The following is a 55204-nucleotide window of genomic DNA, read 5'->3' on the forward strand; positions in this document are numbered from 1 at the left end:
CGCGGTCCACCGACTCGTAGGTCTGCCCCAGCGGGTTGTAGATCTTGGCCGAGGGGAAGAAGGAGTCCATTCCGAACGTGCGGTACTCGTCCGGGGCGATCAGCACGAAGCGTTTGCCGATCTCCTTGTCCCGCATCAGGTCCTTCAACAGCCGTACGAAGGCCATGGTGGTGGCGACCTGCTGCTGACCGGACCCCTTCCTGACCGTGGCGTAGGTCTTGTCGCCCGGCAGCTCCAGGGGCTTGGCGCGGACCACCCGCGTCGGCACGTAACCGCCCAGCTCACGGCGGCGGTCGTGCATGTACTGGATCTCCTCCGAGTCCCGACCCGGGTGGTAGTACGGCGGAAGCCCGGACTCCAACTCCTTGTCGGCGATCGGCAGGTGGAGACGGTCCCGGAAGCGCTTGAGGTCGTCGACCGTCAGCTTCTTCATCTGGTGGGTGGCGTTGCGGCCCTCGAAGTTGGGCCCCAGGGTCCAGCCCTTCACCGTCTGCGCGAGGATCACCGTCGGCTGGCCCTTGTGGGCCTTGGCGGCGGCGTAGGCCGCGTAGACCTTGCGGTGGTCGTGACCGCCGCGACCCAGGTGCAGGATCTGGTCGTCGGTCATGTTCTCGACCATGGCCCGCAGCCGGTGGTCCCCGCCGAAGAAGTGGTCACGGATGTAGGCGCCGGTCTCGGTGGCGTAGGTCTGGAACTGCCCGTCCGGGGTGGTGTTGAGCTTGTTCACCAGCACCCCGTCACGGTCCTGGGCCAGCAGCGGGTCCCAGGAGCGGTCCCAGACGAGCTTGATCACGTTCCAGCCGGCCCCACGGAAGTAGGACTCCAGCTCCTGCATGATCTTGCCGTTGCCACGCACCGGACCGTCGAGCCGCTGGAGGTTGCAGTTCACCACGAAGGTGAGGTTGTCCAGCCCCTCACGGGCGGGGAGGGACAGCTGCCCGAGCGACTCCGGCTCGTCCATCTCGCCGTCGCCGAGGAAGGCCCACACGTGGGAGCGCGAGGTGTCCGCGATGCCCCGTGCCTCCATGTAGCGGTTCATGCGCGCCTGGTAGATCGCCCCGATGGGGCCGAGCCCCATGGAGACGGTCGGGAACTCCCAGAAGTCCGGCATGGACCGGGGGTGCGGGTAGCTCGACAGGCCGTCCGGGTAGCGCGACTTCTCCTGGCGAAAGCCGTCGAGCTGGCTCTCGGACAGGCGGTCGAGCAGGAAGGCCCGGGCGTACACACCAGGGGAGGCGTGTCCCTGGAAGAAGATCTGGTCGCCGCCGTCGCCTTGGTCCTTGCCCCGGAAGAAGTGGTTGAAGCCCACGTCGTAGAGGGAGGCAGAGGAGGCGAAGGTGGCGATGTGTCCACCGACCCCGATGCCGGGGCGCTGAGCGCGCGAGACCATGACGGCCGCGTTCCAGCGTGTCGCGTTCAGGACCTTCCGTTCGACCTCTTCGTTACCGGGGAAGAACGGCTCGTCCTTGGTCGCGATGGTGTTGACGTAGTCCGTGCTACGCATCTCCGGGACGGCGACCCGCCTCTCGCGGGCGCGCTCGATCATTCGGAGCATGAGGTAGCGGGCACGTTCCCGGCCCCGCTCGTCGACAGCCGCGTCGAGCGAGTCGAGCCATTCCTGGGTCTCTTCGGGATCGAAGTCCGGGACCTGGCTGGGAAGGCCGCCAATGATGATCGGGTTGCGATCGGATCCGGAAGCCACGCTGTTCCTTCGCTGTTTGGTCTTGATCTTTATGGAGTCGCGCCGCCTCCATCGTGTACTGCTGCCGCGTTTACGTCACCTCTACTGAGAGGTAACCGCAGGCAGGCGCCCAGGAGATGGGCGAGACCCACCCTCTCGGCCTCGGCTCGACCGTCGAACGTTCTCCCACCCGCCGCCGCTGGGGCGCGCGGCGAGGTCGCGCGTACGGCGATCGGCCAACTGCCAAGGGTACGTTCCGTCGGGAGCGGACTCGCCGGGGGCGTCCGGTGGGCGACGTGGCGGACGTGTCGGGGCCAGTCGCGCAGAGGGGGCAAAGAAGGGAAATCCAGGAGTAACCGATCTGGTGCGAACCGCTGTCGATCATGCATTGTGGGAGGACACGTCAACGTTTGGGGGGGATGGAAGGCAAGGTACTTGCGCGATCCGCCCGGCCCGTGTGGACTACGGCTCATGCCTCGTGAGAACGGGGCGTCCAGAGGCACTCTGAAGAAAGATGACAGGAGGCAATCCGTGAGCGCGACCGCGGACCACGCGGAGGAGCGGACCAACCCCGCCGAAAGGCTGGGTTTCCAGCCCGAGCAGGTGGTCCAGGAGCTCGGCTACGACGACGACACCGAGCAGGCCCTCCGTGAGGGGATCGAGGCAATCACGGGCACCCAGCTCGTCGACGAGGACTACGACGACGTCGCCGACGCGGTGATGCTGTGGTTCCGCGAGGACGACGGCGACCTGACGGACGCGCTGGTGGACGCCATCATGATGATCGACGAGGGTGCCCCGGTCTGGTTGATGACCCCGAAGACCGGCCGCCCCGGCTACGTCGAGGCCAGTGACATCAACGAGGCCGCCCAGACCGCCGGCCTGGCCCAGACGAGCAGTGTGAACGCGGGCAAGGACTGGACCGGCAGCCGGCTGGTGACGCCCAAGGCCGCCCGCTCGGGCAAGCGGTGAGCCCCGGGAAGTAGCGAACCGACGAGGCCGTCGGGTGCCTGGGGCCACGGCACCGTTCCGGCCGCCTCCACCTCCCTGTCCACCCACTCCGAGTGGCGTTCCGTAACCCCCTGTGGCGCGTGGTGCCTCTCTCCGTACCACCGTCGGCGGCCCCCGAGGCTGCCGACGGTGTCGCGGCGCGCGGTGCGTAGGCTGATCCCCTCAGTTAGGTGTGAACCACACGAAGGGAAGCGCACCATGGCGATCGAGGTCGGCTCCCAGGCCCCGGACTTCGAGTTGAAGGACCAGCACGGACAGACCGTGCGACTCTCCGACTTCAAGGGCGAGAAGAACGTCGTCCTGATCTTCTACCCCTTCGCTTTCACGGGGGTGTGCACCGGCGAGCTCTGCGCGCTTCGTGACGAGCTGCCCCGGTTCGTGAACGACGACGTGCAGCTGCTGGCCGTGTCCAACGACTCCCCCTTCGCCCTGCGGGTGTTCGCCGAGCAGGAGGGGCTGGAGTACCCGCTCCTCTCCGACTTCTGGCCGCATGGCAACGCCTCCCGCGACTACGGCGTCTTCGACGAGGAGAAGGGCTGCGCGGTGCGTGGCACCTTCGTCATCGACCGGGACGGCGTCGTGCGGTGGAGCGTCGTCAACGGCCTCCCCGATGCCCGCGACCTCAACGACTACGTCAAGGCCCTGGAAACGCTCTGACACCTTCTGGTGGCCCGCTGTTCCCACGGCTTCACCGCGACCGTCCCGCGTTCCACACGGGGGCTGTGTGCCGGGGAACCGCTCACTAGGATCGAAGCGTTGATCTGACGGCATCGTGTAAATCGGGGGCACTGTGTGCTCCTTTACGAACAACGCACAGGAGGACTCGTGGGAGTCAGCCTCAGCAAGGGCGGCAACGTCTCGCTGACCAAGGAAGCGCCGAACCTCACCGCGGTGATCGTGGGTCTGGGTTGGGACGCTCGTACCACCACCGGCACCGATTTCGACCTCGATGCCAGTGCGCTGTTGACCAACGCGGAGGGGAAGGTCGCCAACGACCAGAACTTCGTGTTCTTCAACAACCTCAAGAGCCCCGACGGCTCCGTCGAGCACACCGGTGACAACCTCACCGGTGAGGGCGAGGGCGACGACGAGGTCATCAACGTCAACCTCGCCGGCGTGCCGGCCGACGTGGACAAGATCGTCTTCCCGGTTTCCATCTACGACGCGGAGACCCGGCAGCAGAGCTTCGGCCAGGTGCGCAACGCCTACATCCGCGTGGTGAACCAGGCGGACGGCAACGAGCTGGCGCGCTACGACCTGAGCGAGGACGCCTCCACCGAGACCGCGATGGTCTTCGGTGAGCTGTACCGCAACGGCGCCGAGTGGAAGTTCCGCGCCATCGGCCAGGGCTACGCCTCCGGCCTGCGTGGCATCGCCCAGGACTTCGGCGTCAACGTCTGAGGTCACGCCCCACTGCGAGACATGGGCCAGCCGTCCCAGGGTTGAGCGACATCACAAACAAGTGGCGATGATGTGCACATCGATCGGGCCGCTTTACGGCAGAGTTCCGGCGCCGCAGACTTCCGTCATCAGGGGGTGTGCGGCGCCGGGGCGCTTGACTACACAGCCATGTAGCAACGCACACATCGGGGAGAGGAAGCAGAACATGGGCGTCACGCTTGCCAAGGGGGGCAACGTATCCCTCTCGAAGGCCGCACCCAACCTGACGAAGGTCCAGGTCGGCCTGGGCTGGAAGGCCCGTTCCACCACCGGAGCCGACTTCGACCTGGACGCCAGCGCCCTGCTCTGCGCGAACGGCCGGGTGCTCGGTGACGAGTACTTCATCTTCTACAACAACCTCAAGAGCCCGGAGGGCTCCGTCGAGCACACCGGCGACGAACTGGTCGGTGGCACCGGCGGTGACGACGAGACCGTGCTGGTGGACCTGACCCTGGTCCCGCCGCAGGTGGACAAGGTCGTCTTCCCGGTCTCCATCTACGACGCCGAGTCCCGTCACCAGACTTTCGGCCAGGTCACCGACGCCTACATCCGTGTGCTCAACCAGGCGGACGGGACCGAGCTGGCGCGCTACGACCTGACCGAGGACGCCTCCTCGGAGACGGCGATGATCTTCGGTGAGCTGTACCGGTACGGGAACGAGTGGAAGTTCCGTGCGGTGGGACAGGGGTACGCGTCAGGTCTCCGAGGCATCGCCCTAGACTTCGGGGTCAACGTTTCGTAAAAAGAGGCCGCCGGGCGCGGCCGAGCCGCGTACGGCGCGGGGGAATCTCATCAGAGAGAGATTGGGTAACCAGTGCTTCTGAAAACCTTTGGCTGGTCCTTCGCGGTCACGGCCGCCGGACTGGCCTTCGCGGCGGGGGTCTGGGGGTGGGAGGCCTTCGCTCTGGTGGCGATCCTCTCGGTCCTCGAGATCTCGTTGTCCTTCGACAACGCGGTGGTCAACGCCAGTATCGTGAAAAAGCTCAACCCGTTCTGGCAGAGGATCTTCCTCACCATCGGCATCCTCATCGCGGTCTTCGGAATGCGGCTGGTCTTCCCCGTGGTGATCGTCGCCATCACCGCGAAGAAGGGCCCGATCGAAGCGGTCCAGATGGCGATGGAGGACCGGGAGAAGTACGAGGCGATGGTCACGGACGCGCATCCGGCCATCGCGGCGTTCGGCGGGATGTTCCTGCTGATGATCTTCCTGGACTTCATCTTCGAGGACCGCGAGGTCAAGTGGTTCGGCTGGCTGGAGTCCCGGCTCGCCAAGCTGGGCAGCGTCGACGGCCTGTCGGTCTGTGTCGCCCTCATCGCCCTCGCGGTGACCGCCACCACCGTGGCGACCAGCGCCCACGTCAGCAGCGGACACGCGGACAAGTCCGGCACCGTACTGCTCGCCGGGGTGGCGGGTCTGATCACCTATCTCATCGTCGGGGGCCTCTCCGGACACTTCGAGGACAAACTCGAAGAGGAGGAGGAACGCGAACACGAGGAGGAGGAAGCCGCCAAGCGGGCCGGCAAGGACCCGTCCATGGTCGGACTGGCCGGCAAGGCCGCCTTCTTCATGTTCCTCTACCTGGAGGTGCTGGACGCCTCCTTCTCCTTCGACGGCGTCATCGGCGCCTTCGCCATCACCAACCACATCTTCTGGATGGCGCTCGGCCTGGGCATCGGGGCGATGTACGTCCGTTCGCTCACGGTCTTCCTGGTCCGTCAGGGCACCCTGGACGACTACGAGTACCTGGAGCACGGCGCCCACTACGCCATCGGCGCCCTGGCCGCCATCCTGCTGATCACCGTCAAGTACGAGATCCACGAGGTGATCACCGGTCTGGTGGGCGTGGCCCTCATCGCCGGGTCGTTCTGGGGCTCGGTGCTCCGCAACCGCCGGCTGGCCGCCGAGGAGGGTTCCGAGGGCGGCGAGGACAAGTCGGAGAATCAGGTGGGTTCAGGAGTCTGATCAAGCCAGAGTGCGCCATGGGCCCGGAGGGCGTGTGAGCGTACCCTGATCGAGGGAAGTCTCCCCTCGGGGCGGCACGGTGCGACCGCGTGCCGCCCCGAGGCATGTACCGACCTACGGTGGGGAGTTGGGCCTTATGGTCTCCCTCTGGGAGAACTGGCGACGGAGCATGGGCAGGGGCGCCGGCCCCAGCTTCGACATGATGGGTGGGCCCTCCAGCTACGCACTGGAGATGACCAAGCGGCAGTCCACCGTGTCCCTGACACGTCAGGGTGCCGACACCGGAAACCTCCAGGTCAACCTGAACTGGCGGATGCGGACCTCCGACATGGACGCCCCCAAGCGCCGGCCGTCCCTGCGGCATCCCCTGCGCGCCCTCCGTCCGGAAGTGGTGGGTTCGCACACCCAGGGGGTGGTGAACGTCGATCTGGACCTGGCCTGCATGTACGAACTGGCCGACGGCAGCAAGGGCGTGGTGCAGCCGCTGGGCAACTACCTCGGTGACTTCAACGCGCCGCCGTTCATCAAGCTGACCGGTGACGACCGCTTCGGCGCACCGTCCGGGGAGACCCTCTACGTCAACCTCGACTACCGGGACCAGATCCGTCGACTGCTGTTCTTCGTCTACATCTACGACGGCACCCCCGCCTTCGACCGTACCCAGGCCATCGTCACCGTCATCCCCAGCAACGGACCCCGGTTGGAGATCGGCCTCCACGAGCGGGCGCCCCAGGCGCGCTCCTGCGCCGTCTTCCTGCTGGAGAAGGAGAAGGACGAACTGATGGTGCGCCGGGAGGTGCGCTACGTCTACGGCTTCCAGGCCGAGCTGGACCGGCTGTACGGCTGGGGCCTGCAGTGGGGGCGCGGCTACAAGACCAGTACGTAGCGCGCGACCGGGCGGAGGCCGCCAGCCCCACGGTCACCGCCCTCTCGGGCGGACAGGCGAGGCGCTCCCGCCCGCAGTACGTGAGCCGGGCCGGGACCCGTCTGGGCGCCGTCCCGGCGACGGCTCCCGCGACCTCTCAGCGACGCATGAACTGGGGCCCCTGCGGGGGCAGTTGGAACGAGGGGTCAGGGTGCTGCGGGTAGCCGTACGCGGGCTGCGGGTAGCCGTAGGCCGGCTGGGTCGCCGGGGGCTGCTGGGGTGGCGGCACGTACATCTGGGCCGGCTGGGTCGGTTGGTTGGCCGCCACGAAGGCGCCCGAGGGCAGGGGCTCGGACGGGGGAGTGGGCTCCGGCGAGGGCGGCCCCGGCTCGGGTGGCGGCGCGGGGATCGGCTCCGGCTCGGGTATCCGGGGCTCCCCGGGGGGTGGGGGCACCGAGGCGTCGGCGGCCGTCTGGGGCTGGGGCATCGGGGCGGGCAGGTGGTACTCCCCGGTCTCCGCGACGACCAGTCCCGGCCCGACGGTGGCTGGACCCACCGGCGTCGGCTCGGAGGGGCCGGGCCCACCGGCGCCGGCCGGAGCCGTCACGGTGTCCGAGGCGTCCGGCTCGGGGGCACCGTCGTCGGAGCCCTCTCCCTCGTCCACCGAGATGCCGAACTCGGTGGCGAGTCCGACCAGCCCCGAGTCGTAGCCCTGGCTCAGCGCACGGAACTTCCAGGTGTCGCCCCGGCGGTAGAACTCCCCGCACAGCATGGCGGTCTCCCCGCCGGTCTCGGGGGAGATGGGGAACTCCAGCAGTGGGGGCTCGTCCAGCCGTTCGCTGTCGTGCACCAGCAGCACCGCGTCCCTGACCTGGGCGAAGGTGCCGCCGTCGCAGGAGGCCACCAGCATCACCCGGGCGACGCTGGACTCCAGGGCGTGGAGGTCGGCCTCGACGCTGTCCCGGATGGTGCCGCCGTCGCTGGTCTTGGCGAGGTGGCGCACCAGGCCCGAGGGGTGGCGTGGCTGGTTGTAGAAGATGAAGTCGTCGTCCGAGCGCACCCGCTCGTCCGCGCCCAGCAGCAGGGCCGACGCGTCCACATCCGGGGCGTCCGCACCGCCTGACCAGCGCAGTACGGCACGAACCGCTGTCACCGGGAGAGCGGTGTTGGACCCCTTCGTCATGGCGCGCGTCATGGCATCCATCCTGCCCGTTCCCCACCGGTGAGGACAACGCGAGGGAATCGGGGCGTACGTGCGGGTAACGTGATATTCACCCGTCCCGTGGGCTGGTTTTCCCCGTCCGTACGTACGATGAACCGCTGGGCCGCCTCCACGAACCCAGGTGTGAGGAGGCGGCAACGGTCTCTTCGGGGGATTCGGGGGAACGGAATGCGCCACTTCCGACAACTGGCAAGTACCGAGCGACATCGGCTGTTCCACCGCGAGCCGGTGGAGTTCACCATCGACTCCCCGGCACGGCTGCTGGCCGTCGCCCTGGGCGCCACCCTCTACGCACCGGCCACCCGCGACACCCTGGCCTCCGACGTGCTGAAGCAGGCGGACCGGGGCGTGGTGTCCATGGTGCTGTGCCTGGAGGACTCCATCGACGACGCCGACGTACCGTCGGCCGAACGGAACCTGGTGCGGCAGCTGGGCGAGCTTCGACGGCTCAGCCCGGTCGAGGAACTGCCGATGCTGTTCGTGCGGGTGCGCCACCCCGAGCAGATCGAGGACCTGGCGTCCCGACTGGGGCCGCTGACCGAGCTGTTGGCCGGTTTCGTACTGCCGAAGTTCACCGAGGAACGCGGTCTGCCGTTCATGGAGGCGCTGGCCGCCGCGTCCAGCACGTCCGGGCACCGGCTGTTCGCCATGCCGGTGCTGGAGTCCCCGGAACTGCTGCACCTGGAGACCCGCTACGAGGCCCTGCGGGGGGTCGCGCGGGTGGCCGACAAGTACCGGGACCGGGTCCTGGCCATGCGGCTGGGCGTCACCGACCTGTGCGCCACCTACGGTCTGCGGCGCTCGCCGGACATGACCGTCTACGACATCCGCATGGTCGCCTCGGCCATAGCCGACGTGGTCAACGTTCTGGGCCGGCTGGACGGTACGGGCTTCACGGTCACCGGACCGGTGTGGGAGTACTTCCGGTCCCAGGAGCGGAAGTTCAAGCCCCTGCTGCGGCAGAGCCCCTTCCTCAGCGGCCACGCGGAGGACCTGCGGACCAACCTGATCGAGCGGGACCTGGACGGCCTGCTGCGCGAGGTCGAACTCGACCGCGCCAACGGGCTGTTGGGCAAGACCTGCATCCACCCCTCCCACGTACTGCCGGTGCACGCGCTGTCGGTGGTGAGCCACGAGGAGTACAGCGACGCCACGGACATCCTCAGCCCGGAACGCCACGGCGGCGGGGTGCTGCGCTCGGCGTACACCAACAAGATGAACGAGGTGAAACCCCACCGCGCCTGGGCCGAACGCACCCTGCTGCGCGGCGAGGTGTTCGGAGTGGCGCGGGAGGGCGTCGGCTTCGTGGAGCTGCTGGCCACCGGGGCCTGAAGCACAGGACAGCGGAACGACCGAGAAACGGTGGGTCAGTGAACGACAGCTACGACGAGCCCCGACAGCCCTGGTCGGGCGACTGGGTCAGCGAACGTCTCCGGGTACGGCTGAAGGGGGAGGGGCTCACCGAGCTGCTCGGCCTCGCCCTGCGCCGCAACCCCCGGCGGGCCCATCTGCTGGTCTCCCGGGTGCTGGGCAAGCACGTCCCCACCAGCCCGGCCGAGGTGTACGGGGCCGGGCTGGAGCTGGGCCGACGTGTCGGCGCCCTGCTGGGGGAGGAGCGGCGCCCCCACGCACTGGTGCTGGGGTACGCCGAGACCGCGACCGGGCTGGGGCACAGCGTGGCCGACGGGGTGGGCGCCGGGACGTGCCTGCACTCCACACGCCGCCGGGTGGAGGGCGTACCGTCGGCCGGCGGGTTCGAGGAGGAGCACAGCCACGCCACCTCCCACCTGCTGTTGCCCGGCGATCCCCGACTGCTGGCCGAGGACGGGCCGTTGGTGCTGGTGGACGACGAACTGTCCACCGGCCGCACCGTCCGCAACACCCTGGCCGCCCTGCACCGGGTCCACCGGCGGGACCACTACGTGGTGGCCGCCCTGGTCGACCTGCGGTCCCCCACGGACCGGGCCGAGCTGGACAAGTGCGCGGCCGAACTGGGCGCCCGGGTCGACGTGGTGGCCCTGGCCACCGGCACCGTGGACCTCCCGGACGACGCCCTGGAGCGTGGCCGGGCCCTGGTGGACGAGTGGGACACCTCCCAGGACCCCGCGCGCGCGCACCAGCCGCCGCCCGACGGGGCTGACAACGCGGTGACCGCCCGGGTGGAACTGGGCTGGCCACTGGGCGTACCGGACGGGGGACGCCACGGCTTCACCGCCGCCCACCGGCGCCGCCTGGAGTCCGCGCTGCCGGCCATGGCCGACCGGCTGGCCGACGCCCTGGAACCGGCCGCGCGCCGGGTGCTGGTGCTGGGCAACGAGGAGCTGATGTACGCCCCGCTGCGACTGGCCCACACCCTCCAGCGGCGTCACCCCGAACTGTCGGTGCGCTACTCCACCACCACCCGCTCCCCGGTGCTGGCCGTGGACGAGCCCGGGTACGCCATCCGCACCGCCCTGCGGTTCCCGGCCCACGACCAGCCGACCGACGGGGGAGAGGCCGCCCGGTACGCGTACAACGTGGCCGGCGCGGGCTTCGACGCCGTCGTGGCCGTGGTGGACTCCACCGGCGACACCCCCCAACTGCACGTCGCCGGGGGACTGCTGTCCCAACTCACCGAGCACACCGACCAGTTGCTGTACACGGTGCTGCCCTCACACGTCCCGCCGCCCGCCCCGCTGCGCGGGCCGGACTTCTCCTCCTACGCCCCCGAGGAGGTCGGCTGGCTGCTCCAGGACCTGTCCTCGGTCGCCCTGGAGGCGCCCACCGAGGAGCGGGAGGAGGCGGTGCAGAGCGGCAGGGCGCACTACGCCGAGTCGCTGCCCGTGGAGTACCAGCCCAGCCCCGAGTACCAGCGGCTGTTCCACCAGGCCCTGGAGGGCTCCGCCGCCCGGATGGCCCGGGCGGTGGGCACCGTCACCGACCTGGTCCTCGTCGAGCGGGGCGGGCCCGGCCGCACCCCGGTGCTGGCCTCACTGGCCCGGGCCGGCACCCCGGTGGGCGTACTGATGCGCCGCTGGGCGGAACGGGTACGCGGGGTCGAGCTTCCCCACTACACCCTGTCCATCGTGCGGGGCCGGGGCATCGACGGCACCGCCCTGCGCTACCTGGCCACCCACCACGACCCGGCCGACGTGGTGTTCGTCGACGGCTGGACCGGCAAGGGCGCCATCACCCGCGAACTGGCCGACGCCCTGCGCGCGTGGGGCGACTTCGACCCGGACATCGCGGTGCTGGCCGACCCCGGCGGCTGCGTGAGTACCTTCGGCACCCGGGAGGACTTCCTCATCCCCTCCGCCTGCCTCAACTCCACCGTCTCCGGCCTGGTCTCCCGCACCGTGCTGCGCGCCGACCTGGTGGGCCCGAACGACTACCACGGCGCCAAGTGCTACCGGGAACTGGCCGAGGACGACCTGTCCGGCCACTTCCTGGACACCGTCAGCGCCCACTTCCCCGAGGTCGTCGACCAGGTCGACCAACGGGTGCGGGAACTCGCCCACACCGACCGCGCCCCCCACTGGGCCGGCTGGCGCGCCGTGGAGCGGATCAGCGAGGAGTACGGCATCCACGACGTCAACCTGGTCAAGCCCGGAGTGGGGGAGACCACCCGGGTGCTGCTGCGCCGGGTGCCGTGGAAGGTGCTGGCCCGCCGGGACGCCGGCCCCGACCTGGAACACGTACGCCTGCTGGCCCAGCAGCGCGGGGTACCGGTGGAGGAGGTCGACGAACTCCCCTACAGCTGCGTGGGGTTGATCCACCCCCACTACACCCGGGGCGCCGTCGGCGCCGACGGAAGGGCCGCCCGATGACCGGATACCTGGTCGCCAGTGACCTGGACCGCACCCTGATCTACTCGGCCGCCGCACTCCACCTGGACTGCCCGGACGCCGAAGCGCCCCGGCTGCTGTGCGTCGAGGTCTATCAGGGCCGGCCGCTGTCCTACCTGACCGAGGAGGCCGCCCGGCTGCTGGAACCGCTCGCCCGGCAGGCCTGGTTCGTGCCCTGCACCACCCGTACCCGGGAGCAGTACGCCAGGGTCCGGCTGCCCGGACCCACACCCCGGTTCGCCATCTGCGCCAACGGCGGCCACCTGCTGGTGGACGGCGTCACCGACCCCGACTGGCACCGGAGGGTGCGCCGGACCCTGGACGGCGGCTGCGCCCCGCTGGCCGAGGTGCGGGAACGGCTACGGAGGACCGCCGACCCGGACTGGCTGCTGAAGGAACGGGTCGCCGAGGACCTGTTCGCCTACCTGGTGGTGGACCGCGAACGGCTCCCCGAGGGCTGGGTGAAGGAACTCGCCCTGTGGGCGGAGCCCCTGGGCTGGACGGTCTCCCTCCAGGGCCGCAAGGTCTACGCCGTACCCCGCCCCCTCACCAAGAGCGCCGCCCTGGCCGAGGTGGCCCGGCGCACCGGGGCCGACACCCTCCTGGCCGCCGGCGACTCCCTGCTGGACGCCGACCTGCTGCTGGCCGCCCACCACGGCTGGCGCCCCGGCCACGGCGAACTGGCCACCGTCGGATGGAGCGCCGACCACGTCACCGCCCTGGAGACGGTCGGGGTACGGGCCGGCGAGGAGATCCTGCGCCGGGCGGTGGACCTCAGCTCCCGGCCGACGGACCGGGGGGAGCCGGGGGCAGCCGGTCCAGGGTGAACCCGAAGTGCTCCGGGTACGCCGCGAGGGCCTCGGCCTCGGTCAACCGCTCCTCGCGCCGTTCCCCGCCCTCGGTGACGGTCAGCAGCCGGTCGCTGAGGGTGATCCGGCCGCTGTCGGTGAGCCGGGAGCACACCAGGGAACGGGCGAAGTGGGAGTCCGGTGAGGTGCCGTGCCACCAGCAGCCCATGGTGAAGTCCTGCCACTGCCGGGGGCGCGGTTCCAGGCGGTACTGCGGCTCCCCGTCCCGCGACAGGTCCAGGTCACCGTCCCCGACCTCCTCCAGCCGGAAGACCCCGCCGGGGTCCGGCTGCTCTCCCCGCTCCTCCAGCCGCAACGGGAACTCCGCGTGCCGGCCGAAGCCGACGTCCACCAACCAGGGTTCGGGGGTGTTGACCCGCAGTGCCAGGTGGTCGAAGGCCGGTCCCGGCTGGTCCCCGGCGAAGGGCCGGGCGTTCAGCAGGGCGACCTCGTATCCCAGGGCGGTGAGCAGGGCCGCGAACATGCCGTTCAGCTCGTAGCACAGTCCTCCTCGACGCCGGTCGATGACCTTGGCGGCCAGCGCCTCCGGGTCGAGGCTCAGCCCCTCGCCGAGGTGGATGCCGAGGTTCTCGAAGGGGACGGCCCGCAGATGGCCACGGTGCAGGGCGCGCAGGGCCGCCGCGTCGGCCTCGCGGGGCCGCTCCATCCCGATCCGCCGTAGATAGGCGTCGCGGCGTTCGGGGGCCAGGGCGAAGCTGGTCACCCGCCACCCCGTCCGCCGTCCGGGCTCACCGGCACGGGGCGTACGCCCGCGCCCTCAGCCACAGCAGCCGCCACCACAGCAGCCACCGCCCCCACCCGAGGGCGGTGCCGGGGCGGGGGCCGAGGCGGCACCGCCGCCCAGCGCCACGGTGGACAGCAGCTTCACCGTGTCCTGGTGGCCGGAGGGGCAGCTGGCCGGTGCGGAGGACTCGGCCATCGGACGGTTGCGTTCGAAGGTGGCGCCGCACTCACGGCACCGGTACTCGTAACGAGGCATGGCCGCAGCATAGGCCGCCGTCCTCCACTCCGGCCCGGCGATGCCCACCCCGACCCGTCGGACGGCAATAGGCGCCGCCACCACGGCCGTTGCGCCTCAGCCGCTGGCCCGCTCCTGGCGGATCTGCTCCACCACGCCGCCCACCGTCTCCTTGACGGCGTCCAGCTCCTGGAGGAAGTGCCAGTAGTCGGGGTGCCGTCCGGTCAGGCCCGCCACCGCGCGGTCCACCCGCTCCACCGAACTGTCCAGCGGGGCGGCGTGCCGGGGGTCGGGCGTGGACCGGCCGGCCATCGCGAGCCGCTGGGCGTCCCGGATGGCGAAGCGGACCCGCTCGACCTCCTTGGCGTGGTCGAAGGACACGGCGTTGAGCCGGTCCAGGCGTTCCCCCGCCGTCTTCACCGCCTCGTCCGTGGAGTTCAACAGCGCCCGCACCGTGGACAGCAGACTGGTCGCGTCCGCCCAACGCTGGTCCCGGCGGGCCTGGGTGGCCTCGCGCAGCTTCTCCTCGGCCTGGGTCGCCGAGCGCACCGCCTGCTCCGGCACCCGCTGGAGGTCCTGCCAGCAGGCGGCGCTGAACCGTCTTCGCAACTCGCTGAGCACCGGCTCCACCTGGCCGGCCCGGGTGTGCAGAGCCTGGGCCCGGGTGCGCAGCGAGGACAGCCGCTTGTCGATGTCCTCGGCCTTCTGGGGCAGCTGCGCGGCCTCGACCCGGATCGCCTCCGCCTCGCGTTGCACCCGGTCGGCCCGGCGCAGGGTGTCCGACACCCCGTGGGTGCCGGCGCCCTCGTTGAGCCGGGTCAGTTCCGGCGACAGCCCGGCGAGCCGGGAGGCCAGTTCGTCGGCCCGCAGGCCGGCGGCACGCACCTCCTCCAGGGCCTGGGTGGCGGCCAGCAGTCCCTGCCGGGCCCGCTCCACCGCCGGTGCCAGCTGGGCGAGTTGGGTCTCGGCCTTCTCCAGCAGCGGGCCCAGCCCCTGCTCGAAGCGGGTGAGTTCCTGGTTGACCCGTTGCAGGGCCTCCTTGGCCCGGGTCAGGTCCTGGAGCGCGGAGGAGGCGGTACCGCCGTCCAGGTCGTCGCGGTCCAGGTCGTAGGAGTCGACGGCGGTGATGTAGTCGTGGCTGACCTGGTCGATCCGGGTGCCGAGGGCCTCGAAGTCGGCGACGGCCTTGCGGCCGGCGGGTGAGTTGTCGACGGCGGTGATCGCCTCGATGGAGATCCGTAGTCCCCGTTGCGCGGTGTCGAGTTCGTAGAAGGCGTGCGCGGCGTCGTCCTTGGCGGTCTGTGCCTGGGCGCGCTGACTCTCCACGCGACCGCTCCCCCAGCCCCAGCGGCGGGAGCCGCCGTTCATCGCCGTCACGTGATCCTCTCCCGTACGTCGTCGCCCTGGCCTGGCCGGCTGCCATTCTCCCACCCGGTACGACGAACACGGAGGGCCGGGAGTTTCGGATCGGGAGTCGCCAGAAGTCGGGGAGGGCGGGTTTGCGCGGGCCTGGTCGAAGCAGGGTAGGCTTTGGCCTCGTTGTGGCCGGGGCGCATAGCTCAGCGGTAGAGCGCTTCCCTTACAAGGAAGATGTCACAGGTTCGATCCCTGTTGCGCCCACTCGAAGAAGTCGCCGTTCCCTCCGGGGAAGGTGTGTCCGAGGGGGCCTCTCCGCTCACGCAGCGCGGAGAGGCCCCCTCGGCGTGGGAGGGGTGGCACACCCTAGTCCCGCAGGTAGACCTTCCGGGGTTGGCCGGGGGTGGACCGCGTGAGCGACTTCCCGTCCCTCGCCAGGGTGAGGGTCACGTCCTTGGGCCGGCACTCCTCGGACGCCTTCCCCTCGACGACCCGTACCGGCTTGGAGGCGACCTTGTCCGTGGTCGCGCTGTTCCGGGCGTACAACGGAACCCGGGCCACGCAGCGTTGACCACCGGTCCTGGTGAGTACGGCGAAGGGGGAGTCGGGGGTGGACTCCTTGACGGTCAGCCGCTCGTCACCGTCCCGGAGCCGCCAGGTGCCGAGCCAGTCCCGGTCCAGGCTGAACACCGCCGGGGGAGGGGTGGGGAGCTTCCGCTCCTCCTCGTTGGGCTCGACCCTGGTGAAGGTGAGCGGCAGGGCGTCGAAGCTCAGCCGGGTGCCCGCCTTGTTGAGTTTCATCCGGTCCCAGAAGTCCTGGAAGGGGCAGGACCTGGAGCGCTCGCCCGCCTGACGGTAGACGCCCCGGAACTCGCCCTCCCGGCTGGCCTGGGTGAACAGTCCGACCCGGACGACACAGCGGGGTCCCTTCTGGCGGAAGAAGGTCGCCACCCCGTGGTGGCCCCGGCGTTGGACCGCCACCCGCTGTGAACCGTCCCGGGACTTCCAGCTGCCGAAGTACCGTTCGTCGAGCTGTTTCACCCGGCGGCTCTCGGTGGGGGTGCCGAAGCCCCCGCTGCGGGACCACTCCAGGGTCGTGACCTGCTGGTCGCCGTACTGACGGAAGCGTGCGCGGGCGCCCTCGCCGGTGATCTTCACCTTCGTCCAGCCGTCGAAGCGCTTCTTGAGGTGCTTCGTCCAGTGGGAGAGGTCCCCGGTACCGATCGCGGCGACGGACTCCTCCGGCGGCTCGCCGTCGTCGCAGAAGCGGCCGAAGTCCGCGATGGCGGCGACGGTGCCGTGGGAGGCCGTCAGGGTGATGTCCGGGCAGGCCTCGGTCCTGGTCCGGTACAGCAGGGTGGCCTGGGACCACTTGCCGGTGTCGGGGTCGTAGTGGCGCTCCTGGAGGCCCCGGCCGTTGACGTGGCGCATCTCCACCCGGCGGCCCCCGGGCAACCTGAGCGTCACCAGCTGCCGCCCCTCGGCCCGGAGTTGGGTGGTGGCGGAGTCCTTCGGGGTGGATGCCGAGGTCGACGGGGGCGCGGGCGACCCGTGGTCCGTGCCGTCACCGGAGAACGAGTACGCCCCCCACGCCACCGCCGGCACCAGCAGGGCGGCCCCCACCGCCGCCGTGACTCGTCTGTTTCGGCCCTGCATCCACGCTCCGGTTCGCTAGGAGGTTCTCGTACGCGCCCTGAGGTCTCCTCGGGGGCGCCCCACCGAATCGACGAGCGCCCGGTGGTGAAGGTTGCACGGAACGGAGTACGGGGTTCCCGAACGTTCGGGCGCGACGACCAGGGGTGACACGGCGGTGTCGGCGTGTACGGGGAGCGCCGGCACACCGGGGAGGGGGCTCCCGGAGCGTGGTCAGGGCAGGGGAGTGCCCCCGGTGGCGTTGACGATCTCGGCGGTGATGTAGCTGGCCTCGGGCGAGGCCAGGAAGACGTAGGCCGGCGCCATCTCGGCGGGCTGTGCCGCCCGGCCCAACGGGCTCTGCGCGCCGAAGCGTTCGGTGTCCGGGAGGGTGGCCGGGATCAGCGGGGTCCACACCGGTCCCGGAGCGACCGCGTTGACCCTGATCCCGCGTTCGGCCAGCATCGCGGCGAGCCCCTGGGTGAAGTTGACGAGGGCGCCCTTGGTGGTCGCGTAGTCCAGCAGGTGGGGGCTGGGCTTGTAGCCCTGTACGGAGGCGGAGTTGATGATGCATCCGCCCTTCGGCAGGTGGGCCACGGCCAGTTTCGACAGCCAGAAGGTGGCGTACAGGTTGGTCTTCACCACCCGGTCGAACTGCTCGGTGGTGATGTCCTCGATGCCGCCGGGCTGCGACATCTGGTACGCGGCGTTGTTGACCAGCACGTCCAGCCCCCCGAACGCGTCGACGGTGCGCTCCACCACCCGTCGGCACTGCTCCTCCTCGCGGACGTCGCAGGTCAGGACCAGGGCCCTGCGGCCGGCCTCCTCGACCAGGGCGGCGCTGGCCCGCCCCTCGTCCTCCTCCTCGGGCAGGCAGGTCAGCGCCACGTCGGCGCCCTCCCGGGCGAACGCCAGGCACACCGCCCGCCCGATGCCCGAGTCGCCACCGGTGACCAGGACCCGACGGCCGGTGAGGCGTCCCGAACCCCGGTAGCTGTCCTCCCCGTGGTCGGGGCGCGGTGACATGTGCTCGGTGTGCCCGGGGTGGGCGTCGGACTGCTGGGGGAACGGCGGGCGGGGGTGCCGGGTGGTCGGGTCCTGGGTCGGGCCGTCGGTGTTCGCCGGGTCGTCGGTCGTCATGCGCGCGGTACTCCTCCAGGGACGTGACCGGGGGCCGCCTCACGGTGGGCCCCTGCCGCCCGGGTTGCCGGGAGGGGGCCGGGCAAACCGGTCGCCCTGTCCGGCGAGCACCCGGGGGTGGGGCACCGAAGGGGCTCAGTCCCGCGAACCGTCCACCAACAGGTAGTCCTCGGGCAGGGGTTCGCCCTCCAGGTGGGCGGTGAGGATCTCCCGTACCCCGGCGGCGATGCGGTGCTGGGCCTCCCGGGTCATGCCGGAGTAGTGGATGGTCATCGCCTGCCGGGGCATCGTCCTCCAGGGGTGGTCCGGCGGTGCCGGCTGCGGGTACCAGGTGTCCCCGGCGTAACCGGCCAGATGCCCCTTCTCCAGGGACTCCACCAGGGCGTCACGGTCCACGATGGCGCCGCGAGCGGTGTTCACCAGCCAGCTGCCGGGCTTCATCGCCGCCAGCCGACGGGCGTCGAACAGAGCCCGGCTCTCCCCCTGGAGCGGCAACGCCAGGCAGACCACGTCCGACTCCGCGACGAGGTCGTCCAGCCGTGCGTAGCGCGCCCCCAGGGTGGCCTCCTCGGCGGGGTCGCGACGGTGCCGGGCGTAGTACAGCAGCGTCACGTCGAAGGGGCGCAGCCGTAGGGCCGTGCGGGCCCCGATGGCCCCCAGGCCCACCAGCCCCACGGTCTTTCCCTCCAGGTCGTGGGCGGCACAGGCGGCCTCGGCCACGTCCCAACGGCCCTCCGCGACCTGGGCGTGCGCCGGCAGGAAGCCCCGTACGAGGGCGAGGATCGCCATCACGTTGTGTTCGGCGACGCTCACCACGTTGCTGCCGGTGACCTCGGCCACGGAGATGCCGTGCCGGCGGGCGACGTCCTCGTCGATGTGGTCGGAGCCGATCCCGGCGGTGATCACCAGACGGAGGCGGCGGGCGTGCTTCACCCGCTGTTCGTCCAGGTACAGCGGCCAGAAGGGGGTGGTGATCAGTACGTCCGCGTCGGCCAGTTCGCGGTCCAGTTCCTCGCCGGTGTCCGAGGTGCTGACCAGGGTGTGGCCGGCGTTCTCCAGGAACGGACGCAGGCCCAGGGCGTTGCCGACGGCGGCCGGGACGTCGTCGCACTCCTCGTCCCGGCTGTCGGGGTAGAGGACGGCCACCACCTTGGTCGGACGGGTCTTCCGTACGCTCTCGCTCATGGGGTGAACACCACCTTCGCGGCGCCGGATCCCGATCCCGGCGCCCTCGTGACCGGGCCGCGCGGTCTCCACGACCCACCTGTCGGGTTCGGTCCCCGGAGTCCGTACGGGGACCGCCTCCGCCGGGTTACCAGGCTGGACCGCTCTCACACCCGCCTCCGCCCCTCGGAAGGTGGCGGGCGGATGTGCGGGGGTGGCTCGCCGGGTGTTTAACCAGGTGGTCAGCGGTCAGATGTCCACCATCCGCGCTTCTAGGGAACGGAGGCGTCCCGCGTCGAAGGAGGAGTTCGTGACCATTCTCGGTTGGATCGTTCTGGGTCTGCTGGCGGGAGCCATCGCCAAGGCGCTGATGCCGGGCAAGGACCCCGGTGGCTGTCTGATCACCATGCTCATCGGGGTGGCGGGCGCGCTGCTCGGTGGGTGGCTGGGGAAGGTCCTGTTCGGGGTGGACTCCGTGGACGGCTTCTTCAACCTCTCGACCTGGGTGGCCGCGATCATCGGGTCCCTGATCCTGCTGTTGGGGTACCGGATGCTCACCGGCCGGCGTTGAGCACACCGGCCGCGGTGTGAGGTCCGGTGCCAGGGCCCGGGTGTGACCTTCGGTCGCGCCCGGGCCCTGGCCGTTGAGGGGCCCCGGTTGGCCGGCCGGGGCGCGCTGGTGGCCGGTTCCGGGAACGCGCGGTGCGCCCCCGGGCCGCTCGCGTACGGTCCCGGACCGCCCGGCGCCTCGGTGGCCGAACTCGTGGGCGGAGCGCGGTGGTTGGGGTCCCTCCCGACGCCGCGTGGGGAGAGGTCCGGGGATTTTCTCCGTACCGCCGGGGTGCGAAGTGGGCGGGTACGGCTCACCCTGGCGGCATGGCTGCCATAGCGATCGTGGTGTACCCGCCCAGCGAGTCGGGCGGGCGTCGGGTGCGGGCCGGGGAGCAGATCCTGGGCACCGCCTACTCCCGGCGTGACCTGGTGGAGTTCCTGCGCCGGGCCGGGCTGGAGGACCCCGACCTGGAGGATCCCGGTCTGGTCGAGTGGCGTGGTGGGGGCGCGGAGGTGTGGGACTGAACCCTCCGCCGGGCCGGTCGGTTGGGGGTGTGTCGTTCGGATGACTACGAGACTCGCCCGCGGTGTCACCTCGCCGCGTTGTCGCCGTAGATCGCCGTAGATCGCGGGGAGACGACGCTTACCGATGCCCCGCATCGACCCCGCCTCAGCCTCCGCCGCCTCGCTGTGTCACCTGGCGCACGACACCAGAACGCGCTCCTGGTCTCCCGGATCCACGCGACACGTCTCGGCGAATCGGAGGGGGGCGAGGGGGCGTTGCCCCGGGGGCGACCGGCCGTGCATGGCCGGGGCGCCTCAGCCGCGTTCGGTGCCGGCGTGTGGGGCGCGGTGGCCGTTCTTCCCGCCGCGTTCCGGGGTGCCGGGTTCGCGGAGCCGTTCGCCGATCCGGCCCAGGGCCTCGGCGACGGTGGTGAGTTCCTCACGGGTGAGCGGGTCGATGAGGGCCACCCGTACCGCTTCCACATGGCCGGGCGCGGTGTCCTTCAGGACCTGGCGCCCCTCGTCGGTGAGCTGGGCCCGGACCCCGCGTACGTCCTCGGGGCAGGAGGACCTGCTGACCAGGCCACGCTTCTCCAACTGCCCTATCTGGTAGGTGAGTCCGCTCTTGGAGGTGATCAGCGCGCGGGCCAGTTCGGTCATCCGCATGGCACCCTCGGGTTCGCGGGCGAGGCGTACCAACACCTCGTACTGCGGATGGGAGAGGCCGGCGTCCTCGCGCAGCTGCCGCTCCAACCGGCGCTCCACCCGGTGGGTGGCCTCCAGGAAGCTCTGCCAGGCGGCCTGCTCCTGTTCGTCGAGCCAACGCGTCGCGGTCATGGGCCCAGTCTAGGTGGGCTTGTCGTACGGCGGCTCCCCGCTTACCGTCGATGTTGTTCGAATTTGAATAACTTTCCCCGACCCCTCGGGAGACACCGACATGAGCGCACCCTCCGCCGCCCTCCCCGACCGCGCCCGGACGACCACTCCCGAGGACGGTCCCCTCCAGGGGGTCGACCTCGGACTGCTGGTCCTGCGGATCGGTCTCGGACTGACCATGGCCGCGCACGGCTGCCAGAAGCTGTTCGGCTGGTTCGACGGCCCCGGCCTGGACGGCACGGCACAGGGCTTCTCGGCGATGGGCTACCCGGCCGGCAAGACGATGGCCACCATCGCCGGGCTGGCCGAGACCTTCGGCGGCCTGGCCCTGGTGCTCGGACTGTTGACCCCGCTGGCCGGCGCCGCGGTGCTGGGCACCATGCTCAACGCCCTCAACGTCAAGTGGGGCGGAGGCTTCTTCCAGCCCCGGGGGGTGGAGTACGAACTGTTCCTGGTCGCTGCCGCGGCGGCCGTCACCCTCACCGGGCCCGGCCGGATCGCCGTGGACCGGGCCCTGCCCGTACTGCGGCAACAGCGACCGCAACACGGCCTGGCCGCACTGGTGTTGGCGCTGGTCACGGCCGGACTGGTGCTGCTGCTCAAGGACTGAGCGGCGACCGCCCCCGACTCAGACGGTGCCCCCGAGTCCCTCTCCCCACTGGGCGGGGGGCTCGGGGCGGGAGGCCGGCTCGTCCTCGGGGGGAGGTGCCGGCCTCATCGCCAGCGGGGTGTCGGCGACCTCCCGGGGCGCCCGCCGTATCAGGAAGGCCGCGAACGACCCGGCGGCGAACAGGGCGAGCACCGACAGCACGGTCGAGAACGGGTTGTGGCCGAACCAGTGGCTTCCGAAGTACCCCACGCCCACGCCGTAGCAGGCCCAGATCATGCCGGCCAGCGCTGACCAGGGGAGGAAGTCGCGGGCCCGGCGGCGTGCGGCGCCGGACATCAGGCTCACCACCGAGCGGCCGGCCGGAGCGAAGCGGGCCACCACCACCAGTGCGCCGCCACCCCGCACCACCGCGTGCCCCAACTGCCGCTGGGCCTTGGCCAGTCGGGGCAGCCGGCCCAGCGCGCTGTCCACCCGGGGGCCGCCGTGCCAGGCCAACTGCCAGGCGATCAGGTCCCCTATCACCGAGGAGGTCGCCGCGCAGGCCAGCAGGGTGAACACCTCGGGCACCGGCCCGGGCAGGGCGTGGCTGAGTCCGGTCGCGGTACCGCTGGCCGCCGCCGTGGCGGCCGTGACCACCAGCACTCCACTGGGCAGCACCGGCAGGAAGACGTCCAGCAGCACCGAGCTGACGACCACCAGATAGATCCACGGGGCCGCAGACCACGATCCCAGCGTTTCCAGCACCGTCTCTCCCCGTAGCCGCTCGTTGTCAGCGGGTGCCGTGTTGCGGATGTTGTCTCCGTTACCGCCGTACAGCGTACGTCCAGGTCGCCCACAGGGAGCCCTCGGGGGCGTGTGGGGCTGGTGTTCGGGGGTTTCGTTCCGCTGATGCGCTGCCATGGTGCCGACGACACGCTCGGGTTGGCGGGAGGAAGCTGGCGATGGCGGTAGCGAAGGCGGCGCTCGCGGCCGTGGCGGTGGCCGTGCTGGTCGTGGTGGGTACGGAGAGCGTGGCCCTGGACGGGGGCGAGGGCGGGGCGGGGACCGCCCCGGTCGACGACGGCCGGGAGGCGCGGACCGGTGGCACCCTCGTACCGGCCGGGCAGGCGGCCGGCGCCCGTATCCGGCTCGCCCCGGAGGAGGGCGAGCCAGGAACCCGACGGGCCCCGGGTGCCTCGGGGTTGAGGACCGCGCACGGATTGGGGGTGCCGGTCCACATCTCTCCCTGCGGTACCCGTTCCGAGCCCCCGGGGCCGCACTACCAGCGGGTCGAAGGTCCCGTGCGGCCCTCGGTGGACCCTCGCGAGGAGGTGGGGAGGGACTTCACCGCCGACCCCCGTGGGGCGGGGTGGGCGGAGGCGCTTCAGGGGTGGAAGTCCCGCCCGGGGGAGGCCCGTTCGCGGGTGCCGCACCGGCGGGCCACCCACTCCGGGCCGGGTGGGGTCGGTCAGGCGGGGGAGCGGGTGGCCTGTCTGACCGTGCCGTTCACCCCGTTCCCGGGACCGACCGGGGACCGGATGGCGTCGTTGCGGTCACCGAGGACGAGCTGAGGCGGGACGAAAAGGTGCCCGGGGCGGTCAACCCGCCCCGGGCACCTTCGGTGTCGGTGGTGCTCAGCAGCCTTCGAGGGCCTCGGTGATGGCGGCCTTCTCGTCGGTGTCGACGGTCATCTCGTAGGTGTGCTTCACCCAGACCCACATGCGCGCGTAGGTGCAGTGGTAGCCCTCGCTGGGCGGCATCCACTTGGCCGGGTCCTTGTCACTCTTGGACCGGTTGCTGGCGGCGCTGACGGCGATCAGCTGGGAGATCTCCAGGTTGTTGGCGAACCCCTCGCGCTCCTCCTGGGTCCAGGAGGAGGCGCCGGACTTCCACGCCTCGGACAGCGGCACCACGTGGTCGATGTCCAGGTCGCCGGGCTCGCTGAAGGTCTCGTCGTCGTAGGCGCTGGTCCAGCTGCCGGAGGTCGGGTAGCAGTCGTTGCCCACCTCGACGTCGTCGCCGTCCCGCTTCAGGACGGCCTCACGGGTGTTGCAGTTGTCGCCCTGGTCGCTCCAGTGCGGGAACTTGTCGCGGTCGTAGCCGTCCGAGGAACCCTCCGCCTGTTCGGTCAACTCGCCGAGCATGGTGGTGGCTTCGGAGGCGCTGGGGGGAGAGGGGGGTGCGGCCTGGGCGGTGGTTCCGGTACCGGCGACGAGCAGGACGCCGGCGCTGAGAGCCGCCACCACGGCCGAGCCACGCGCGTAGCGCCGGCCACGGCCGTGACTCTTCTGGATCCCCTGCATATGTGAACTCCTTGAATCGTGGGGGGGAGTTGGGCGTGCCACCTCGTGGGGAGGGATGCTGACAGCGCCGGGTTTCCAGTTGGCATGTGCCGCGTTACAGCGTGGCGACATGGGCACGTCACATCAAGGGCTTTGACCTATCTTGACTCCGAACGCCGCCGTGATGTTCCCCTTACGGTGCTGTGGTGACCTTCGCCGCGAATGCCCTCCTTAGGGTCGACCTGGTGTTCGGCGTGGTGCTCGCCTCGCTGCTGCTCGCCGCCGTCACCCTCGTCAGCCTCGCCCGGCTGCGCCAGGACGACGGAAGCCCGTACGGGCCCGCCCTGCTGACCGCGGGACTGCGCGCGGCACTCCAACTCGCCGCCGTCTCCTGGGTGATCGGCTGGGCGATGGGTGCCGTACCCGGTGTGCTGGCCTTCGTCGCCCTGATGTGCGCCGTGGCGATCCGTACCGCCGGCCGCCGGATCACCGCTCACCACAGCTGGTGGTGGGCGGCGGCACCGGTCCTGCTGGCCGTAATGCCGGTACTGGCCGCCCTGCTGCTGACCGGACTGGTGCCCCCACGCGGGGTCGCCCTGATCCCGGTCGCCGGCATCCTCGTCGGCGGTGCCATGACCGCGACCGTACTGGCGGGCCGGCGCGCCCTGGAGGAGCTGACCACCCGCCACGGAGAGGTGGAGGCCGCCCTCGCCCTGGGGCTGTCGGAGCGGGAGGCCCGGCTGGAGGTCGCCCGCCCGGCGGCCTCCGGGGCGCTGGTCCCGGGCCTGGACCAGACCCGCACCGTCGGCCTGGTCACCCTGCCCGGAGCCTTCGTCGGAATGCTGCTGGGCGGAGCCTCCCCACTGATGGCCGGGGCGGTCCAACTCTTCGTGCTGGTCGCCCTGATGGAGGTGCAGTCCGTGGCGGTGGTGGTGACCCTGGAACTGGTGGCCAGGGGGCGGATGCGAAGGGTACGGCCCTGAGCGGGGTGGCTGGCCGGGGTCGTCGTCCGTGGTCTACGGTGAGGGGACCGAGGGGGAGTAGCTCTCCGCCGGACCGTCGACATACTGGCCGCCAGCTCGCTGGTGGCCCGGCGCCCGGAGCGTGCGCGAGGCGCACGCCAGCGAGACCTTCGGCCGCAGTGTCCGTAGACGCTGTCGTGCCGAGGTGTGTGCTGCTCCACTCCCTTCCGGCGCGACGGCATTGCCGCCAGGAGTGCGCCAGATGATCTCTCTCACCGTCGTCGCCGTGGTGTTCGGCGTGGTCTTCCTCGCCGAACTGCCCGACAAGACGGCACTGGCCGGGCTGATGCTCGGCACCCGCTTCCGTGCCTCGTACGTCTTCGCCGGAGTGGCCGCCGCCTTCGTGGTGCACGTCACCCTGGCCGTGGCCGCCGGCAGCGTGCTGACCCTGCTGCCGCACCGCTGGGTGCAGGCAGTGGTGGGCCTGCTGTTCCTCGCCGGGGCGGCCATGCTGCTCCTCCAGCGCCCGGACGACGAGGAGGAACAGGCGCGTACCCCCTCCGACCAGTCCTTCTGGAAGGTCGCCGGCAGCGGTTTCATGCTGATCCTGGTGGCCGAGTTTGGGGATCTGACGCAGATCATGACCGCCAACCTGGCGGCCCGTTACGACGACCCGCTGTCGGTCGGCCTGGGCGCGGTCGCCGCGCTGTGGGCGGTGGCCGGACTGGGCATCCTCGGTGGCCGCACCCTGCTCCGGGTGGTGCCGCTCCCGCTGATCACCAAGCTGGCGGCGGCCCTGATGGCCGCGCTGGCGGTGTTCAGCCTGTACGAGGCGTTCACGGGCTGAGCCCTTCGGCGCGAGTGAACGGCCGTCGGGGGAGGGGAGGTTGGCCTCCCTCCTCCGGGTGAGCCGGGTGACCCGTGCGGCCCGGGTGGTGGGGCTGGTCCGCGCCTGTCTGTCGAGCGGCCGGTTCCCCCCGGGGGCTCAGGCCGGCAGGTGGAGCCGTATCCGCCCCTGGGGGAGAGGCTCGACGGTGACGCCGCTCAGGTCGGGCACGGCGACGGTGGGGGACAGGTCGGCGGCCCGGTGGCCGACGCCGACCACCCTCATACCGGCCGCGCGGGCGGCGGCGATGCCGGCCGGCGAGTCCTCGAAGGCCACGCAGTCGGAGGGGAGTTGGCCCACCTCGGCGGCTCCCTTGAGGAAGCCCTCGGGGTCCGGCTTGCTGGCGCTGACGTCCTCTGCGGTGATCCGGGTCGCGGGCATCGGCAGTCCGGCGGCGGTCATCCGGGCCCGGGCCAGGTCGCGGCTGGCCGAGGTCACCAGGGCGTGCGGCAGTCCGTGCAGAGCGCGGAGGAAGGCGGGCGCCCCGGGGACGGGGACCACGCCCTCGGTGTCACCGGTCTCCTGGTCGAGCAGTGCGCGTCCCTCGGCGTGGTTCCGCTCCGACGGCCGGTCGGGGAGGAGCTGCGCCATGGTCAGGTGGGCCTGCTGGCCGTGGGCCACCGACAGCACGTACTCGGGGTCCAGGCCCTGCCGTGCCGACCAGGCCCGCCACACCCGTTCCACCACGGCGTCGGAGTCGACCAGGGTCCCGTCCATGTCCAGAAGCAGGGCGCTGGTCTCCAGGAGGGTGCCGTCGGTGCTCGGGGCCATGCCGTTCCTTCCTGGTGCGGGAGCAAGTGGTTCCGCCCGCCGGTCAGGGATGCCCCGAGGATCGGAGCACGGACGGAACCACTTTGTTCTCGTACGATACAAAAACCTGGGCGTCCCTGCCAGAGGGTGTCCGTGATCCGGGCGGAACCGGTCGTCCGGGCACCGCCTCACGGTCGTGGCGGCGCCCGACTGCTCTCGGTGTGGGTGTCGACCGGGGATGTTCGCCCACTTGGGAAGGGTGCGACGAGTTGTCCGTCTTTCCCGACGGGGCGTCCTCGCCGCCCCGTTGGCGCGGGTGGAACGACGCTGCATAATCGCCTTCACTTTCGACCGGAGCCGAGGAGAGGCGGACCCCCGTGACGGCGCCCCAGGACTGCCCGATATGTCTGGCGCCCCTGCGGGAGGGTGCGCCCACCTGCGAATGCTCCGGCACGGGCGGGGACCGGTTGCCCGCCCCGGCCCGTCGTCGCCGCGCCAAGGGGCCGAACCCCGACGACGTGGCCCTCTTCGACGAACTGGAACCCCAACCCACCGTCACCGACCGGGGGTTGCGGGAGCTGGCGGTCACCCCACTGGCGTCCGCCCCGGGGCGTCGCCGTCTCGGAACCACCCTCGTCCCGGGCGGTGAGCCCCGGGAGCCACGGCCCGAGCGGCCGGCGTCGGCCCGCCGCGGGAGGCGTCGGGTGTGGTGGACGTTGACCGCCGTGCTGGCGGTGGCCGCGCTGACTGCGACCGTGGTGGACCTCGGCGGAGGGGGCGACTCCACCGAGCGGACGGACCGCGCGGAAACCGTGGTGCCCGACAAGGACACCAGCTACCCGACCCCGCCCCCGCCGAGTCAGCCCACCCGGGGCGGGCCCTCCACCTCACCCAGCGACAGCGTCAGCCCCACGGCCAGCGAGAGCCCCGAGGGGAACCGCTCTCCCGGCGGGGGCAAGGTCGCCGCCCCCGGAGGTGGGGCCAGCAGTGCCAGCCCCACCAGGAGCAGCGCCGAGCCCACCCCCGACGACCCCACCCCCACCAGCAGCGCCCCGACCCAGAAGCCCCCACCGGTGCTGGAGGAGGGGGACAAGGGAGCCGAGGTCGCCGAACTCCAGCGCCGGCTCAAGGAGTTGGGCTTCTTCACCGGCGAGGACAACGGCCGGTTCGGCCCGAGCCTGACCTCGGCGGTGACCGCCTTCCAGCGCGCCTACGACGTCAAGGGCGACCCCAAGGGCGTGTACGGAGCGCACACCCGCAAGGCCCTGGAGAAGGAGACCGAGGGCGCCCGCCCCGAGGAGGGCGCCGAGGGGCCGGGGGAGGCGGAGCCGGCGACCTCCGGGGAGCCCGCCGCCAGCGGGCGGGCCGTCCCCCTCGGCTGAACCGGCCTCTGCGCGGTCAGTCCCCTGACGTCCCGGGCTCGACGCCCAGGGCCACCTCGAAGGACCACACGGTGGAGTCGGTGGCCGCCGGCTTGGGGCGCTCCCCGCCCTGACCGCCGCCCTGACCACCCTGGTGGGCCTCCTTCATCGGGCCCTCCATCCAGGCCTGGAACGACGCCTCGTCCCGCCACCACGTACAGACCAGGTACTTGTCCGTGCCGTCCACCGGCCGCAGCAGCTGGAACCCCTCGAAACCTTCCGCCTTCTCCACCGTCCCGGCGCGGGCGCCGAAGCGCTGCTCCAGCACCTCCCGCCGATCCTCGGGGACGGTGAGGACATTGATCTTCACGATGCTCATGACCACATCCTGCCGGATTCCCCCGGTCGACGGGGTTCCGCGTGGGTGTGAGGTGGTCGGGGCGCGAGGGTGGTGCGGGGGCGCGGTGGAGGAAGCGCGGTGATCCGGGGGCGACCCCGGTCACGCCCCCCGGGGCCCCGGCGTTCCGGGGAAGCCCGGGGTCCCGCTGTGAGAAGCTGCCCCCTTGGGCCGCCCCGGGGTTCCCCGGCGGCCCGCCGGTGGGGGGCCACGGTTCACGGCGCGTTGGCCGAATCCGGCGGACCCTGGGACAAGTCCGAGGATTCGGACGGTGATACTGGGCACTCAGGTAACGAGGCGGTGTCGAGCGTCTGACACCTGTGACAGTGTTCGACCTCGGTCGGTCGCGCCCACGGCGGCGACGGCCGGCCCGGGGCGGCGGATCGTGACCTGACCCGTAGCGGTCGATTCGGTCAACGGAGCAGAACGGAGAACGCGGCACGTGGCGGCGGACCAGGCGGCAGGCGGAGACAGGGGCGGGCTGGCTCAGCAACTCGGTTCTCGCACCGGGATGGCGTTGATCGGCCTGTGGCTGCTGGCCCTCACACTCGCGGTACGTCAGGCCGCCGTGGTGCTGAGTCGGCCGGCCGACGAACGCCTCACCGACCTGCTGGCCTGGATCGGTGACCACGGCGTGCTGACCGCCGGGGAACCGCTGTACGCCGAGGGAACCTTCACCGGCACCCCCTTCGCCGGACTCGTGCTCAAGCCCCTGACCCGGGCCGCCCAGGCGGGACTCGGCGTGGCCTGGACCCTGGGCACCCTGCTGTTGGTGGCCGCGGTGGCCTGGGTCGCCGTACGGGCCCTGCCCGGCAGGGTCTCGCCCCGGGCCAGCCTGTTCGCCACCCCGGTCGCCCTGTGCCTGCTCACCCTGTCCCTTCCGGTACGCAACACCTTCACCCTCGGCCAGACCAGCATCCTGCCGGTCCTCCTGGTGCTGATCGGCTGGCTGCACTCGGGCCGTGACCGGCAGTGGGGCGGCGCCCTCATCGGTGTGGCCGCCGCGCTGCAACCGGCGGTGCTGCTGTTCGCCCCGCTGCTGTGGCTGACCGGTCGCCGTCCGGCGGCCCTCGCGGCCGGCGGTACCTTCGCCACCGCCACCCTGGCGGCCTGGATCGCGATGCCGGGCGACTCGTGGACCTACTGGGTGCACCACCTGGCCGGTTCGGGTCTGGGGGAGGCCGCGGACGGACTGTCCAACCAGTCCCTGCACGGCGTACTGCTGAGGCTGGGACTGCGCGGGCCGCTGGAACTGGGGCTGCTGGCGGTGCTGGTGGCGGCCGTCGCCGTGGTGGCCCTGCGTCGCGCGGTGCACTACGCCAGGGACGGGCAACTGCTGCTGTCCGCCGCTGTCCTGGGCTGCGGGGTGGTGGCCTGTTCCCCCACCATGTGGCAGCACCAGCAGCTGTGGATCCTGCTGGCCCTGGTGGGGCGGCTGGGCCAGCGTGGCCCCGACCGGCTGGTGTGGCCGATCCTGGTGGTGCTGGTGATGACGCTGGACGGGAGCGCCCTGCTGCCCGCCATGCCGGCGCTCTCCCCCCTGGCGGAGAACCTCCCCCTGCTGGCCGCACTGGCGGTGGCCTGCGCGCTGCCGTTCCTGTCCACCAAGGACCCCACCTTCGACGCGCCGCTCGCCCCCCGGGTGCCCGAGCGGCCCCACCTGCTGCTGGAACTGCTGCTGATCCGCGTGGGGTACTGGGCGTACTCCTACGTACGCAGCCTGGCCCCCGACGGCCGGGACACGGCGGAGGCACACGGCCGCCAGATCCTCGACTGGGAGGCCGCGCTCCACATCGACGTGGAGCACACGCTCAACAACTTCGCGGCCCAGACCCCCTGGCTGGAGAACAGCGCGAACTTCTACTACTCCGCCTTCCACTTCCTGGTGCCCATCAGCCTGCTGGCCTTCCTCTACGTCCGGCGTCCGCTGGAGTACCGCAAGGCCCGTACCTCGCTCAGTGTGGCGACCCTGCTGGGCGTCGTCGGCTTCTACCTCTATCCGCTGGCCCCACCACGACTGATGCCGGGCCTGGGGTACGTGGACACCGCGCACGGCCCCCAGGACTTGTCGGACCCCGACTTCGGCGCGCTGACCGAACTGTCCAACCAGTACGCCGCGATGCCCTCGCTCCACGTGGGCTGGTCCCTGTGGTGCGCGGTGGTGATCGTCCGCATGACCTCGAAGTACTGGCTGCGGGCCCTGGGAATGCTGTACCCGATGCTGACGGTGTACGTGGTGATGGCCACCGCCAACCACTACATCCTGGACGCGGCCGGCGGCGCCCTGGTGGTGACCGTCGGGATGCTGCTGGGCCCCCGCCTGCCGAAGCCCGGCCCCCTGTGGAAGGGCTCCACCGAACCCGACCCGGTCACCGTGCCCGCCCAGTCGTCGGCGGCCGAGGTGCCCGAACCGGAACGGCCGGAGCCCGTCTCGAAGCCCGCCCCCGAGCCGGCCCCGGTGGCGGAGCGGGCCCCACGGGACGAGCGGGAACGGGTGGACGCCGAACCCACCGGAGGGTGACCGACCCCGGCCAAGGGCCCCGTGTCCGCCGAGGAGCCCGTTCGGCGGCCGAGGAGGAGCCAGGGCCACGGGGTGGTCGCACCGGGCCGGGCCGCTGGGCACCGGCCGGGGCGGTGGTCGTACCGCGTAACCCCCGACCGTGAGCCCTGGTGGTCCGCCGGTGGGGTCGTGGGGGAGGACGCTGTCCTCGCGGTCTTTGTGGGCCGGCCAGGCCGGCCAGAGCCGCCGAGGTCGCGTCGTGTGGCGCTCGTGGGCCCGAGGGGGCGCCGGTACGGGCCTCAGCGCCCGAACACGCGCGGTCACCCCGCCGCGTGTTCGGGCGGGCAGGGGTGTTGTCCCGCCCAGGCGGTGAGCGCGGACCTCGTCGGGTGGGTGGCTGAGGCGGCGGGAAGGCCGGGGAGTGTGGGCTGACCGACGCGGCTCAGGGCCGAGCCTCGTTGTCGGGACGTCCCCGGGGAGTGGACTCCGACGTCAGTCGTCGAGTCGTGGCGGCGTCACCGAAAGCGGCGTCATGGAGCGGCTCTCGGAACGTGGCGTCACTGACGGCGGCGGCGGACCTGCCACAGGGCGGCGGCCGACAGGGCGAGCACCGCGCCGACGCCCATGCTCAACCCGAGGGAGGAGCCTCCGCCCCCGGAGTTCTTCGCCTGCGCCCGCTGCTGGCCCACTTCCTCACCGCAGCCGGAGCCGGGGTAGCCGTTGAGGGAGCACAGCAGCCCGTCGGCGTTGTAGCGCAGTGGCTTCATCGTCCGCGCCAGGGCGTCACCGGTGGTGTCCTCGCCCGCCAACAGCGCGCAGGCGGTGTGTGGTGAGGGCGGACGTTCGCCCTTCGGGGCGTCCTTGACGGTGCCGAAGTCCACCACCAGGGCCACCCGGTGGGTGCCGGACTTCCTGGGGGTGTCCTGGCAGATGTCGTCGAAGCTGGCCGTGCCCCGGGGTTGGGCGGACCGGTCGGCGTTGTCCTCGCTCACTCCGAAACGGAAACCCAACAGGGCTCCGTCGTCCGGGTGTTGGGTGGTGGGCCCCTCGGAGGCGTAGGTCCAGGAGTCCTTCTCGTGCTCCCAGAAGGACCAGTAGCGGTAGCTGGGTGTCTCGGAGACCTGGGAGGGGGCCTCGGCCTGTGCCGGGAAGACGCCCACGGTGACGACGGTGCCCAGGGTCAGCGCGATCAGGCCACGACGTACCACGGCCCGTTGCAGCGACTCCAGGATCACCTCCTCCACCTGGTCGGCCCGAGTGGGGCGCCGGGTGTCCAGGGGCGTCGGCCGGTCCTGCCGGACGTCGCTCATAGCTGCCTCCGTCGTCCACTCATCAGAATGCCCATCCCGATACCGGCGGCCAGTCCGGCCCCCACCAGGGAAATGGTCCACACCGTGGAGCTGTTGTCCTTGTCGTCGTCCGAGGCTTCGTCGTCCTCGGACCTGTCGGCCCTCGCGGGCTGGGGGCCGGTGGCGTTCAGCCGCTTCACCAGGTCGACCCCGCCGAAGGACGTGGGGTCCGCGCCGCCGGCATGGGCGGCCAGTACCAACAGGCCCAAGGCGGTGGGATCCTCCTTCGCCTTGCTCCACTTGTCAATGTTCTTCGCCAACCAGCTGGTCGTGCGCCTGGCTTCGTCGGCGTGCTCCCCGGCGGCGAGGGCGAGTACCGCGTCGGCGGTGTTGGCGAAGTCCGGCTTCCCCTCGCTGCCCGGCATCACCGAGGGCAGCGCGCCCTTGTCCCTCAACACCCGGGCCAGACGCGCGGCTCCGGCCTCCGCCGCCCGTTCCCCGTCCGGCCGGGCGGACTTGCCGCCCCCGCAGTCCAGGGCACGGGCCGGGTGACGCTCGTCGTCCTCCACCGGTTCCACCAGCAACCCCTCGCCGTAGCCGGCCAGTACGGCGGCGGTGGTGGCGTCGTCGTTGGCGGCGAGCTTGCCCTTCTTGTCGGGCTGGAAGGCGTAGGCGCCGCGTTCGGCGCGCGGGGCGAAGCAGCCCAACTGGAGCTTGGCCAGGGCGTCGTGGGGCGACTTGCCGTTCCTGGTCACGTCCTCGGCGTCCTGGTCGGCCGCTTCGAGGGCGCCGACCACCAGGCCGGTGGAGTTGGCGTCGGAGGCGCCACCGGGGGTGAAGCCCCAGCCGCCGTCCTTGTTCTGGACCGAACGAAGCCAGGTCAGCGCCTTGTTGACCGGTGACGAGGACTTCTTCGACCCGTCCTGGTCGAGGGCGGCGAGGGCCTGTACGGCGGCGGCGGTGGCGTTGGTCTCCACCTTGGTGTCGTCGTCGCAGGCGGTGTCCGGTTCGGCGCGGTAGGAGGCGAACGCGCCGTTGCCGCACTGCTGGTCGGTCAGCCAGCGCACCGCCTTGGGCGCCGGCCGCCAACCCGCCGCGTGCTGAGCCAGCATGGCCACCGACTGCCGCAGTACGCCGTCGAACTGGGGGTCGCCCTTGCCGTACAGCTCCGGGGGCGGCGACTTGGCGGCGGCGTTCGTAGAGGTCGCGGTGGCGCTCGTGGTGGAGGTCGCGGCGGGGATCGCCGAGGCCGTCGACGTACCGAGCACGAGCAGGGCGCCGACCATGCCGGCGGTGAGGGGCGCGGTGGCGCGGCGCAGGGTCATCACGCTGCCTTTCGGTGATCGCTTCGCGGACGCCGCCGGTGGAGGCGTGCTCTCGGGCCGCCCTTCGCGGGCCGGTGGTCGGCGCCGTGGCCGGTTCCGGCCGGTGGGGCTCCGTCGGGGAGCCCGGGTGGACGTCCCGGTGGCTACCGGGGCCGGAGGTCTACCGGCCCTCCCGGTCGACCGGGGGCGCGTTCCGCGGCGCCCATGCTAGCCCCGGGCCCCGTGGGCGCTTCCCCGGGGTGCGGGGGCCGAGGGCAGGTCCACCAGCTGGCACACCGTGTGCAGGTCGACGCGTACCTGGTCCATGGTGGCCCGCCCGGTGAGCCAGCCGATGAGTACCGAGTGCCAGGTGTGGCCGATCACCCGTACCGCTGACAGCCGTTCCTCGGACGGCTCCTCCTCCAGGCGGATGGCGTCCTCGATGAGGGCGGTGGTCAGCCGGGAGACGCTGGCCACCTCCTCGGAGACGTGCTGGTCGGCGAAGTTGAGCGCCCTGAGCATGGCGTCGGCCAGCAGGGGCTCGTGCTGGAGGGTCTCGAAGGCCCGCAGCAGGGTGTGGGCCACCCGGTCCGAGGCCCGGGGGTGGCGGGGCGGGTGGGCGTGCAGGGTGTGGTGCAGCCGCTCCAACTGGTCGCGCATGGTGGCCACCAACAGGTGGACCTTGGAGGGGAAGTAGCGGTACAGGGTGCCCAGCGCCACCTGGGACGTCTCGGCCACCGCCCGCATCTGTACGGCGTCGTAGCCGCCCTCGCGGGCCAGCGTGGTGGTGGCCTCCACGATGCGGCGACGGCGGGCGGCCTGCCGCTCGGTGAGCTGTCCGGGGGCGCGGGTGTGCGGTGCGGGGGTCATCGGTCCCGTTCCATCGACGGTCTCCTGGGGCGGGCGGGGGATAGGTGACTGGCGGCCGTGGTGGGAATCACGCACCGTGGCCGTGGGAGCGAGGTGACTGGCCGGTAGATTCGTGGGCGGCGGAGCTTGCGCCCGCACAAGTGAAACTTGTTCTACATTAGCGCCGGCGGATACGCTCCGCCCCATGTCCAGCCTTGAAGGGGGCCGTGAGTGACCGCCGATGCCACGCGGGACGCCCAGACCGGTCCCTCCACCGAGGTCGGTCCACCCGAGGGAGACACCCCTCTACGCATCGCCCTCCTCAGTTACAAGGGCAACCCCTACTGCGGCGGTCAGGGGGTCTACGTACGCCATCTGTCCCGCGAACTGGCCCGACTCGGCCACCATGTCGAGGTCATCGGCGCCCAGCCGTACCCCGAGCTGGACCACGTGGGACCGGGCACCGTCACCCTCACCGAGCTGCCCAGCCTGGATCTGTACCGGCAGCCCGACCCCTTCCGCACCCCCCGGCGCGAGGAACTGCGGGACTGGGTGGACGCCCTGGAGGTGGCCACCATGTGGACCGGCGGCTTCCCCGAACCCCTGACCTTCTCCCTGCGCGCCCGGCGCCATCTCGCCGACCGGGTGGGGGAGTTCGACGTGGTGCACGACAACCAGACCCTCGGCTACGGACTGCTGGGCCTGCCCCGGCTGGGGCTGCCCCTGGTCACCACCGTCCACCACCCCATCACCGTGGACCGCCGACTGGAGCTGGACGCCGCCGAGGGCTGGCGGGCCCGCGCCTCGGTGCGCCGCTGGTACGGCTTCACCAGGATGCAGCGACGCGTCGCCCGACGACTGCCGGCGATCCTGACCGTCTCCGGTTCCTCCCGCCAGGAGATCGTCGACCACCTCGGGGTACGCCCCGACCGGGTGGACGTCGTCCACATCGGCGCCGACGCCCAGCTGTTCGCCCCCGACCGCGACCAGCCCGAGGTACCCGGCCGCATCGTCACCACCTCCAGCGCGGACGTCCCCCTCAAGGGGCTGCTGTACCTGGTGGAGGCCCTGGCCAAGACGAGGGCCGAACACCCCGACGCCCACCTGGTCGTGGTCGGTACGCGCCCCGCCAGGGGACCGGTGGCCGAGGCGATCACCCGGTACGACCTCGCCGACCGGGTGGAGTTCGTCAAGGGCATCAGCGACCAGGAACTGGCCCGGCTCATCCGAGGCGCCCAGGTGGCCTGCGTCCCCTCGCTGTACGAGGGCTTCTCCCTGCCGGCCGCCGAGGCCATGGCCACCGGCACCCCCCTGGTGGCCAGCACCGGCGGGGCCATCCCCGAGGTCGCCGGCCCCGACGGGAGGACCTGTCTGGCTGTACCGCCCGGGGACTCCGACGCGCTCGCCGTCGCCCTGGTACGGCTGCTCGGCGACCCCGCGCTGCGCCGGCGCCTGGGAGAGGCCGGGCGGGCGCGGGTGCTGGGCCGGTTCACCTGGGAGCAGGCCGCGTTGGGCACCGTACGGCGGTACCGCGCCGCGATAGCGGCCCAGGGCCGCTCCCCCCGGAAGGCCGGCTGACCCCTCCGCCCCGTGCGAACCGCATACCGTCAGGAAGGCAGACCCCCGTGCTGACCGTGGACTTCTCCCGCTTCCCCCTCGCCCCCGGTGACCGTGTGCTCGACCTGGGCTGCGGCGCGGGACGACACGCCTTCGAGTGCTACCGCCGGGGCGCCAGGGTGGTGGCCCTGGACCAGAACGCCGACGAGATCCGCGAGGTCGCCGGCTGGTTCGCCGCCATGGAGGAGGCCGGCGAGGCACCGGCCGGAGCCACCGCCACCGCCATGCGCGGGGACGCCCTCGCCCTCCCCTTCCCCGACGACAGCTTCGACGTGGTCATCATCTCCGAGGTGATGGAGCACATCCCCGACGACAAGGGGGTGCTCGCCGAGATGGTGCGGGTGCTGCGCCCCGGCGGCCGGATCGCCGTGACCGTCCCCCGCTACGGCCCCGAACGCGTCTGCTGGGCGCTCAGCGACGCCTACCACGAGGTGGAGGGCGGCCACATCCGCATCTACCGGGGCCACCAACTCGCCCGGCGCATCCGGGAGGCCGGCCTGATCCCCTACGGCACCCACCACGCCCACTCCCTGCACTCCCCGTACTGGTGGCTCAAGTGCGCCTTCGGGGTGGACAACGACCGGGCGCTGCCGGTCCGGGCGTACCACAGGATGCTGGTCTGGGACATCACCAAGCGACCGCTGGCCACCCGCCTCGCCGAACGCGCACTGGACCCCCTGATCGGCAAGAGCCTGGTGGTGTACGCCACCAAGCCGCGCCTCCCCTCCGAGCGGGCGGCCCTCAGTGCCGGGGAGGAGCGGGAGTGACCAGCCCCGGCCGTACCGAACTGCTCACGCTGGGCGGGGTGTTGACGGCGCGGGAGGCCGAGGTCACCGTCACCGCGCTGCTCGCCCTCCAACGGCCGGACGGGGCCATCCCCTGGTTCCGGGGCCACCACCTGGACCCCTGGGACCATGTGGAGGCCGCCATGGCCCTGGACGTGGCCGGCGAACACCGGGCGGCCGAGGCCGCCTACGAGTGGCTGGCCACGCACCAACTCCCGGACGGCTCCTGGTACTCCGCCTACGCCGACGGGGACGCCGCCCGCCCCACCGACCTGGGCCGGGAGAGCAACTTCTGCGCCTACGTGGCCGTCGGGGTCTGGCACCACTACCTCAGCACCCGCGACGAGGCCTTCCTCGACCGCATGTGGCCGGTGGTCTCCCGCGCCCTCGACTACGTGCTGGAACTCCAACTCCCCGGCGGACAGTTCGCCTGGCGCCGGGACGCCGACGGTGGCCTGGCCGACGGAGCCCTGCTCACCGGGTCCTCCTCGGTCTACCAGGCGCTACGCTGCGCCCTCGCCCTCGCCGAGCACCGCCGACAACCCCAGCCGGACTGGGAGTTGGCCACCGGGCTGCTCGGACACGCCATCCGCCGGCACCCCGAACGCTTCCTGGACAAGGGCCGCTACTCCATGGACTGGTACTACCCGGTCCTCGGAGGGGCCCTGCGGGGCCCGGAGGCCACCGCCCGCCTGGACGGCCGGTGGGACGAGTTCGTGGTGCCCGGGTTGGGGGTGCGGTGCGTGTCCCCCAACCCCTGGGTGACCGGTGGGGAGAGCGCCGAACTGGCCCTCGCCCTGTGGGCCAACGGCGACCCCGGCCGGGCCCGAAGCGTCCTGGCCTGGATGCGGCACCTGCGTCATCCGGGCGGGCTGTACTGGACCGGCTACGTGTTCGCCGACGAGGCCGTCTGGCCCGAGGAACTGACCTCCTGGACCGCCGGTTCGGTACTGCTGGCGGTCGCCGCCCTGGGCGGGGACGAGGCCACCGTCGCGGTCTTCGGCGGGGAACGCCTTCCCCAGGGCCTCGACCCCGACTGCTGCTGAGCCCCCGGCCCCGGACGCAGAACGACCGAAAACAACGACGACCGAGAACGGGGCCCCACCCGTGATCCGGGTGGGGCCCCGTGTGCGGGCCGGGGTGACCGGGGTCAGCCGCGCTGGATTCCCGAGGTGTCCTGGAGCACGCCCCGACGGCCGTCCTGGGTCTGGGCGACGAGGACCTGCCCCCGCTGCTCGATCGCCAGGTACCAGGTACCGGGGGTCAGTTCGGCCACCACGGAGCCGGAACCGTCCTCGCCGTGCAGCGGGCGAGCGGCCGGCACCGCGAACCAGAAGGGCTGGAAGTTCGGGTCCGGGGCTCCCGGGGGCGGGGTCTGGCCACCGGGCTGGGCGACCTGGGTCGGCTGCTGGTGGGCGTCGTTGCCGAAGGGCTGGCCGGGCTGGCCCGGGCCGGGCTGCGCGCCACCGGGCGGCGGGGTGCCGTAGCCCGGCTGCGGGTGACCGTAACCACCGGGCTGGCCCTGCTGCGGCTGCCCCGGGTAGCCGTAACCGCCGGGCGGCTGGGCGCCGTAGGGGTTGGGGGCGGCGGCGCGGTTGGCGCCGGAGATGTTGATCACCGGGATCTGGAGGGCCGGGGTCACCTGGCTGGCGATCGCGCCTCCGGCCAGGACCAGCGAGATGATCAGGGACAGGACGCTGCCGAGGCCGGGGCCCACGTCCACGCCACGGAGGTCCGGCCCGGCGAACAACGTCCAGAAGGCGGACCACACGACCGGGATGGTGAAGGCCATTCCCCACTGGTCGAGTCGGAGACCGATGACCTGCTTGGGGCTCGGGACGAAACGGGAACCGACGATCAGACCCGCCGCCACGAGGCCCAGCAGAGTCACCCCGGGCAGGTAGGGGAAGGTCGTCGACTCCCAGGCGCTGGAGCACCAGGGGTTCTCGTCCGCACCGACACCGTCGCAGTTGTTGACCGAGAAGGTCTGGAGAAAGGAGGCGAACAGCAGCAGTAGTGCGGCGATCGCCACGACCAGATCGCCTCTGGTGATTGAGCGGTTGTTCACGCGGGGTCCTTAGTCGGTCTGTGAGTCAGATGCGAAACCGGGGGCAGACCCCCATCGTACGGAGGACTCTATGAGCCACGGGTGGGGGCTGTCTTCCCGGTTGCTGTTCTGTTGTGAGCCGGTGTCCGGTCAGTGCCTGTCCCGGAGGAACGCGGTGATTCCCGAGGCGATGCCACGTGCGGCGCGGGTGCGCCAGGCGGGGTCGGTGAGCAGTTTGGCGTCCCGTGGGTCACGCATGTTGCCGCACTCCAGGAAGACCTTCGGAACCCGGGAAAGGTTGAGCCCTCCCAGGTCCTCCCGGACGTCCAGGCCCCGCTTTCCCAGGTAGTTGGCGGGTTTGGTGCCGGTGGCCGAACCGAACTCCTTCACCAGGTGCTGACCGAGCCGTCGGGAGGGGCCGGTGATGGCGCGGGTGTCGGCCGTTCCCCGGTGCACGGACGCGGGGAGGATCACGTGGAAGCCCCGCGCCCCGGTGGGGGCGCCGTCGGCGTGGACGGACACCACCGCGTCCGCGTGCGCCTTGTTGCCGGCGCGGGCGCGGCTGTCGACACAGGGCCCGTAGCGGCGGTCGCCGTTCTGGGTGAGGACCACCTCGGCGCCCTGGTGTTCCAGCAGGGTCTTGACCTTGCGGGAGAGGGCGAGGGTGAACTTGGCCTCGGCGTAACCGGATCGGGTCTGCGCGCCCACCGTGTCGCATTCCTTGCGGTCGGTGCCGATGTTCACCCGCCGGGAGATCTCCCTGGTGTGGTCCCGGTTCCCCGGGTTGTGACCGGGGTCGACGACCACCGTGCGGCCCTTCAACGGCCGGGAGGAGCCGGGGTGTTCGCCACCACCGGAGTCCGACGGGGCGCTGGAGCGGGAGGGTTCGGGGGAACGCCCGGCGTCCGAACCGTCCCCGTCGTCGCGGGTGGCCACCCATCCCAGGGCCACCACCCCGGCCAGGGGCAGCAGGGCCAGCGGTACCAGCAGGGCCGTACGTCGCCGTCGGTTCGGCTCGGGGGAGGGATAGCTCGACACGGCCGCCGATCGTAGTGCCCCGGCCGTCAGCGCCGTGGGGCCACCCGTCGTAGTACCCGCAACGAGCCGGTGGACAGCGGTGTCTCCTCGAAGTCGCCGTCGGCCAGGGCCCGTTGGTGGACGTGGTACGGCGCCTGGCCGCCGTCGGCGGGGTCGGGGAACACGTCGTGGATCACCAGCAGCCCCCCGGTGGCCAGACGGGGCACCCACCCCTCGTAGTCGGCCTGGGCGTGCTCCTCGGTGTGGCCGCCGTCCACGAACACCAGGCCCAGCGGGCCGGCCCAGAGCGCCGCCACCTGCGGTGATCGCCCCACCAGGGCGATCACCCACTCCTCCAGCCCGGCCTCGAACAGGGTGCGGCGGAAGGTCGGCAGGGTGTCCATCCGCCCGACGTGGGGGTCCACCAGCGTGGGGTCGTGGTACTCCCAACCGGGCTGCTGTTCCTCGCTGCCCCGGTGGTGGTCGACGGTCAGCGTCATCAGCCCCGCCGCCCGGCCCGCGTCCGCCAACAGCAGGGTGGAGCGCCCGCAGTAGCTGCCGATCTCCAGCAGGGGCAGCCCCAGGGCGGTGGCCCGGGTGGCCGCCCGGTGGAGGGCCAGCCCCTCGTCCACCGGCATGAAGCCCTTGGCCCCCTCGAAGGCCGTGAGGGTGTCCGGGTGTGGGGCCGATGCCATGCTGCTGCGCTCCCTGTTTCGTGGTGCGGTACTTCGCCCGGTACTTCGTGGCGCCGGATCATCGTGCCGCATCCGCTGGTGGCGCGGGGCGCGGACCTCAGCCCGTGGCTGGCCCGTCCTCGGGCGGGGGCGTCCGCCGGCGGTCGACCTGCACCGCCGCGAGGTAGCCGAGGATCGCCTCCCGGTTGCGGTTGAGGCAGTCGACGCGCTGCTTGATGCGGTCGGCCTCGTCCCACAGCAGCGCCACGGTCTCCGGGTTGAGGCGCTCGGGACGGGGGTGGATCTCGCCCGGTTCGGTGAGGTACGGAAGGATGCGGCGGATGATCTCGGTGGTCAGCCCGGAGTCCAGCAACCCCCGGATCTGCTGGACCCGGTAGACGTCGCCGTCCTCGAAGTGGCGGTAGCCGTTCTCCTCGCGGGCCGGGGCGAGCAGCCGCTGTTCCTCGTAGTAGCGCAGCAGCCTGGTGGGGACCCGGGTACGTCGGGACAGCTCGCCGATCCTCATCGGCACCTCCGGCGGACGAGGCGGGGGCCGGTTGCCCTCACACTGATGTGAACCCTCCACCATCGTGCCATGACCTCCACGCCACCTCAGCGGTGCTCCCCGCCCCCCGAGCGCACCGAGAAGCTTCCGCTGGCCGCCCTGTTAGCGCTGACCACCTCGGCCTTCAGCGCCGTGATGACCGAACTGCTGCCGGCCGGGGTGCTCCCGGGGATGGCCGGGGACCTGGGCGTCTCCCAGGGGCGGGTGGGCTTCCTGGTCAGCCTGTACGCGGCGGCCTCCTTCCTCGCCGCGATCCCGCTGACCGCCGCCCTGCGCGGGTGCTCCCGCCGTACGGTGCTGCTGGGCGTGCTGGTGGGGTTCGCCCTGTGCAACACGGTCACCGCCGTCTCCCCCTGGTACCCCCTTACCTGCGGGGTACGGGTGCTGGCCGGTGTCATGGGCGGGGTGCTGTGGGCGATGCTCGTCGGGTACGCCGCCCGGATGGTGCCGGCGCACCGTCGGGGCCGGGCCATCGCCCTGGTGCTCGCCGGCAACACCCTCGCCCTCGCCGGAGGGGTGCCCCTGGGCAACGCCCTGTCCGGGCTGGTGGGTTGGCGGCTGTGCTTCGGCCTCCTCGCCGCCCTCGCGGCCCTGCTGACCCTCTGGGTACGGCTCGGGGTGCCCGACTTCCCCGGCGAACGGTCCCACCAGCGCGTCCCCCTGGCCACGGTGGCCACCGCCCCCGGACTACGGCCCGTACTGTCGGTCACCCTGCTGCTGCTCTGCGGCCACCAGGCCCTCTACACCTACCTCGACCCGTACACCGAGGACACCGGACTCGGGCCCGCGAGCTGGGTGTTGATGACCTTCGGGGTCGCCACCGTGGCGGGAGTGTGGGCGGGCGGAGCACTGGTGGACCGCCTGCTGCGACCCACCCTGCTGGGCTCCCTGGCCCTGGTGGTCGGGGCGATGCTGGTGCTGGGCTGGCTCGGCGGACAGCCGACGTTGCTGTTCGCCGCCGTCGCCGGCTGGGGCGTGGCCTTCGGCGCGGCCCCCACCCTGCTCCAGACCGCGCTGGTCGACATCAGCGGGCCACGGCGGGCGGACGTGGCCACCTCCATGCAGGCCACCGTCTACAACGGCGGCATCGCCTCGGGCGCCCTGGTGGGCGGGCTCGCCCTGGAGGGGCTCGGTGTCGCGGCCCTGCCCTGGACCGCCCTCCCCCTGGTGTCGGCCGCCCTCTGCGTGGTGCTGCTGGGGCGCCGGTACGCCTTCCCCCGCCAGCGGGCCGTCCGGGAAACGTCGGGGTGAACCGACGGTCGGCCCTCCGCCCCGGGTGCGGGCACCTGGGGGCGGTCGCACGGATCACCGCGAGGCTCGCGGACGCGCCGCGTCAACCCCCTCCGCCTCGCACGGCCCACGGCCCACGGCCCACGACACCAGAACGCGCTCCCTGATCTCCCCGGATCCAAACGGCACACCCTAGGTCCCGGGGAGGAGGCGACCTCGGTCGAACGTCCCGTGTACCCAGGTTGACGTGGAGTGCGAGCATGGCGGTCATGGCCACCGAATCCACCGCGCAGGCGGCCGACCCCCACCGCCGGGGCGAGGCCCACACTCCCAGGACCCCACGCCTGTGGATGGTGGTGCTGGCCGCCTGCGCGGGGCAGTTCCTGGTGGTACTGGACGTGTCCGTGGTCAACGTCGCGTTGCCCGACATGCGCCGGGCGCTGGGCCTGAGCACGGTCGGACTCCAGTGGGTCGTCAACTCCTACACCCTCACCTTCGCCGGCTTCATGCTGCTGGGCGGACGGATGGCGGACCTGTTCGGCCGCAAGAGCGTCTTCCTCGCGGGCCTGGCACTGTTCACGCTGGCCAGCCTGGGCGGCGGACTGGCCCAGGAACCCTGGCAGTTGATCGGCGCCCGGCTGGCTCAGGGGATGGGCGCCGCCGTACTGGCCCCCGCCTCGCTCACCCTGCTGACCACCACCTTCGAGTCGGGGCCCGCCCGGGCCCGGGTCATCGGCACCTGGACCGCCGTGGGCGCCGGCGGTGGCGCGGCCGGCTCCCTCGTGGGCGGGGTGCTCACCGAGGGGCTGTCCTGGCGCTGGGTCCTGTTGATCAACGTGCCGGTGGGGGCACTGGTGCTGCTGCTGGCCGCCCTCGTACTGGTCGAGCGCCGCCAGCCCCGCTCCCACCGGCTGGACGTGCCCGGCGCGGTGCTGGTCACCGTCGGACTGGGCGCGCTGGCCTTCGGCATCGTCCGCACCGAGGAGAGCGGCTGGACCTCGGCCTGGGCGCTGGGGCCCCTGCTGGGCGGACTGGCGCTGCTGGCGCTGTTCCTCTGGGTCGAGTCCCGCAGCCCGGAACCGCTGATGCCGCTGGACGTGTTCCGGGTACGCGCCGTCTCCGCCGCCAACCTGGCCATCCTGCTGTCCGGCGCCTCGATGTTCTCCATGTGGTACTTCCTGTCCCTGCACATGCAGAACGTCCTCGGATACGGGCCGCTGCGCGCCGGCATCGGCTTCGTACCGATGTCCCTGAGCATCGTCCTAGGCGCCCAGATCGCGCCCCGACTGATGCCGCGCACCGGCGCCAAGAACCTCGCCCTGCTGGGCGCGTTGACCTCCCTCGCCGGGTACTGCTGGCAGAGCGCGATGACCGCCGACGGCGGCTACGTCGACACCGTGGGCGGCCCGGGCGTGCTGATGTCCCTGGGCGTGGGCCTGATGTCCACCTCACTGGCCACCGTGGCGACCTCGCGGGCCTCCACCGGGAACGCCGGCCTGGTCTCCGGGATCACCAACACCGCCCGCACCATGGGCGGGGCGCTGGGGCTGGCCCTGCTGTCCACGGTGGCCGCCGCCCGCATCGACGGCGCCGACGACCCCGCCAGCCTGGCCGCCGGCTACGGCATGGCCTTCCGTACCGGTACCGGGATGCTGCTCGCGCTGGTGCTGCTGATGTGGCTCGCCCTGCCCCGCGACCGCCAGGCCCGCACATGACCACCCCGCCGACCTCAGAGGGAGGCGGCTCCCCCTTCCCGGACACCGGGCGCGGGGTCCTGGTGACCGGGGCTGCGCGGGGCCTGGGCCGGGAGTTGGCGCTGACCTTCGCCCGCAACGGCGACCGGGTCGCGGTACACCACCACTCGCGCCCCGAGGAGGCCGCCGCGACCCTGGCCGCTCTGCCCGGCCAGGGGCACGTCGCGCTGCGCGCCGACCTCACCGAGCCGGAGCGGGCGCGTGCCCTGGTGGCCGAGGCGGCCACCGCGCTGGGCGGGGTGGACGTGCTGGTGAACAACGCCGCCGTCAACCTCCCCCACCCTCCCGCGACCACCGGGTTCGAGGAGTGGGTGGCCGCCTGGCGGCAGCACGTGGACGTCAACCTGCTGGCGGCGGCCCATGTCAGCCACCAGGTGGCCGGGCGGATGATCGAACGGGGCCGGGGCGGTCGGATCGTCAACGTCGGTTCGCGGGGCGCCCATCGCGGTGAGCCGGACCACCCCGCCTACGGGGCCACCAAGGCTGCCCTGCACGCGCTGGGGCAGTCCCTGGCGGTGGCCCTCGCGCCGTACCGGATCGCGGTGACCTCGGTGGCGCCGGGCTTCTTCGCCACCGAGCGGGTGGCGCCCAGACTGGAGGGCGCCGAGGGGGAGGCGCTGCGGGCACAGAGCCCCTTCGGTCGGGTGGGTACCGCGCGGGAGGTGGCCGAGGCGGTGCTGTGGTTGGCCTCCTCCGCCGCCGAGTGGAGTTCGGGCACGGTGGTCGACCTCAACGGGGCCAGCCACCTTCGGAGTTGACGACAAGGATGACCGGAAAGTGATCATGCACTTTTCCACGGAAGATCCGTGCGTTATACAGGTGACCTCATCGGGGCCCGTCGCCGTCCCCCTCGCGGGTCGGCGTTCAGCGAAGGACGGGCCGATCCTGAACTCCTCGGTCCGGTCGCAGGTGCGGATGGCCGGACCGAGGTCAGACTCCCGCGTCGAGGAGCACGGCGTATGTCCCTCGACGTAACCCGGGTCCTCGCCGCCGAACCGCTCCGCACCGAGCTGGTGTGGGAACCCCGCGACGTACTCCTCTACCACCTGGGGCTGGGCGCCGGCCGCCGCGCCACCTCACCCGCCGAACTGCCCTATGTGCTGGAGTCCCGGCTACGGGTGCTGCCCAGCTTCGCCACCGTGGCCGGGGGACACATGGCCAGCATGGCGGCCCTGTCCGCCCCGGGCGTCGACGTCGACCTGGCCGCCGTACTCCACGCCGGCCAGCGGCTGGAGCTGCACCGCCCGGTACCGGCCAGCGGCCGGGCCCGACTGGACACCCGGGTGTTGGAGGTGCACGACAAGGGCAGGGCGGCGGTACTGGTCGTCCGCTCGGAGGCGACCGACCGCGAGGGTCCCCTGTGGACCGCCACCGCCCAGTTGTACGTACGGGGAGAGGGCGGGTTCGGCGGCGAACGGGGAACGGCCCGGCGCCACGTACCGCCCGAGCGGGACCCCGACCTGGTGGTGGACTACCCGGTCGCCGAGAACCAGGCGCTGCTCTACCGCCTCTCCGGCGACCTCAACCCGCTGCACGCGGACCCCGGGTTCGCCCGGCTCGCCGGCTTCCCCCGCCCCGTCCTGCACGGGCTGTGCACCTACGGCATGGCGCTGCGGGCGGTGGTGGACGGCCTGCTCGACGGTGACACCGAGCGGGTGCTCTCCCTGGACGCCCGTTTCGCCGGGGTGGTGTACCCCGGCGAAACGCTGCGACTGCGGATGTGGCGGGGGTCGGGCGACCTCGACGCCGGCTCCACGAGAGGCGAACAGTTCTCGTTGACCGCCGAAGTGGTCGAGAGGGCGGGGGAGTTGGCGCTCACCGACGGTCTGGTGCGCTGCCGCCCCCGGGACTGAGGTCACCGTCAGCCCTCCGGCGCCTTCGGCTCGGTCTCCTTCAGTGGTGAGCGGGCCAACGGCACCGGCGTCGGTCCCTTCACCTCCCGCTGGGACGTCTGCCGCGCGGGCCCCCCAGGTGGCGGGGTGGTGGCCCCGGGGGCCGGGGCGGTGGTGAGCTTGCGACGTCTGGGCTGTCCGGTCCGCTCGGCCGGGGGCTTCGCCGGTGCCTGCGGTTCCCCGGTCGGCTCACCGCTGGTGGAGGGGCTCTTTTCGGCCTTCGCCGAAGTGGCCTCGTCCGAGGTGGGGTGGGGACGCGGCGCCGACTCCAGACGGACGGTGCCGGTGGCCAGGCGGGCCAGCCCGCAGGGGTTCTGGGGGGAGGAGTACGGCAGACGCAGCTCGCCGTCCGGGCTCAGCGTCCCCTGTCCGACGAACCATCCGGCGGGAGCCGGCATGTGGCGCAGCCCCTGTTCGGTGGGGCGCCAGAGGGCCAGCCAGGTGTCACCCCGATGTGCGGTGACGTTTCTGCGGACAGCGAGGTCGGCGTTCTCCGACTCCGGGGACTCCTGGTCGCGTTCGGCGTCCACCCGCAGGGCGACCACACACTGCTCGGGGGTGAGCACCTGACCCGGCTGGATGGCGAACGGGGTCAGCCGTACCCCCTGCGGGGACAGCGTCCGGCAGAACCGCAGGGGACGCTCGCCCCCCAACACGCCCCAGCACAACCGGGGTTCACCGGCGGCGTCCGAGCGCGCCAGCAGCAGACCGCTGTCCGGGTCGGCCACCAGCAGCCGGTCCTCGCTGTGCTCCGACAACTGGAGCAGGGGGCTCACCGCACCGCCGTTGCCCAGGTCGACCACCACGGTCTTGGTCGGGCCGTCGGGCACCGAACTCAACCTCCGCGCCGGCGAGTCGTCGCCCGGGTCGGCGTCCCCGTCCCGCTGGCCCCCCGGGTCGCCGGGGAGGGACTGGTCCAGGGCCAACATGCGCCCCTCGTGGTCCAGCCATACCCCGCCGGAGCACCAGCCGGGAATCTCGGCCAGCAGACAGGGGCCACGCTCGTCGCCGACCAGCGACCACAGGGTGCTGCTCTTGCGGCCGGGGATCAGTCCGTAGGCCCGGTTGCCGGTCGGGGGACCGGCCAGCAACTCCAGGCCGTCGCCCGGCACCGCCCCCACATCCACCTGGGCGATACGGGAACCGCTCGGATACAGCAGGACCAACTCCTGGCGGTCGCTGAACCGTCGGCAGACCAGCACCCGCCCGTCCGGCAACGGCAACACCCCGCTGTCGGCCGCCTCCGGCTGCTCGGCCGGCAGCGGCACCGCGTAGGGCTCCGGGCCCAGGGTCCAGCGCTCCACCCGGCAGCCACCCGCACCGTCCGGGACCAGTCGCGCGGCGTGGGAACCGTCCCGCGCCAACACCAGCGAGGGGCGGGTGCCCGCGTGATGAAGGGGGAGAGGCCCCTCCGTGGCACAAGCCGTCATAGCTCGATCACCTCCAGTGCGACGCTAGGCCGCCAGCCGCCGCGCCATCAGGGGGAGTTGGCTCCGTTCACACCTACGGGCGACCCTGAAACAGTTCCCGTGGTGCCGCCCGCACATCTGTGCTTGCGCCCGCCCGGCAGGGCGCACCCGGAGCACCGCCCCGTCACACGCCCCCTCCACGCTCCGGGGCGCACACCGCTTCCGGCCCGGTCACCGGAGTACGTCTCCCTTCCACGAGCGGTACGTGCCCACGCTCCGCCGTGTCCACGGATGCCGTGGCGACGAGGTGGCACCGGCGACGGGGCCCGCCGGTGCGGCGGGTGGCGGGGGCGCCCGTTGGAGGGGCGCGCCCCGCGTCACGCTCCGAGGCGTACGTGGCCGCTCCGTCCCCGGCGTCGGGGGATGTCCCGGGCCATCCCGACCTTCTGGCGGGCCACGCCGCCCCCACCGACCCCGGCGTTGAGCCCCGCATCAGCCCACCGTCTGCCCGAGCCCCACCCACGGAGGGCCGCGAGGGCCGTGATTCGGGACAACGCCGGCCTCGGCCCACTCCCCGGCGGGCACCCTCACGTGGTGCCCCGACCCCGGTGGGCGTCCGGTACCCCTCGTGAGGGGCCGCTCGGAGCGTCGCCTCGTCGGTGCCCCGCTCGTACCGGGCCCGGCCACGCCGGAGCACCCAGAGGGGCCTCTCTCCCGACCTCCCGAGCGCGGGTTCGCGGAACGTCCACCACGAGGTGGGGCAAACGGGCCGCCGCGCTCCCGGGCGCCGTGGACCGCCGTGCAAAGGTCGGGGCGGTCGGCCCGGGTGCGGTGCCCCTCGTCATACGGAACGGGACGGCCCCCGGCCACGTGAGGGGGAGCGACCCCCAGACGACGCGGCACCGGCCGACCCCGGCCGTCACGGTGGCCCGGCCACATCAGGGGGAGTGGCCCCACGGCAACTCCACCGACGGTAGGGGCAGTCGGCGTTCCACGAGGCGGCGTACCCCCGGGCACCTCGCCCCCGTGGACGGGGCCGCCCCGGCTGCTCCCGTACGCGCCACCCCTGCTGTCCCGCTAGCGGGGACCTCGGCCACCGGGAGGTGACTTCGGTGCGCGAGTGGACCCCTTCTCTTGGTGACCCGGCCCCCGGAGCGGCCCGGGCTGGGGCCGGGTCACCGCCCCCGGAGCGGCCCGCGTGGACGGTGCGCCACGAGGGGCCGGCGCGGGTGCGCGTAGGCCCGTCAGAGGAGCACCGCCCCGACCGTCGCGAGGCCCGGTCGGCGCTCGGGGCGCAGGCCGCGCCGACACCGCGCAGGCACCCCAGCGACGCCGCACTGTCCACGCGGCGCGCGCCCCGCTACCGGGGCGACGGCTCCCCGGTGGGTGACCGCTTCGGGCCGAGGTCCGAGGGGCCTTGGCGGAGGTCCCACCGGGGTGCCCGGGGGGCGTCAACGCCCCGGCCGGGCAGGGCGGTTGGCGTGACCTCCGGGGGCTGCCGGTGGGCCCCCGGACGGGCTGGGCAGGGGGTCCTCGGTGCGAGGTAGCCTTTCCCCGTGCCCGTACTCTCCGAAGTCATCGCCACCATCGACAGCCTCTGGCCCCGCGAGGAAGCGGAGGCCTGGGACGCCGTGGGAACCGTCTGCGGCGACCCGGACGCGCAGGTCAGCCGGGTGCTGCTGGCCGTCGACCCGGTGCGCGAAGTGGCTGAGGAGGCGGTCGAGTGGGGTGCCGACCTGATCATCGCCCACCATCCGCTCTACCTGCGGGGCACCACGACGGTGGCCGCCGACGGCTTCAAGGGCCGGGTGGTGCACACCCTGATCAAGAACGACGTGGCGCTGCACGTCGCCCACACCAACGCCGACCGCGCCGACCCGGGAGTCTCCGACGCCCTGGCCGGGGCGCTCGGACTGCGGGTGCTGCGCCCCCTGGTGCCCGACCCGGGTGACCCCGAGGGGCGCCGTGGACTGGGCCGTATCTGCGCCCTGGACCATCCCGAGTCCCTGGAGGCTTTCGCCCGGAGGGCCGCCGAACGGCTGCCCGCCACCGCGCAGGGCATCCGGGTGGCCGGTGACCCGGAGCAGCCGGTGCGTACGGTCGCCGTCTGCGGAGGTTCCGGGGACAGCCTCTTCGACCAGGTACGGGCCGCCGGCGTGGACCTCTACCTCACCGCCGACCTGCGCCACCACCCCGCCTCCGAGGCGCGCGAACACTCGCCGCTGGCCCTGGTGGACGCCGCGCACTGGGCCACCGAGTGGCCCTGGTGCGAGCAGGCGGCCAGCCAACTCGACCAGATCTCCGACCGTCACGGCTGGGGGCTGCGCGTCCGCGTCTCCCGTACGGTCACCGATCCGTGGACCGCGCACGCGCCGGCTCCGCACCCTCGGACCCCGGGCACCGAAGGCGCCCGTTCCGACCAGAACTCCGCAGTACACCAGACCTCCGCAGCACACAGAGCAGACTCGGGAGCCCCCAACTGAACGCCTCGCCCGCCGACCAGCTTCGCCTTCTCGACGTCCAGGCACTGGACACCCGCACGCAGCAGCTTGAGCACAAGCGGCGGACCCTGCCCGAGCACGGCGAGATCGAGGCGCTGACCGCCGACCTGAACCAGCTGCGGGACCTGCTGGTGGCCGCCCAGACCGAGGAGAGCGACACCGCCCGCGAGCAGACCAAGGCCGAGGCGGACGTGGACCAGGTCCGTCAGCGCTCCGCCCGCAACCAGCAGCGTCTGGACTCCGGCCAGGTCAACAACCCCAAGGACCTGGAGAGCCTGCAGAGCGAGATCGCCTCGCTCGCCAAGCGCCAGGCCGACCTGGAGGACGTGGTCCTGGAGGTCATGGAGCGCCGCGAGTCGGTGCAGCAGCGGGTGGAGGAGCTGTCGGAGCGGGTGAGTTCGGTGACCGCCAAGGTGGACGACGCCGCCGCCCGACGGGAGAGTGCCCTCGCCGACCTGGACGGGCAGTTGAGCGGTACGGCCAAGGAGCGGCAGGCCCTGGCCGCCGCCGTACCGGCCGACCTGCTGAAGCTCTACGACAAGATCCGTGAGCAGCAGGACGGCGTGGGTGCCGCCCGGCTGTACCAGCGCCGTTGCGAGGGCTGCCGGCTGGAGCTGAACATCACCGAGCTGAACGAGCTGCGGGACGCACCGTCCGAGCAGGTGGCGCGTTGCGAGAACTGCCGGCGCATCCTGGTGCGCACCTCCGAATCGGGTCTGTGATGGCGGGGCGTTCCCTCGTCGTCGAGGCCGACGGCGGTTCCCGGGGCAACCCCGGACCAGCCGGTTACGGCGCCCTGGTACGGGACGCGGAGACCGGCCAGGTCCTGATGGAGACCGCCGAGTTCATCGGGAAGGCCACCAACAACGTGGCCGAGTACCGGGGGTTGATCGCCGGACTGCGGGCCGCCCACAGCCTCGACCCCGAGGCCACCGTGCGGGCACGGATGGACTCCAAGCTGGTGGTGGAGCAGATGTCCGGGCGCTGGAAGATCAAGCACCCCGACATGCGCCCGCTGGCGGCGGAGGCGCGCGGCGTCTTCCCGCCCGGGGCGGTCCACTACGAGTGGATCCCCCGCGCCAAGAACGGCCACGCCGACCGGCTCGCCAACGAGGCGATGGACGCCGGCCGGCAGGGGCGGAAGTGGGAACCGTCCACCTCCACCGCCGAGTTGGACGGTGCGCCCGCCGACCCGGAGCCCGAACCGGAGGAGTCCTCCGCGCTGCGGACACCTCCCACGGCGGGGGCCTGGTCGACGGACCGGCCGCCGGCCACCACCCTGGTGATGCTGCGGCACGGGGAGACCGCCCTGACCCCGCAGAAGAGGTTCTCCGGCAGTGGCGGGGACGACCCGGAACTGTCCCCGGTGGGCCGGGAGCAGGTGGAGTCGGTCGCGGCGGCGCTGGCCAAGCGGGGCACCGTACAGGCGGTGGTCAGCTCTCCGTTGCGGCGCTGCCGGCAGACCGCCGACCTGGTCGCCGACCGGCTTGGCTTGTCGGTGCGGGTCGAGGACGGGCTGCGCGAGCTGGACTTCGGTGAGTGGGAGGGGCTGACCTTCGAGGAGGTCGGCCGTCGCTATCCGGCCGACCTGGCGGCGTGGTTGACCTCCGAGAAGGCCGCCCCGACCGGGGGCGAGTCCTTCGCCGAGGCCGCCCGACGGGTCGCCAGGTCCCGTGACCGGGTGCTGGCCCGGTACGCCGGCCGTACGGTTCTGCTGGTCAGCCACGTGACACCGATCAAGCTGCTGACCCAGCAGGCCCTCGGGGCGCCGGTGAACGCCCTGTTCCACATGGAGCTGGCCCCGGCCTCGCTGTCGGTGGTGGCCCACCACGCGGACGGCAACGCCTCGTTGAGGTTGTTCAACGACACCAGCCAGCGGGGTCGGCCCTGATCACACCTCGGTGACGATCACGTCCAGCCGCCAGGGGCTTCCCGTCCTGTTCGGCGGCTGGGCCTCCACCTGGTAGCCCAACTCCTTGAGCAGCTCGGCCAGTTCGGTCGGGGTCGCCGGTCGGGACGCCTGGAGCAGGGCTCGCAGCAGTCGGCCCTTGGTGGCCTTGTTGAAGTGGCTGACGACGGTCCGCTTCTCCACCCCGTCCACGATCCGCGACTGCAACACCCGTACCGTCGCGGTGCGCTGGGCCAGCTCCCCCTTGGGCTTCCACATCCCCGCGTAGGCGGAGGAGCGCAGGTCCAACAGCAGCCCCTCGCCGACCTGTTCGGGCACCACCTCCTGGAGGGGGGAGCGCCAGTACGGGCCGAGTCCGCCCAGTCGGGGCAGCCGTACCCCGCCCGAGCAGCGGTAGGCGGGCAACGGGTCGCTGAGGCGTACCGCGCCCCACAGCCCGGAGAAGACCAGCACCTCCCGGTAGGCGCGGTCCATGGCGTTCGAGCCGAGGTCCGACAGGCCCAGCGCCTCGTACAGCACCCCGGTGTACAGGGCGGCGGCGGGCAGTACCGGTGTGCTGTACAGCTCGGCGTTACGCGCCACCTCCGCGCGCTGTCCGGTGCTCAACCCCAGTACCTCGCGGGCCCGTTCGGGGTCGTGGGCACACAGCTCCACCAGTTCCTCCGCCACCGCCTTCCGCGCGGTGTTCAGCCCGGGCAGTGACAGGTCCCCCCAGTCCAGGGACCCGCTGGCGGCGCGCTCGACCGGATCGGCCTTGCCTTCGGACGGGGGCAACAGCACCAGCACGGTGGCTCCTCACGTGTGGATCGGACCTGCCCGCAAACCCTACGGCGCCCGGTGGTCCGCACCGTGGACCGGGCCCGACGATCAGCCGCGTACCATGGGGGACGGCAGACGAGCCGTGCGGGCGGTCGCGTCGGAGGCCTTCGGGGCTCCGCCGAGGAACGTCCGGACTTCACAGGGCAGGGTGGTAGGTAACGCCTACCCGGGGTGACCTGCGGGACAGTGCCACAGAAAGCAGACCGCCGAGGGCGAGAGCCACTCGGTAAGGGTGAAACGGTGGTGTAAGAGACCACCAGCGTCCAGGGTGACCTGGACGGCTCGGTAAACCCCACCCGAAGCAAGGTCAAGAGGGGCCGGCGTCCTCGGACGGCGGCCCTGCGCGGACGATCGAGGGCGGCCCGCCCGAGTTCGCGGGTAGACCGCTGGAGGCTGTCGGCGACGGCAGCCCTAGATGGATGACCGCCTCCCCGGGACCCGCGAGGGACCCGGGAGACAGGATCCGGCGTACAGCACGACTCGTCTGCCCCACCCGGGCCCCCGGCGGGGCACCCCCCGGTCATCCCGCCGTGGCCTCCCCGGACGTCCGACGTCGGGCCTCGACCAGGGCCCCGGGGTCGTCGGCGTGCAGATGGATCCGGCGCACCCACTGCCGGCGCCCCAACGGGCGTACGCACTCCACCGGTTCACGCAGTTCCACGGTGACCGTGGTGTGCCCGCCGACCACCAGGTCCAGGGTGCCGTCCGCGTCCAGCCGCAGTGACCGGCCCGAGGGGTAGCGGCGGTGGACCCGTACCGAGGCGACGGCCTCGGCGGGCACCCACAGGTCGAACAGGGCGCCGTACCGGACCCGCAGCGCGCCGTCGGGGGTGACCAGGTGGGGGCGGACCACACAGGAGGCGTGCAGCCCCAGCAGGAACAGCACCCCGTACAGGTCCAGCACCAGGACCACCACGTGGACCAGTGGCCAGGGGATCAGCACCGCCAGCGCCACGGTCTCCACCACCGACACGAACAGCAGCCCCTGCAGTGTCGGGGTCTGGGGGCCGGTGTAACCGGCGGTGTGGTCCCCGGGCCCCACACCGTGGCGCCGCCGCCCCACCCACAGCAACAGGCTGTGCAGCAACCGCAGTTCGTGGACCAGCAGCCGTCGGGGAACGGTCGGCACCAGCGAGGTCACCGTCCGCCCAAGGGCCACCCGAAGGGAAGCGCCATCCGCCCGGTGCGCCAGGAACAGCCGCAGCACCAGCCACCCCTCGGCCGCCAGTACGGTCCCCAGCAGCGCCAGCGCCACGGTGTACGCGGGTGGGGGCACCGCCACCCCGGCGGCCGAGGTGGCCAGCAGCCCCAGTTCCAGGGCGCACGCCGACCCCAGGGCCAGCCGTATCGCGCCCACCCGGGTCACGGTCGCTCCCGCCGGGGCGGGGCGGAGGCCAACGCCAGCATCCGTCGTATGACGGCGGCCTGGGCGGGGGTGAAGTCGGCGAGGAGCGCCGCCTCGAAGGAGGGGTCCTGGTCCCCGTCCCGCATCAGCCGCAGCAACCGCTCGGGGACGGCTTCGACGAGGTCGCGGGCCAGCCGTTCCACCGCCGGGTCGTCCGTCGGGGCCTCGGCCAGCTCGTCCAGGCGCCGGTACAGTTCCCCGACCCGGGCCTGGCCCTCGGCGGTGTCGGTGAGCGAACGCAGCGCGCCCAGCAGGTCCTCCCGCTGGTCTTCTGTCACCAGGCTGTCCAGCAGGGCCAGGTGGGAGCGGTCCTTGGCGGCGCTGGGGGAGTCGGTGGGGGACAGCGCCCCGAACAGTTCCGCCAACTGGTCGGAGACCGGCCCCTCGGGAGGGAGTTCACCCCGTTCGGCCCGCTCGATCAGTACGGCCAGATGCCGTCGGCGCTCGGCGATCACCTCCTGCTGGCGGGCCAGGTCCTCGTCCAACTCGGCCAGTACCTCGCCGAGTTGCCGGTGCGCGTCGTCCGCCAGCACGTCCCGTACCTCGGCCAGCCCCAGGCCCAGGTCGGTGAGCCGGCGGATCCGCGCCAGGACCACCGCGTGCTGGATGCCGTAGTCCCGGTAGCCGTTGGGCAGGCGTTCGGGCTCCGGCAGCAGCCCCTGGTGGTGGTAGTGCCGTACGGCGCGGGGGGTGACACCGACCATGGAGGCCAGCTCTTTGATCCTCATGTGGCCATGAGAAACCCTGCCGTCGCGGCAGGGTCAAGCCTCGCCGAGGACCCGCCGTACGTGCCGGCTCACCGGGGCGTGGAGGGGCAGCAGGGGCAGGTCCAGCAGGTGCGCGGTCTCTTCGGCGACCGTGGCGTACAGCCCTGTCGCTGCCCGGAGGGCGTCGGACATCTCGTCGCGGTGGTAGCCGGGGAACACCGAGGGGAGTGCCTCACGGTAGGCGGCCGGTGTCCAGGAGTCGACATGGTGACCCAGGTGCCAGGTGTCCACCGCCCCCGAGGAGCGGGCGCGGGCGTTCCACTCCAGCAGGGTCAGCAGTTGTTCCCGCATCTCGGCCAGGCGCAGTTGGGCGTGCCACAGGTCCCGGCGTGCCAGGTACACCGGCACCTGGGTCGCCTCGAACCAGAACGTGGTCTGACCGTCACGGAACTCCCCGGCCGTGGGCGGGTGCCAGGGCGGCGGGCCCGGCACCGGTTCGGGCAGGCCCCGGGCGAGCCCGTACGGGTCCAGCAGCACCCGGTACCCGCGCCGGTAGAGGGGGTCCAGCCCCTCACGCACCATGCGGGTCAGCCGTTCGGTACCGGCGAGGGTGAAGTCGACCTTCCGCCCACCCTCGAACACCGCGA

52 protein-coding genes, 1 tRNA gene and 1 other RNA gene (1 of these 54 cut by a window edge) are annotated in these 55204 nt (G+C 72.2%); 29 read left to right on the forward strand and 25 right to left on the reverse strand.

The features are described 5' to 3' along the window. A partial coding sequence (gene aceE / locus ABZT14_RS08220) for a pyruvate dehydrogenase (acetyl-transferring), homodimeric type (RefSeq protein WP_356298590.1) occupies window positions 1-1702 on the reverse strand: 1702 nt, incomplete at its 3' end. A 510-nt stretch (window positions 1703-2212) separates the two neighbouring features. Between aceE and ABZT14_RS08225 the strand changes: the two genes are divergently transcribed. The 6 genes from ABZT14_RS08225 (at window position 2213) to ABZT14_RS08250 (ending at window position 6981) form a co-directional block, all read left to right on the forward strand. Beyond that, window positions 2213-2653, forward strand: a complete 441-nt coding sequence (locus tag ABZT14_RS08225; protein ID WP_356298592.1) for a DUF3052 domain-containing protein — start codon at window positions 2213-2215, stop codon at window positions 2651-2653. Window positions 2654-2890: 237 nt separating this feature from the next. Then, window positions 2891-3349: a peroxiredoxin gene (locus ABZT14_RS08230; RefSeq protein ID WP_356298594.1), complete on the forward strand. Its 459-nt coding sequence runs from the start codon at window positions 2891-2893 to the stop codon at window positions 3347-3349. A 168-nt stretch (window positions 3350-3517) separates the two neighbouring features. After that, window positions 3518-4093: a TerD family protein gene (locus ABZT14_RS08235; protein WP_356298595.1), complete on the forward strand. Its 576-nt coding sequence runs from the start codon at window positions 3518-3520 to the stop codon at window positions 4091-4093. 205 nt (window positions 4094-4298) lie between these two features. Continuing rightward, the gene (locus ABZT14_RS08240) at window positions 4299-4874 is read left to right on the forward strand and encodes a TerD family protein (RefSeq protein ID WP_356298597.1); all 576 of its coding nucleotides are present in this window, start codon (window positions 4299-4301) and stop codon (window positions 4872-4874) included. 72 nt (window positions 4875-4946) lie between these two features. Beyond that, window positions 4947-6095, forward strand: coding sequence for a DUF475 domain-containing protein (locus ABZT14_RS08245; RefSeq protein ID WP_356298599.1), 1149 nt, complete (start codon window positions 4947-4949; stop codon window positions 6093-6095). Window positions 6096-6264: 169 nt separating this feature from the next. Then, window positions 6265-6981 carry a Tellurium resistance gene (locus ABZT14_RS08250; RefSeq protein WP_356299296.1) on the forward strand — a complete coding sequence of 239 codons (717 nt, stop codon included), beginning with the start codon at window positions 6265-6267 and terminating at the stop codon, window positions 6979-6981. A 136-nt stretch (window positions 6982-7117) separates the two neighbouring features. On the opposite strand, the gene ABZT14_RS08255 is transcribed toward ABZT14_RS08250, so the two are convergent. Next, entirely contained in the window at window positions 7118-8155 is a 1038-nt protein-coding gene (locus tag ABZT14_RS08255; RefSeq protein ID WP_356299298.1) for a TerD family protein, read from the reverse strand. 195 nt (window positions 8156-8350) lie between these two features. On the opposite strand from ABZT14_RS08255, the gene ABZT14_RS08260 reads away from it, so the two are divergent. The 3 genes from ABZT14_RS08260 to ABZT14_RS08270 are packed head-to-tail and all read left to right on the forward strand — an operon-like array spanning window position 8351 to window position 12833. Continuing rightward, window positions 8351-9514 carry an HpcH/HpaI aldolase/citrate lyase family protein gene (locus ABZT14_RS08260; RefSeq protein WP_356298601.1) on the forward strand — a complete coding sequence of 388 codons (1164 nt, stop codon included), beginning with the start codon at window positions 8351-8353 and terminating at the stop codon, window positions 9512-9514. 38 nt (window positions 9515-9552) lie between these two features. Further along, window positions 9553-11988 carry a phosphoribosyltransferase gene (locus ABZT14_RS08265; protein WP_356298603.1) on the forward strand — a complete coding sequence of 812 codons (2436 nt, stop codon included), beginning with the start codon at window positions 9553-9555 and terminating at the stop codon, window positions 11986-11988. Further along, on the forward strand, window positions 11985-12833 hold the full coding sequence (locus tag ABZT14_RS08270; protein ID WP_356298604.1) for an HAD family hydrolase: 849 nt from the start codon (window positions 11985-11987) through the stop codon (window positions 12831-12833). The genes ABZT14_RS08265 and ABZT14_RS08270 overlap by 4 nt, the downstream gene beginning before the upstream one ends. Here the strand turns inward: ABZT14_RS08270 and ABZT14_RS08275 are convergent. The 3 genes from ABZT14_RS08275 to ABZT14_RS08285 all read right to left on the reverse strand — a co-directional run bounded on the left by ABZT14_RS08275 (window position 12781) and on the right by ABZT14_RS08285 (window position 15201). After that, window positions 12781-13578: an arylamine N-acetyltransferase gene (locus ABZT14_RS08275; RefSeq protein ID WP_356298606.1), complete on the reverse strand. Its 798-nt coding sequence runs from the start codon at window positions 13576-13578 to the stop codon at window positions 12781-12783. The two genes, ABZT14_RS08270 and ABZT14_RS08275, sit on opposite strands and share 53 nt — an antisense overlap. Before the next feature lie 54 nt (window positions 13579-13632). Further along, entirely contained in the window at window positions 13633-13854 is a 222-nt protein-coding gene (locus ABZT14_RS08280; protein ID WP_356298608.1) for a zinc ribbon domain-containing protein, read from the reverse strand. Between the two features lie 96 nt (window positions 13855-13950). Then, window positions 13951-15201, reverse strand: a complete 1251-nt coding sequence (locus ABZT14_RS08285; RefSeq protein ID WP_356299299.1) for a hypothetical protein — start codon at window positions 15199-15201, stop codon at window positions 13951-13953. Between the two features lie 180 nt (window positions 15202-15381). On the opposite strand from ABZT14_RS08285, the gene ABZT14_RS08290 reads away from it, so the two are divergent. Then, a tRNA-Val gene (locus tag ABZT14_RS08290) sits at window positions 15382-15453 on the forward strand. Between the two features lie 102 nt (window positions 15454-15555). On the opposite strand, the gene ABZT14_RS08295 is transcribed toward ABZT14_RS08290, so the two are convergent. The 3 genes from ABZT14_RS08295 to ABZT14_RS08305 form a co-directional block, all read right to left on the reverse strand. Continuing rightward, complete coding sequence (locus tag ABZT14_RS08295; RefSeq protein ID WP_356298610.1) at window positions 15556-16845, reverse strand: hypothetical protein; 1290 nt, start codon at window positions 16843-16845, stop codon at window positions 15556-15558. Between the two features lie 210 nt (window positions 16846-17055). Continuing rightward, window positions 17056-17961 carry an SDR family oxidoreductase gene (locus ABZT14_RS08300; protein ID WP_356298612.1) on the reverse strand — a complete coding sequence of 302 codons (906 nt, stop codon included), beginning with the start codon at window positions 17959-17961 and terminating at the stop codon, window positions 17056-17058. A gap of 135 nt (window positions 17962-18096) precedes the next feature. Beyond that, on the reverse strand, window positions 18097-19146 hold the full coding sequence (locus ABZT14_RS08305) for an NAD-dependent formate dehydrogenase (RefSeq protein WP_356298614.1): 1050 nt from the start codon (window positions 19144-19146) through the stop codon (window positions 18097-18099). 289 nt (window positions 19147-19435) lie between these two features. On the opposite strand from ABZT14_RS08305, the gene ABZT14_RS08310 reads away from it, so the two are divergent. Together ABZT14_RS08310 and ABZT14_RS08315 are read left to right on the forward strand one after the other, a co-directional pair. Then, window positions 19436-19696: a GlsB/YeaQ/YmgE family stress response membrane protein gene (locus ABZT14_RS08310; protein WP_356298615.1), complete on the forward strand. Its 261-nt coding sequence runs from the start codon at window positions 19436-19438 to the stop codon at window positions 19694-19696. Between the two features lie 305 nt (window positions 19697-20001). Continuing rightward, window positions 20002-20202 (forward strand): hypothetical protein, encoded by a 201-nt coding sequence (locus ABZT14_RS08315; protein ID WP_356298617.1) that lies wholly within the window; start codon window positions 20002-20004, stop codon window positions 20200-20202. Between the two features lie 294 nt (window positions 20203-20496). Here the strand turns inward: ABZT14_RS08315 and ABZT14_RS08320 are convergent, their stop codons facing one another. Beyond that, on the reverse strand, window positions 20497-21018 hold the full coding sequence (locus tag ABZT14_RS08320) for a MarR family transcriptional regulator (RefSeq protein ID WP_356298618.1): 522 nt from the start codon (window positions 21016-21018) through the stop codon (window positions 20497-20499). 100 nt (window positions 21019-21118) lie between these two features. Here ABZT14_RS08320 and ABZT14_RS08325 point away from each other — a divergent pair, with 100 nt between their 5' ends. After that, window positions 21119-21667 (forward strand): DoxX family protein, encoded by a 549-nt coding sequence (locus ABZT14_RS08325; RefSeq protein WP_356298620.1) that lies wholly within the window; start codon window positions 21119-21121, stop codon window positions 21665-21667. Between the two features lie 18 nt (window positions 21668-21685). Here ABZT14_RS08325 and ABZT14_RS08330 read toward each other — a convergent pair whose 3' ends face one another. Further along, complete coding sequence (locus ABZT14_RS08330) at window positions 21686-22411, reverse strand: VTT domain-containing protein (protein WP_356298622.1); 726 nt, start codon at window positions 22409-22411, stop codon at window positions 21686-21688. Window positions 22412-22608: 197 nt separating this feature from the next. On the opposite strand from ABZT14_RS08330, the gene ABZT14_RS08335 reads away from it, so the two are divergent. Then, window positions 22609-23217 (forward strand): superoxide dismutase family protein, encoded by a 609-nt coding sequence (locus ABZT14_RS08335; RefSeq protein ID WP_356298624.1) that lies wholly within the window; start codon window positions 22609-22611, stop codon window positions 23215-23217. A 63-nt stretch (window positions 23218-23280) separates the two neighbouring features. Here ABZT14_RS08335 and ABZT14_RS08340 read toward each other — a convergent pair whose 3' ends face one another. Then, window positions 23281-23949: an HNH endonuclease family protein gene (locus tag ABZT14_RS08340; protein WP_356298625.1), complete on the reverse strand. Its 669-nt coding sequence runs from the start codon at window positions 23947-23949 to the stop codon at window positions 23281-23283. Between the two features lie 185 nt (window positions 23950-24134). Here ABZT14_RS08340 and ABZT14_RS08345 point away from each other — a divergent pair, with 185 nt between their 5' ends. After that, complete coding sequence (locus ABZT14_RS08345; RefSeq protein WP_356298627.1) at window positions 24135-24911, forward strand: ABC transporter permease; 777 nt, start codon at window positions 24135-24137, stop codon at window positions 24909-24911. A gap of 241 nt (window positions 24912-25152) precedes the next feature. Continuing rightward, on the forward strand, window positions 25153-25737 hold the full coding sequence (locus ABZT14_RS08350) for a TMEM165/GDT1 family protein (protein WP_356298629.1): 585 nt from the start codon (window positions 25153-25155) through the stop codon (window positions 25735-25737). A gap of 138 nt (window positions 25738-25875) precedes the next feature. Here ABZT14_RS08350 and ABZT14_RS08355 read toward each other — a convergent pair whose 3' ends face one another. After that, complete coding sequence (locus ABZT14_RS08355; RefSeq protein ID WP_356298630.1) at window positions 25876-26547, reverse strand: HAD-IA family hydrolase; 672 nt, start codon at window positions 26545-26547, stop codon at window positions 25876-25878. A gap of 356 nt (window positions 26548-26903) precedes the next feature. On the opposite strand from ABZT14_RS08355, the gene ABZT14_RS08360 reads away from it, so the two are divergent. Further along, entirely contained in the window at window positions 26904-27908 is a 1005-nt protein-coding gene (locus ABZT14_RS08360) for a peptidoglycan-binding protein (protein WP_356298632.1), read from the forward strand. 16 nt (window positions 27909-27924) lie between these two features. On the opposite strand, the gene ABZT14_RS08365 is transcribed toward ABZT14_RS08360, so the two are convergent. Next, the gene (locus ABZT14_RS08365) at window positions 27925-28266 is read right to left on the reverse strand and encodes an antibiotic biosynthesis monooxygenase (RefSeq protein ID WP_356298634.1); all 342 of its coding nucleotides are present in this window, start codon (window positions 28264-28266) and stop codon (window positions 27925-27927) included. 529 nt (window positions 28267-28795) lie between these two features. Between ABZT14_RS08365 and ABZT14_RS08370 the strand changes: the two genes are divergently transcribed. Beyond that, on the forward strand, window positions 28796-30805 hold the full coding sequence (locus ABZT14_RS08370; protein WP_356298636.1) for a bifunctional glycosyltransferase 87/phosphatase PAP2 family protein: 2010 nt from the start codon (window positions 28796-28798) through the stop codon (window positions 30803-30805). Window positions 30806-31341: 536 nt separating this feature from the next. Here ABZT14_RS08370 and ABZT14_RS08375 read toward each other — a convergent pair. The 3 genes from ABZT14_RS08375 to ABZT14_RS08385 all read right to left on the reverse strand — a co-directional run bounded on the left by ABZT14_RS08375 (window position 31342) and on the right by ABZT14_RS08385 (window position 34247). Continuing rightward, window positions 31342-32094 (reverse strand): SCO2322 family protein, encoded by a 753-nt coding sequence (locus ABZT14_RS08375; RefSeq protein ID WP_356298638.1) that lies wholly within the window; start codon window positions 32092-32094, stop codon window positions 31342-31344. Continuing rightward, window positions 32091-33398, reverse strand: coding sequence for a prenyltransferase/squalene oxidase repeat-containing protein (locus ABZT14_RS08380; RefSeq protein ID WP_356298640.1), 1308 nt, complete (start codon window positions 33396-33398; stop codon window positions 32091-32093). The genes ABZT14_RS08375 and ABZT14_RS08380 overlap by 4 nt, the downstream gene beginning before the upstream one ends. A gap of 207 nt (window positions 33399-33605) precedes the next feature. Further along, the gene (locus ABZT14_RS08385) at window positions 33606-34247 is read right to left on the reverse strand and encodes a TetR family transcriptional regulator (protein ID WP_356298642.1); all 642 of its coding nucleotides are present in this window, start codon (window positions 34245-34247) and stop codon (window positions 33606-33608) included. Window positions 34248-34457: 210 nt separating this feature from the next. Between ABZT14_RS08385 and ABZT14_RS08390 the strand changes: the two genes are divergently transcribed. The 3 genes from ABZT14_RS08390 to ABZT14_RS08400 are packed head-to-tail and all read left to right on the forward strand — an operon-like array spanning window position 34458 to window position 37674. Then, window positions 34458-35804 carry a glycosyltransferase family 4 protein gene (locus ABZT14_RS08390; RefSeq protein WP_356298643.1) on the forward strand — a complete coding sequence of 449 codons (1347 nt, stop codon included), beginning with the start codon at window positions 34458-34460 and terminating at the stop codon, window positions 35802-35804. Window positions 35805-35851: 47 nt separating this feature from the next. Beyond that, window positions 35852-36610, forward strand: a complete 759-nt coding sequence (locus ABZT14_RS08395; protein WP_356298645.1) for a class I SAM-dependent methyltransferase — start codon at window positions 35852-35854, stop codon at window positions 36608-36610. Next, on the forward strand, window positions 36607-37674 hold the full coding sequence (locus tag ABZT14_RS08400) for a prenyltransferase/squalene oxidase repeat-containing protein (protein WP_356298647.1): 1068 nt from the start codon (window positions 36607-36609) through the stop codon (window positions 37672-37674). Before ABZT14_RS08395 ends, ABZT14_RS08400 begins: the two co-directional genes overlap by 4 nt. 104 nt (window positions 37675-37778) lie before the next feature. Here the strand turns inward: ABZT14_RS08400 and ABZT14_RS08405 are convergent, their stop codons facing one another. The 4 genes from ABZT14_RS08405 to ABZT14_RS08420 all read right to left on the reverse strand — a co-directional run bounded on the left by ABZT14_RS08405 (window position 37779) and on the right by ABZT14_RS08420 (window position 40892). Beyond that, window positions 37779-38696 carry a hypothetical protein gene (locus tag ABZT14_RS08405; protein WP_356298648.1) on the reverse strand — a complete coding sequence of 306 codons (918 nt, stop codon included), beginning with the start codon at window positions 38694-38696 and terminating at the stop codon, window positions 37779-37781. A gap of 129 nt (window positions 38697-38825) precedes the next feature. Then, window positions 38826-39713, reverse strand: a complete 888-nt coding sequence (locus tag ABZT14_RS08410) for an N-acetylmuramoyl-L-alanine amidase (RefSeq protein WP_356298650.1) — start codon at window positions 39711-39713, stop codon at window positions 38826-38828. A gap of 26 nt (window positions 39714-39739) precedes the next feature. Next, a complete protein-coding gene (locus ABZT14_RS08415; RefSeq protein ID WP_356298651.1) occupies window positions 39740-40387 on the reverse strand; it encodes a class I SAM-dependent methyltransferase in 648 nt (215 codons plus the stop codon). A 97-nt stretch (window positions 40388-40484) separates the two neighbouring features. Next, window positions 40485-40892: a MerR family transcriptional regulator gene (locus ABZT14_RS08420; RefSeq protein ID WP_356298653.1), complete on the reverse strand. Its 408-nt coding sequence runs from the start codon at window positions 40890-40892 to the stop codon at window positions 40485-40487. A gap of 69 nt (window positions 40893-40961) precedes the next feature. Here ABZT14_RS08420 and ABZT14_RS08425 point away from each other — a divergent pair, with 69 nt between their 5' ends. From ABZT14_RS08425 to ABZT14_RS08440, 4 genes are all read left to right on the forward strand, one after another. Beyond that, window positions 40962-42182 carry an MFS transporter gene (locus ABZT14_RS08425; RefSeq protein ID WP_356298655.1) on the forward strand — a complete coding sequence of 407 codons (1221 nt, stop codon included), beginning with the start codon at window positions 40962-40964 and terminating at the stop codon, window positions 42180-42182. 239 nt (window positions 42183-42421) lie between these two features. After that, the gene (locus ABZT14_RS08430) at window positions 42422-43876 is read left to right on the forward strand and encodes an MFS transporter (RefSeq protein WP_356298657.1); all 1455 of its coding nucleotides are present in this window, start codon (window positions 42422-42424) and stop codon (window positions 43874-43876) included. Further along, on the forward strand, window positions 43873-44673 hold the full coding sequence (locus ABZT14_RS08435) for an SDR family oxidoreductase (protein ID WP_356298659.1): 801 nt from the start codon (window positions 43873-43875) through the stop codon (window positions 44671-44673). The genes ABZT14_RS08430 and ABZT14_RS08435 overlap by 4 nt, the downstream gene beginning before the upstream one ends. Before the next feature lie 201 nt (window positions 44674-44874). Beyond that, window positions 44875-45768: a MaoC/PaaZ C-terminal domain-containing protein gene (locus ABZT14_RS08440; protein ID WP_356298661.1), complete on the forward strand. Its 894-nt coding sequence runs from the start codon at window positions 44875-44877 to the stop codon at window positions 45766-45768. Between the two features lie 8 nt (window positions 45769-45776). Here ABZT14_RS08440 and ABZT14_RS08445 read toward each other — a convergent pair whose 3' ends face one another. Next, entirely contained in the window at window positions 45777-47111 is a 1335-nt protein-coding gene (locus ABZT14_RS08445; protein WP_356298663.1) for a hypothetical protein, read from the reverse strand. A gap of 1661 nt (window positions 47112-48772) precedes the next feature. On the opposite strand from ABZT14_RS08445, the gene ABZT14_RS08450 reads away from it, so the two are divergent. Genes ABZT14_RS08450 through ABZT14_RS08460 form a run of 3 tightly spaced genes read left to right on the forward strand, consistent with a single transcriptional unit; the run spans window position 48773 to window position 51608 of the window. Continuing rightward, window positions 48773-49699, forward strand: coding sequence for a Nif3-like dinuclear metal center hexameric protein (locus tag ABZT14_RS08450; RefSeq protein WP_356298664.1), 927 nt, complete (start codon window positions 48773-48775; stop codon window positions 49697-49699). Beyond that, window positions 49696-50439 (forward strand): C4-type zinc ribbon domain-containing protein, encoded by a 744-nt coding sequence (locus ABZT14_RS08455; RefSeq protein WP_356299300.1) that lies wholly within the window; start codon window positions 49696-49698, stop codon window positions 50437-50439. The genes ABZT14_RS08450 and ABZT14_RS08455 overlap by 4 nt, the downstream gene beginning before the upstream one ends. Next, window positions 50439-51608, forward strand: a complete 1170-nt coding sequence (locus ABZT14_RS08460; protein WP_356298666.1) for a bifunctional RNase H/acid phosphatase — start codon at window positions 50439-50441, stop codon at window positions 51606-51608. The genes ABZT14_RS08455 and ABZT14_RS08460 overlap by 1 nt, the downstream gene beginning before the upstream one ends. On the opposite strand, the gene yaaA is transcribed toward ABZT14_RS08460, so the two are convergent. Beyond that, window positions 51609-52412 carry a peroxide stress protein YaaA gene (gene yaaA / locus ABZT14_RS08465; protein WP_356298667.1) on the reverse strand — a complete coding sequence of 268 codons (804 nt, stop codon included), beginning with the start codon at window positions 52410-52412 and terminating at the stop codon, window positions 51609-51611. It abuts the gene before it with no gap. Window positions 52413-52521: 109 nt separating this feature from the next. Between yaaA and rnpB the strand changes: the two genes are divergently transcribed. Next, window positions 52522-52932: RNase P RNA component class A (rnpB, locus tag ABZT14_RS08470), an RNA gene on the forward strand. Window positions 52933-52965: 33 nt separating this feature from the next. On the opposite strand, the gene ABZT14_RS08475 is transcribed toward rnpB, so the two are convergent. The 3 genes in view from ABZT14_RS08475 to ABZT14_RS08485 are tightly spaced (at most 33 nt apart) and all read right to left on the reverse strand, a layout consistent with a single transcriptional unit that may run on beyond the window. After that, window positions 52966-53811, reverse strand: coding sequence for a hypothetical protein (locus ABZT14_RS08475; protein ID WP_356298668.1), 846 nt, complete (start codon window positions 53809-53811; stop codon window positions 52966-52968). Continuing rightward, on the reverse strand, window positions 53808-54578 hold the full coding sequence (locus ABZT14_RS08480) for a MerR family transcriptional regulator (protein WP_356298669.1): 771 nt from the start codon (window positions 54576-54578) through the stop codon (window positions 53808-53810). The genes ABZT14_RS08475 and ABZT14_RS08480 overlap by 4 nt, the downstream gene beginning before the upstream one ends. Window positions 54579-54611: 33 nt before the next feature. Beyond that, a protein-coding gene (locus ABZT14_RS08485; protein WP_356298670.1) for an aminoglycoside 6-adenylyltransferase crosses the window boundary here: on the reverse strand, window positions 54612-55204 show its 3' portion. The gene runs 259 nt beyond the window's last position; only the last 593 of its 852 coding nucleotides appear in the window; its start codon lies off the right edge, out of view; the stop codon is at window positions 54612-54614.

This window comes from Streptomyces sp. NPDC005438 (assembly GCF_040606315.1).
Lineage (GTDB): Bacteria > Actinomycetota > Actinomycetes > Streptomycetales > Streptomycetaceae > Streptomyces.

What these genes read in the sequence shown, in the direction of transcription:
- ABZT14_RS08230 (WP_356298594.1), top strand. Translation starts at nt 2,891, where the DNA reads ATGGCGATCGAGGTCGGCTCCCAGGCCCCGGACTTCGAGTTGAAGGAC.
- ABZT14_RS08240 (WP_356298597.1), top strand. Translation starts at nt 4,299, where the DNA reads ATGGGCGTCACGCTTGCCAAGGGGGGCAACGTATCCCTCTCGAAGGCC.
- ABZT14_RS08250 (WP_356299296.1), top strand. Translation starts at nt 6,265, where the DNA reads ATGGGCAGGGGCGCCGGCCCCAGCTTCGACATGATGGGTGGGCCCTCC.
- ABZT14_RS08255 (WP_356299298.1), bottom strand. Translation starts at nt 8,155, where the DNA reads ATGACGCGCGCCATGACGAAGGGGTCCAACACCGCTCTCCCGGTGACA.
- ABZT14_RS08260 (WP_356298601.1), top strand. Translation starts at nt 8,351, where the DNA reads ATGCGCCACTTCCGACAACTGGCAAGTACCGAGCGACATCGGCTGTTC.
- ABZT14_RS08270 (WP_356298604.1), top strand. Translation starts at nt 11,985, where the DNA reads ATGACCGGATACCTGGTCGCCAGTGACCTGGACCGCACCCTGATCTAC.
- ABZT14_RS08280 (WP_356298608.1), bottom strand. Translation starts at nt 13,854, where the DNA reads ATGCCTCGTTACGAGTACCGGTGCCGTGAGTGCGGCGCCACCTTCGAA.
- ABZT14_RS08285 (WP_356299299.1), bottom strand. Translation starts at nt 15,201, where the DNA reads ATGAACGGCGGCTCCCGCCGCTGGGGCTGGGGGAGCGGTCGCGTGGAG.
- ABZT14_RS08295 (WP_356298610.1), bottom strand. Translation starts at nt 16,845, where the DNA reads ATGCAGGGCCGAAACAGACGAGTCACGGCGGCGGTGGGGGCCGCCCTG.
- ABZT14_RS08300 (WP_356298612.1), bottom strand. Translation starts at nt 17,961, where the DNA reads ATGACGACCGACGACCCGGCGAACACCGACGGCCCGACCCAGGACCCG.
- ABZT14_RS08305 (WP_356298614.1), bottom strand. Translation starts at nt 19,146, where the DNA reads ATGAGCGAGAGCGTACGGAAGACCCGTCCGACCAAGGTGGTGGCCGTC.
- ABZT14_RS08315 (WP_356298617.1), top strand. Translation starts at nt 20,002, where the DNA reads ATGGCTGCCATAGCGATCGTGGTGTACCCGCCCAGCGAGTCGGGCGGG.
- ABZT14_RS08320 (WP_356298618.1), bottom strand. Translation starts at nt 21,018, where the DNA reads ATGACCGCGACGCGTTGGCTCGACGAACAGGAGCAGGCCGCCTGGCAG.
- ABZT14_RS08325 (WP_356298620.1), top strand. Translation starts at nt 21,119, where the DNA reads ATGAGCGCACCCTCCGCCGCCCTCCCCGACCGCGCCCGGACGACCACT.
- ABZT14_RS08335 (WP_356298624.1), top strand. Translation starts at nt 22,609, where the DNA reads ATGGCGGTAGCGAAGGCGGCGCTCGCGGCCGTGGCGGTGGCCGTGCTG.
- ABZT14_RS08340 (WP_356298625.1), bottom strand. Translation starts at nt 23,949, where the DNA reads ATGCAGGGGATCCAGAAGAGTCACGGCCGTGGCCGGCGCTACGCGCGT.
- ABZT14_RS08350 (WP_356298629.1), top strand. Translation starts at nt 25,153, where the DNA reads ATGATCTCTCTCACCGTCGTCGCCGTGGTGTTCGGCGTGGTCTTCCTC.
- ABZT14_RS08355 (WP_356298630.1), bottom strand. Translation starts at nt 26,547, where the DNA reads ATGGCCCCGAGCACCGACGGCACCCTCCTGGAGACCAGCGCCCTGCTT.
- ABZT14_RS08365 (WP_356298634.1), bottom strand. Translation starts at nt 28,266, where the DNA reads ATGAGCATCGTGAAGATCAATGTCCTCACCGTCCCCGAGGATCGGCGG.
- ABZT14_RS08370 (WP_356298636.1), top strand. Translation starts at nt 28,796, where the DNA reads ATGGCGTTGATCGGCCTGTGGCTGCTGGCCCTCACACTCGCGGTACGT.
- ABZT14_RS08375 (WP_356298638.1), bottom strand. Translation starts at nt 32,094, where the DNA reads ATGAGCGACGTCCGGCAGGACCGGCCGACGCCCCTGGACACCCGGCGC.
- ABZT14_RS08380 (WP_356298640.1), bottom strand. Translation starts at nt 33,398, where the DNA reads ATGACCCTGCGCCGCGCCACCGCGCCCCTCACCGCCGGCATGGTCGGC.
- ABZT14_RS08385 (WP_356298642.1), bottom strand. Translation starts at nt 34,247, where the DNA reads ATGACCCCCGCACCGCACACCCGCGCCCCCGGACAGCTCACCGAGCGG.
- ABZT14_RS08415 (WP_356298651.1), bottom strand. Translation starts at nt 40,387, where the DNA reads ATGGCATCGGCCCCACACCCGGACACCCTCACGGCCTTCGAGGGGGCC.
- ABZT14_RS08420 (WP_356298653.1), bottom strand. Translation starts at nt 40,892, where the DNA reads ATGAGGATCGGCGAGCTGTCCCGACGTACCCGGGTCCCCACCAGGCTG.
- ABZT14_RS08425 (WP_356298655.1), top strand. Translation starts at nt 40,962, where the DNA reads ATGACCTCCACGCCACCTCAGCGGTGCTCCCCGCCCCCCGAGCGCACC.
- ABZT14_RS08430 (WP_356298657.1), top strand. Translation starts at nt 42,422, where the DNA reads ATGGCGGTCATGGCCACCGAATCCACCGCGCAGGCGGCCGACCCCCAC.
- ABZT14_RS08435 (WP_356298659.1), top strand. Translation starts at nt 43,873, where the DNA reads ATGACCACCCCGCCGACCTCAGAGGGAGGCGGCTCCCCCTTCCCGGAC.
- ABZT14_RS08440 (WP_356298661.1), top strand. Translation starts at nt 44,875, where the DNA reads ATGTCCCTCGACGTAACCCGGGTCCTCGCCGCCGAACCGCTCCGCACC.
- ABZT14_RS08460 (WP_356298666.1), top strand. Translation starts at nt 50,439, where the DNA reads ATGGCGGGGCGTTCCCTCGTCGTCGAGGCCGACGGCGGTTCCCGGGGC.
- ABZT14_RS08480 (WP_356298669.1), bottom strand. Translation starts at nt 54,578, where the DNA reads ATGAGGATCAAAGAGCTGGCCTCCATGGTCGGTGTCACCCCCCGCGCC.